Source organism: Butyrivibrio sp. TB (genome assembly GCF_900110805.1).
In the GTDB taxonomy this organism is placed as follows: Bacteria; Bacillota; Clostridia; order Lachnospirales; family Lachnospiraceae; genus Butyrivibrio; species Butyrivibrio fibrisolvens_C.
In genome coordinates this window covers 115,344-173,014 of sequence record NZ_FOER01000007.1, presented here as the reverse complement: position 1 = coordinate 173,014, position 57,671 = coordinate 115,344, and the positions used below count along the sequence as shown (strand labels likewise).

56 protein-coding genes (1 of these 56 only partly in view) are annotated in these 57,671 nt (G+C 39.5%); 53 read left to right on the top strand and 3 right to left on the bottom strand.

All coding sequences use genetic code 11. From position 1 onward, the window contains the following. Positions 1-213 precede the first annotated feature (213 nt). The 11 genes from BMX21_RS06710 to atpC all read left to right on the top strand — a co-directional run bounded on the left by BMX21_RS06710 (position 214) and on the right by atpC (position 10,378). Positions 214-1,620: an MBOAT family O-acyltransferase gene (locus BMX21_RS06710; protein ID WP_092042610.1), complete on the top strand. Its 1,407-nt coding sequence runs from the start codon at positions 214-216 to the stop codon at positions 1,618-1,620. 25 nt (positions 1,621-1,645) lie between these two features. Further along, positions 1,646-2,776 carry an alginate O-acetyltransferase AlgX-related protein gene (locus BMX21_RS06705; RefSeq protein ID WP_022752799.1) on the top strand — a complete coding sequence of 377 codons (1,131 nt, stop codon included), beginning with the start codon at positions 1,646-1,648 and terminating at the stop codon, positions 2,774-2,776. Further along, on the top strand, positions 2,773-3,375 hold the full coding sequence (locus BMX21_RS06700) for a hypothetical protein (protein ID WP_143057213.1): 603 nt from the start codon (positions 2,773-2,775) through the stop codon (positions 3,373-3,375). Before BMX21_RS06705 ends, BMX21_RS06700 begins: the two co-directional genes overlap by 4 nt. A gap of 281 nt (positions 3,376-3,656) precedes the next feature. Continuing rightward, positions 3,657-3,869, top strand: a complete 213-nt coding sequence (locus BMX21_RS06695; protein WP_092042604.1) for a hypothetical protein — start codon at positions 3,657-3,659, stop codon at positions 3,867-3,869. 103 nt (positions 3,870-3,972) lie between these two features. Further along, positions 3,973-4,701 carry a F0F1 ATP synthase subunit A gene (locus tag BMX21_RS06690; protein ID WP_022752796.1) on the top strand — a complete coding sequence of 243 codons (729 nt, stop codon included), beginning with the start codon at positions 3,973-3,975 and terminating at the stop codon, positions 4,699-4,701. A gap of 141 nt (positions 4,702-4,842) precedes the next feature. Further along, positions 4,843-5,058 carry an ATP synthase F0 subunit C gene (atpE, locus tag BMX21_RS06685; RefSeq protein ID WP_022752795.1) on the top strand — a complete coding sequence of 72 codons (216 nt, stop codon included), beginning with the start codon at positions 4,843-4,845 and terminating at the stop codon, positions 5,056-5,058. Between the two features lie 27 nt (positions 5,059-5,085). Then, positions 5,086-5,586, top strand: a complete 501-nt coding sequence (locus BMX21_RS06680) for an ATP synthase F0 subunit B (protein WP_022752794.1) — start codon at positions 5,086-5,088, stop codon at positions 5,584-5,586. Between the two features lie 86 nt (positions 5,587-5,672). Beyond that, positions 5,673-7,466, top strand: a complete 1,794-nt coding sequence (gene atpA / locus BMX21_RS06675) for a F0F1 ATP synthase subunit alpha (RefSeq protein WP_022752793.1) — start codon at positions 5,673-5,675, stop codon at positions 7,464-7,466. Positions 7,467-7,495: 29 nt separating this feature from the next. Continuing rightward, positions 7,496-8,455, top strand: a complete 960-nt coding sequence (atpG, locus tag BMX21_RS06670) for an ATP synthase F1 subunit gamma (RefSeq protein ID WP_092042600.1) — start codon at positions 7,496-7,498, stop codon at positions 8,453-8,455. A 21-nt stretch (positions 8,456-8,476) separates the two neighbouring features. After that, positions 8,477-9,865, top strand: coding sequence for a F0F1 ATP synthase subunit beta (gene atpD, locus BMX21_RS06665; RefSeq protein ID WP_027204240.1), 1,389 nt, complete (start codon positions 8,477-8,479; stop codon positions 9,863-9,865). 84 nt (positions 9,866-9,949) lie between these two features. Further along, a complete protein-coding gene (atpC, locus tag BMX21_RS06660; protein WP_022752791.1) occupies positions 9,950-10,378 on the top strand; it encodes an ATP synthase F1 subunit epsilon in 429 nt (142 codons plus the stop codon). 108 nt (positions 10,379-10,486) lie between these two features. Here atpC and BMX21_RS06655 read toward each other — a convergent pair whose 3' ends face one another. Next, positions 10,487-11,008, bottom strand: a complete 522-nt coding sequence (locus BMX21_RS06655; RefSeq protein WP_092042597.1) for a hypothetical protein — start codon at positions 11,006-11,008, stop codon at positions 10,487-10,489. An 830-nt stretch (positions 11,009-11,838) separates the two neighbouring features. Here BMX21_RS06655 and BMX21_RS06650 point away from each other — a divergent pair. The 12 genes from BMX21_RS06650 to BMX21_RS06595 all read left to right on the top strand — a co-directional run bounded on the left by BMX21_RS06650 (position 11,839) and on the right by BMX21_RS06595 (position 28,979). Continuing rightward, complete coding sequence (locus BMX21_RS06650; RefSeq protein WP_092042593.1) at positions 11,839-14,346, top strand: homocysteine S-methyltransferase family protein; 2,508 nt, start codon at positions 11,839-11,841, stop codon at positions 14,344-14,346. Positions 14,347-14,482: 136 nt separating this feature from the next. After that, positions 14,483-16,111: a biosynthetic-type acetolactate synthase large subunit gene (ilvB, locus tag BMX21_RS06645; RefSeq protein WP_092042589.1), complete on the top strand. Its 1,629-nt coding sequence runs from the start codon at positions 14,483-14,485 to the stop codon at positions 16,109-16,111. 69 nt (positions 16,112-16,180) lie between these two features. Continuing rightward, the gene (ilvN, locus tag BMX21_RS06640; RefSeq protein ID WP_022752787.1) at positions 16,181-16,678 is read left to right on the top strand and encodes an acetolactate synthase small subunit; all 498 of its coding nucleotides are present in this window, start codon (positions 16,181-16,183) and stop codon (positions 16,676-16,678) included. 5 nt (positions 16,679-16,683) lie between these two features. Next, positions 16,684-18,666, top strand: a complete 1,983-nt coding sequence (locus BMX21_RS06635) for a zinc ribbon domain-containing protein (protein WP_092042587.1) — start codon at positions 16,684-16,686, stop codon at positions 18,664-18,666. A 496-nt stretch (positions 18,667-19,162) separates the two neighbouring features. Continuing rightward, positions 19,163-19,687 (top strand): acetolactate synthase small subunit, encoded by a 525-nt coding sequence (ilvN, locus tag BMX21_RS06630; RefSeq protein ID WP_022752785.1) that lies wholly within the window; start codon positions 19,163-19,165, stop codon positions 19,685-19,687. A gap of 214 nt (positions 19,688-19,901) precedes the next feature. Continuing rightward, positions 19,902-20,936, top strand: coding sequence for a ketol-acid reductoisomerase (ilvC, locus tag BMX21_RS06625; protein WP_080656053.1), 1,035 nt, complete (start codon positions 19,902-19,904; stop codon positions 20,934-20,936). Positions 20,937-21,092: 156 nt separating this feature from the next. Continuing rightward, the gene (locus BMX21_RS06620; protein ID WP_092042585.1) at positions 21,093-23,576 is read left to right on the top strand and encodes a YfhO family protein; all 2,484 of its coding nucleotides are present in this window, start codon (positions 21,093-21,095) and stop codon (positions 23,574-23,576) included. After that, positions 23,573-24,838: a 3-isopropylmalate dehydratase large subunit gene (gene leuC / locus BMX21_RS06615; RefSeq protein ID WP_092042582.1), complete on the top strand. Its 1,266-nt coding sequence runs from the start codon at positions 23,573-23,575 to the stop codon at positions 24,836-24,838. The genes BMX21_RS06620 and leuC overlap by 4 nt, the downstream gene beginning before the upstream one ends. Positions 24,839-24,942: 104 nt before the next feature. Then, positions 24,943-25,431: a 3-isopropylmalate dehydratase small subunit gene (gene leuD, locus BMX21_RS06610; RefSeq protein ID WP_092042580.1), complete on the top strand. Its 489-nt coding sequence runs from the start codon at positions 24,943-24,945 to the stop codon at positions 25,429-25,431. A gap of 14 nt (positions 25,432-25,445) precedes the next feature. Then, positions 25,446-26,261, top strand: coding sequence for an Mrp/NBP35 family ATP-binding protein (locus tag BMX21_RS06605; protein WP_027204248.1), 816 nt, complete (start codon positions 25,446-25,448; stop codon positions 26,259-26,261). A gap of 19 nt (positions 26,262-26,280) precedes the next feature. Further along, positions 26,281-27,759 (top strand): AI-2E family transporter, encoded by a 1,479-nt coding sequence (locus BMX21_RS06600; protein WP_092042577.1) that lies wholly within the window; start codon positions 26,281-26,283, stop codon positions 27,757-27,759. Between the two features lie 182 nt (positions 27,760-27,941). After that, positions 27,942-28,979, top strand: coding sequence for a branched-chain amino acid aminotransferase (locus BMX21_RS06595; RefSeq protein ID WP_092042575.1), 1,038 nt, complete (start codon positions 27,942-27,944; stop codon positions 28,977-28,979). Between the two features lie 429 nt (positions 28,980-29,408). Here the strand turns inward: BMX21_RS06595 and BMX21_RS06590 are convergent, their stop codons facing one another. Continuing rightward, positions 29,409-29,732: a hypothetical protein gene (locus tag BMX21_RS06590; RefSeq protein WP_022752779.1), complete on the bottom strand. Its 324-nt coding sequence runs from the start codon at positions 29,730-29,732 to the stop codon at positions 29,409-29,411. Between the two features lie 404 nt (positions 29,733-30,136). On the opposite strand from BMX21_RS06590, the gene BMX21_RS06585 reads away from it, so the two are divergent. The 23 genes from BMX21_RS06585 (at position 30,137) to BMX21_RS06475 (ending at position 48,302) form a co-directional block, all read left to right on the top strand. After that, the gene (locus BMX21_RS06585) at positions 30,137-30,928 is read left to right on the top strand and encodes a histidine phosphatase family protein (RefSeq protein WP_092042572.1); all 792 of its coding nucleotides are present in this window, start codon (positions 30,137-30,139) and stop codon (positions 30,926-30,928) included. A 26-nt stretch (positions 30,929-30,954) separates the two neighbouring features. Continuing rightward, complete coding sequence (locus BMX21_RS06580) at positions 30,955-32,100, top strand: DMT family transporter (RefSeq protein WP_092042569.1); 1,146 nt, start codon at positions 30,955-30,957, stop codon at positions 32,098-32,100. A gap of 41 nt (positions 32,101-32,141) precedes the next feature. Continuing rightward, positions 32,142-32,528, top strand: a complete 387-nt coding sequence (locus tag BMX21_RS06575; RefSeq protein ID WP_022752776.1) for a NusG domain II-containing protein — start codon at positions 32,142-32,144, stop codon at positions 32,526-32,528. 151 nt (positions 32,529-32,679) lie between these two features. Next, complete coding sequence (locus BMX21_RS06570; protein WP_022752775.1) at positions 32,680-32,913, top strand: hypothetical protein; 234 nt, start codon at positions 32,680-32,682, stop codon at positions 32,911-32,913. 109 nt (positions 32,914-33,022) lie between these two features. After that, on the top strand, positions 33,023-33,520 hold the full coding sequence (locus tag BMX21_RS06565; RefSeq protein WP_092042566.1) for a Gx transporter family protein: 498 nt from the start codon (positions 33,023-33,025) through the stop codon (positions 33,518-33,520). 20 nt (positions 33,521-33,540) lie between these two features. Continuing rightward, entirely contained in the window at positions 33,541-34,086 is a 546-nt protein-coding gene (locus tag BMX21_RS06560) for a hypothetical protein (RefSeq protein ID WP_092042564.1), read from the top strand. Between the two features lie 40 nt (positions 34,087-34,126). Further along, a complete protein-coding gene (locus tag BMX21_RS06555) occupies positions 34,127-34,516 on the top strand; it encodes a hypothetical protein (protein WP_022759733.1) in 390 nt (129 codons plus the stop codon). 139 nt (positions 34,517-34,655) lie between these two features. Then, positions 34,656-35,270: a Type 1 glutamine amidotransferase-like domain-containing protein gene (locus tag BMX21_RS06550; protein ID WP_092042561.1), complete on the top strand. Its 615-nt coding sequence runs from the start codon at positions 34,656-34,658 to the stop codon at positions 35,268-35,270. A 75-nt stretch (positions 35,271-35,345) separates the two neighbouring features. Further along, positions 35,346-35,801, top strand: coding sequence for a GNAT family N-acetyltransferase (locus BMX21_RS06545; RefSeq protein ID WP_092042558.1), 456 nt, complete (start codon positions 35,346-35,348; stop codon positions 35,799-35,801). 539 nt (positions 35,802-36,340) lie between these two features. Further along, entirely contained in the window at positions 36,341-37,153 is an 813-nt protein-coding gene (locus BMX21_RS06540) for an alpha/beta fold hydrolase (protein ID WP_092042555.1), read from the top strand. Next, complete coding sequence (locus BMX21_RS06535) at positions 37,154-37,591, top strand: GNAT family N-acetyltransferase (RefSeq protein WP_092042552.1); 438 nt, start codon at positions 37,154-37,156, stop codon at positions 37,589-37,591. Positions 37,592-37,837: 246 nt separating this feature from the next. After that, positions 37,838-38,338: a cupin domain-containing protein gene (locus BMX21_RS06530; RefSeq protein ID WP_051216895.1), complete on the top strand. Its 501-nt coding sequence runs from the start codon at positions 37,838-37,840 to the stop codon at positions 38,336-38,338. 90 nt (positions 38,339-38,428) lie between these two features. Beyond that, a complete protein-coding gene (locus tag BMX21_RS06525) occupies positions 38,429-40,093 on the top strand; it encodes an ATP-binding protein (RefSeq protein ID WP_092042549.1) in 1,665 nt (554 codons plus the stop codon). A 123-nt stretch (positions 40,094-40,216) separates the two neighbouring features. Further along, entirely contained in the window at positions 40,217-40,969 is a 753-nt protein-coding gene (locus BMX21_RS06520) for a hypothetical protein (RefSeq protein WP_143057212.1), read from the top strand. Between the two features lie 132 nt (positions 40,970-41,101). Beyond that, positions 41,102-41,728 carry a methylated-DNA--[protein]-cysteine S-methyltransferase gene (locus tag BMX21_RS06515; protein ID WP_092042544.1) on the top strand — a complete coding sequence of 209 codons (627 nt, stop codon included), beginning with the start codon at positions 41,102-41,104 and terminating at the stop codon, positions 41,726-41,728. An 80-nt stretch (positions 41,729-41,808) separates the two neighbouring features. Continuing rightward, on the top strand, positions 41,809-42,087 hold the full coding sequence (locus BMX21_RS06510; protein ID WP_092042541.1) for a hypothetical protein: 279 nt from the start codon (positions 41,809-41,811) through the stop codon (positions 42,085-42,087). Positions 42,088-42,203: 116 nt separating this feature from the next. Beyond that, a complete protein-coding gene (locus tag BMX21_RS06505; RefSeq protein WP_092042539.1) occupies positions 42,204-43,094 on the top strand; it encodes an AraC family transcriptional regulator in 891 nt (296 codons plus the stop codon). 203 nt (positions 43,095-43,297) lie between these two features. Further along, positions 43,298-43,843 carry a prolyl-tRNA synthetase associated domain-containing protein gene (locus BMX21_RS06500; protein WP_027206028.1) on the top strand — a complete coding sequence of 182 codons (546 nt, stop codon included), beginning with the start codon at positions 43,298-43,300 and terminating at the stop codon, positions 43,841-43,843. 292 nt (positions 43,844-44,135) lie between these two features. Next, positions 44,136-44,765, top strand: coding sequence for a Holliday junction branch migration protein RuvA (gene ruvA, locus BMX21_RS06495; protein ID WP_092042536.1), 630 nt, complete (start codon positions 44,136-44,138; stop codon positions 44,763-44,765). Positions 44,766-44,853: 88 nt separating this feature from the next. Then, positions 44,854-45,897: a Holliday junction branch migration DNA helicase RuvB gene (ruvB, locus tag BMX21_RS06490; protein ID WP_177173955.1), complete on the top strand. Its 1,044-nt coding sequence runs from the start codon at positions 44,854-44,856 to the stop codon at positions 45,895-45,897. 87 nt (positions 45,898-45,984) lie between these two features. Next, positions 45,985-46,302: a CHY zinc finger protein gene (locus tag BMX21_RS06485; RefSeq protein WP_092042533.1), complete on the top strand. Its 318-nt coding sequence runs from the start codon at positions 45,985-45,987 to the stop codon at positions 46,300-46,302. Positions 46,303-46,325: 23 nt separating this feature from the next. Then, the gene (locus BMX21_RS06480) at positions 46,326-47,519 is read left to right on the top strand and encodes an MFS transporter (RefSeq protein ID WP_092042531.1); all 1,194 of its coding nucleotides are present in this window, start codon (positions 46,326-46,328) and stop codon (positions 47,517-47,519) included. A gap of 105 nt (positions 47,520-47,624) precedes the next feature. Beyond that, positions 47,625-48,302, top strand: a complete 678-nt coding sequence (locus tag BMX21_RS06475) for an HAD family hydrolase (RefSeq protein WP_092042528.1) — start codon at positions 47,625-47,627, stop codon at positions 48,300-48,302. A 39-nt stretch (positions 48,303-48,341) separates the two neighbouring features. Here the strand turns inward: BMX21_RS06475 and BMX21_RS06470 are convergent, their stop codons facing one another. After that, the gene (locus tag BMX21_RS06470) at positions 48,342-50,336 is read right to left on the bottom strand and encodes an RsiV family protein (protein ID WP_177173954.1); all 1,995 of its coding nucleotides are present in this window, start codon (positions 50,334-50,336) and stop codon (positions 48,342-48,344) included. A 289-nt stretch (positions 50,337-50,625) separates the two neighbouring features. Between BMX21_RS06470 and zapA the strand changes: the two genes are divergently transcribed. From zapA to BMX21_RS06435, 7 genes are all read left to right on the top strand, one after another. After that, positions 50,626-51,057 carry a cell division protein ZapA gene (zapA, locus tag BMX21_RS06465; protein ID WP_022753125.1) on the top strand — a complete coding sequence of 144 codons (432 nt, stop codon included), beginning with the start codon at positions 50,626-50,628 and terminating at the stop codon, positions 51,055-51,057. A gap of 157 nt (positions 51,058-51,214) precedes the next feature. After that, positions 51,215-52,573: a peptidase U32 family protein gene (locus BMX21_RS06460; protein WP_092042522.1), complete on the top strand. Its 1,359-nt coding sequence runs from the start codon at positions 51,215-51,217 to the stop codon at positions 52,571-52,573. 58 nt (positions 52,574-52,631) lie between these two features. Then, a complete protein-coding gene (locus BMX21_RS06455; protein WP_143057211.1) occupies positions 52,632-53,513 on the top strand; it encodes a hypothetical protein in 882 nt (293 codons plus the stop codon). 19 nt (positions 53,514-53,532) lie between these two features. Next, positions 53,533-54,894, top strand: coding sequence for an FtsW/RodA/SpoVE family cell cycle protein (locus tag BMX21_RS06450; protein ID WP_092042516.1), 1,362 nt, complete (start codon positions 53,533-53,535; stop codon positions 54,892-54,894). A 45-nt stretch (positions 54,895-54,939) separates the two neighbouring features. Continuing rightward, a complete protein-coding gene (locus tag BMX21_RS06445; protein ID WP_242952887.1) occupies positions 54,940-56,358 on the top strand; it encodes a peptidoglycan D,D-transpeptidase FtsI family protein in 1,419 nt (472 codons plus the stop codon). Between the two features lie 12 nt (positions 56,359-56,370). Next, a complete protein-coding gene (locus BMX21_RS06440; protein ID WP_092042514.1) occupies positions 56,371-56,715 on the top strand; it encodes a hypothetical protein in 345 nt (114 codons plus the stop codon). Continuing rightward, positions 56,712-57,671, top strand: the 5' portion of a protein-coding gene (locus BMX21_RS06435) for a hypothetical protein (RefSeq protein WP_092042511.1). It continues 354 nt past the right edge of the window; only the first 960 of its 1,314 coding nucleotides appear in the window; it begins with the start codon at positions 56,712-56,714; its stop codon lies beyond the right edge, outside the window. The genes BMX21_RS06440 and BMX21_RS06435 overlap by 4 nt, the downstream gene beginning before the upstream one ends.

Sequence of the window (57,671 nt, the reverse complement as noted above, 5' to 3'; positions counted from 1 at the left end):
TGTGTTGACCAAATATTCAAAACACAATATATTGTAGTTGTAATTGTCTGACAATTCACTTTTATACCAAAAAACGATCATAGAAATAACATATTATATGCATCATAGAACTTTAGTGGTATTTCACCATATGAGCATCCCGCTGATGTTTCATTTTCGGATTATATATGCTAAAATTTATTGGGTTTATCAAACCGACAGGAGGAGACATTTATGGTTTTTTCATCCATGACATTTTTATGGATTTTTTTGCCCATAGTATTTGTGCTAAGTCTGATCGTTCGCAATATTAAAGCTATTAATATAATATTGCTGGTATTCAGTCTTTTGTTCTATGCTTGGGGCGAACCCGCATATTTACTTATACTACTTGCTTCAGTTTTCATGAACTGGGGACTGGGACTTATGATGGAGCGTTATGAAGAACACAAGAAAGAAGTCCTTGTATTATCACTTGTTGGAAATATTGGGATCATAGGATACTTTAAATACTGTAATTTCCTTCTTGGAACCATCGACAGTATTCTTCCTATAACACTTCCTAGATATGATATTTCGCTACCGATCGGAATATCTTTTTTTACGTTTCAGGCTATGAGCTACATAATCGATCTTTACAGGGGACAGTACAAGGCGCAGAAGAGCCTTATAAACCTTGCCCTGTATATATCTTTTTTCCCTCAGCTTATTGCAGGACCTATTGTTAAGTACAAGGATATAGAAGAGCAGATCCTTGACAGGAATGTATGCCTTGAAAAAAGAGCTACAGGCTTTAGACGCTTTATCTATGGTCTTGGCAAGAAAGTCATAATCTCTAATGTACTGGCCCAGGTTGTTGATACAATCTACGCTATGGATCTTGCGCAGATAAGCGGCGCAATGGCATGGCTTGCTGCAATATGTTATATGCTTGAGATCTATTATGATTTCTCCGGATATTCTGACATGGCTATAGGGCTTGGCAGGATGTTTGGCTTTGAATTTCTTGAGAACTTCAATTATCCATATATATCTGCATCAATCAAGGAATTTTGGCGCAGGTGGCATATATCACTTTCATCATGGTTCAGAGATTATCTGTATATTCCTCTTGGAGGTAACAGGAAAGGTATACACAGAACCTATCTTAATCTGATCATCGTGTTTGCTGTCACAGGATTATGGCACGGCGCAAGCTGGACCTTTGTTATATGGGGACTTTATCATGGGTTCTTTTTGATTATCGAAAGAATGGGATTTGGCAAGATATTGTCAAGGTCCAGGATAATTGGAACCATCTATAGCCTTATTGTAGTAGTTATAGGCTGGGTGTTCTTTAGAGCAGATTCTATTCACTTTGCACTTGCCTTTATAAAAAGGATGGTCCTTTTCTTTAACTACGGAGTATCAGGAGCTATCCTTGGTACGATCCTTTCTGTTAAGACTGTGATCATTCTGGTAATTGGCATCATAGCTGCAGGACCATTTCAGAAGCTATTTGAGATCAAGGGTCTTAAGACTATTTCTGCCAAGTGGAAGAATAGCAGTATAGAAGCCATATATTTATTTATAATACTTCTGTATTGTATACTGCTTCTTGCTAACGATACCTACAATCCATTTATTTATTTTAGATTCTAATAAATATACAGAGGTCACTTGATATATGAAAACTATAACTCAGAGAATATATATGGTCATATTGACCATCCTTATACTGATTCCTGTCGTATTATATGCTGTGATCGGTAAATATCTCGATAGCAGTACTGCAGATAAGGAAAATCGTGTCATGACAGAGATGCCGACTCTTGCAAACACACAGATTTCAGAGTTTCCAACACTTTTTGATGCTTATATGAATGATAATCTGCCTTACAAGAATTATCTTGTAACTATTAATAGCATGGCCGATTATTATCTATTCAATACATCTTCATCCGATGATGTAATAGTTGGAGACAAGGGCTGGCTTTTCTATGTAGGACATGAGAACAATGATGAAGATCCACTTGCAGACTATGAAGGAACCAATCTTTACAGCATAGATGAACTTGAGATCATTGCTGAGAATATGACAAATGCAAGAGATTTCCTTGCTTCTCAGGGCAAAGAGTTTGTTGTTACAATTATCCCTAATAAGTCCAGAGTATACAGTGAGTATATGCCTGATATGTGCGGCGATGTAAGTCAGGAATGTAGGCTCAATCAGGTATATCAGTATCTGTCTGAGAATACAGACCTTACGATCGTATCACCTTATAATGATATAGTCTCTTACAAAGAAGCGCATCCTGAAACCCAGTTATATTTTAAATATGATACCCACTGGAATAACTTTGGAGCTTATGTTGCGGCTCAGTCCATATCAAGAGTATGGGGCTTTGAAATGCCGGATCTTGATACTGTAGAGCAGGTCTATGTTGATTCGGATACTTATGATCTTGCAAGAATGATCAACCTTGGAGACTATCTCAAGGAAGATGCTCCTATAGCAACAGCTTACAGCGGACATATGGCCAGAGTTGAGATTCAGTCTGATGGTATGAGCTTTACAGGAACTGTTGATCAGGGAACTGCAGATGCCAGAAAACTCTACATTATAGGAGATTCTTTTTCAGCACTTCTTTTCCCTTATCTTGCATGTCATTTTAACAGTTCTAAATCCGATATGTATTATAACTACAATTATTCTTCACTAGAAAGCTATGACCCTGATGTAGTTGTATTTGAATGTGTTGAGAGATATCTTAACAACATGCTGCATTTTTCCATAGAGAATGGAGTGGTATATTGAGCAGAAATAGCATGGATGCTTTGTTTGGAATGATGAGTCAGGCACTTCTTGACAAAGAACAGGAAGAAAATAAGAAAGTACTCGATGCTCTTGACCATATCGATCTTTATGGGCAATTAGCACAGGCAAGGTCATTAAGATCCAGAACACATACAGATTTTGGAGTTGAGTATGATATCCCTTTTAACTGGACCAGACTCCATGATAAAGAGCCTGACAGTGTAATGTATTATGCCAAGGGAAGTGACGAAAGGCATAGTTTCATGCCGGCTGCAATACGTATCACAAGGAGAAGGGGCGATTACAGGGGGTATGAGAACCTTGACAGGCTAGAAAGACTTGCCACTTATGCAGCTAAGACTTCGGGAGTATATGATTTCAAATATTTAGAAAATGTGACGGTTGGCGGAAGAAAGGGCGTCAAAGCTGTTTGTGAAGATAATAGCTCGCCTGGTGAATCTTACGATACCGACATATATTTTTTCTATAAGAGCAAAACAGAAGTTATGGTTTTCTTCTGCATTACTGCAAGGCAGTCAAGACCATATTACAGAAGAGTTTTCAATAAAATTTTATCAAGTATAAGATATATTAGATAATTGCCGATATATTTAGATGACGACGAGTATTAATTTATAAATAATAAACAGAGTTAAATAAAATATGGCTTTTAATAAGGCACAGTATAAATGATAATATGCCTATTCCTTTGTGAAAAATGACGGTTACATTATCACACAATATTTGGTAGGCAGAAAATTCGTTTTAAAAGTTAACCAAATATAAAAGCTAAAATCTTTGTAAAACCTGAATATGGGAAAAAATCTAAAACCCTCTTACAATAATGAATCAAGGGCTTTATAATAAACGGAGTTTGTTGATGCTATCTTTTTATTTGTGTCGTGGAGACGAAACAGTTGCCAGCATGCTGGAACGTATCAATAAGGAGGATACTGACGGTATCACTTATGTATGTGATGAAGTCAATGATCACTGTTTTATCAATGATGATAAATTCGTACATGCGGATAAGATCATCAATTATCACAATGAATACTGGGCTGTACATGCAGTCGGTAAAGATCAGAAGTAATTATCAGTTTTTATAATTAAATTACAAAATATACCAATTGTATTATGATAGGTCATATGTTGTAATACAAATCTCTAAATTGGTTAAATACACGGAGGCAGATATGACAGAAACACAAGCAGCAGAAAGCTCCGGAATCGGTGCGATCATCAGAGGGCTTATTGAAGAGCTTATTGGTGAAGATAAGACCGTTATAGAGGTTCCCTTTGGTAACGGATTCTTTAATATCAGTAGCAGTACTGTTACCATGTGGATCATAATGGCAGTTCTAATACTTATATGCATCATTCTGAGTGCCAATCTCAAAGTTTATAACATTTCAAAAAGACAGGCCATTACAGAAACTATTGTTGTAGGACTTAGAAATCTTGTTGGAGGATTCCTTGGACATACAGCAATTGAATATACTGATTTTCTTGTGGTGACACTTGTTCTTATAGGAGCAAGTAACTTGTCCGGCGTATTTGGGGCAACGCCTCCAACAATGGATCTTAACGTTACCATTGCACTTGCACTTGTAAGTATAACAATGGTTGAATATGCCGGTATCAAGAAAAGGAAATTTGGAGGCTGGCTCAAATCATTTGCCCAGCCGGTTGCCATCATTACCCCGATGAACATTCTCGAAGTCGGAATCAGACCATTATCACTTTGCATGCGTCTATTTGGTAATGTACTTGGTGCGACCATCATCATGGAGCTTTTAAAGAAAGTCGTTCCTGTTATCGCACCTGCAGTTTTATCAGTTTATTTTGACTTCTTTGACGGACTCCTACAGGCGTATGTATTTATCTTCCTGACAAGTCTTTATATCAAAGAGGCTACAGAATAAAAGAGTCAGTATCTGATATAGTCAGAAAACTACTCGGCAGGCTTTATAGCCTGGCCCGAATTATAAAGGGCAATGCCCCCAAAAGTGGGGTTCACTATAGTCGTAACATATAAGCGGCTTATGACGAAAGGAGAAATTAGTATGGATTTAACAGCACTTGGAGCAGCAATCGCAGCATTCACAGGAATAGGAGCAGGTATTGGTATCGGTATAGCAACAGCAAAAGCAGTTGATGCAGTAGCTCGTCAGCCAGAGGCAAGCAGTAAGATCATGACACTTCTTATCCTGGGTGGCGCTCTTGCTGAGGCAACAGCTATCTACGGTATGATCGTAGCTCTTTTGATCATTTTTGCTTAATAAGGGGACGGGAAAGGAAACGCGAAAATGGAACTATTAAACATTAACGCGAATGTAATCTATAACATAATTAATCTGCTTATACTGGTTGTTGCCTTCCGTATACTTCTTTTCAACAAAGTTGATAAGATCTTTGAGGCGAGGAAAAAAGATGTAGACAATCAGATCAAGGATGCTTCCGATGACAGGATCAAAGCAGCTGATCTTAAGAGAGAATATGAAGATAAGCTTGCTAAGCAGGAAGCAGAGAAAGACAAGGTTATGAGTGAAGCTCGTGAGAAGGGCTACGCTCAGTACAATGAGATCATAACCAATGCTCAGAAAGAGGCAGATACAATTGTCGAGGAAGCCAGAATACATGCCAAAGCTGACGCTGAACGTGAGCGTGCTAAGTATTTGGCTGAGCTTAGTGACGTCGTAATCGATGCCGCTGCTAAAATTGCTGCTAATTCTCATACAGCAGAGAGCGACAGCAATCTTTACGATGCATTTATTGATAATGCATTTGATAAAGGCAATGACAAGTAATACGACCCAAAGAGCTTTGAGAATTATACCATCATGGAAGATGATGTATTTTCTTAGTCCTGTAAAGTGGACCTTAAGGAGACTAAATGAGTAATTTAAGTGGATTTGGCGGATCCGGCTCACAGTACAAAACTGCAGTCGTAAGATATGCCGGAACACCACCAACACAAGAACAAGTTGAAAATATTAAAAGAATACTTTCTAAGAAGATTGGTATTGATGATATATCAATTACTACTCAGCTCGATCCTTCCATAGGCGGCGGATTTATCATTCGCTGCGGCAACTATGAATATGACTGGAGTGATAAGGGTAGAGCAGAGCAGCTTCGTAATAAGCTTAAGAAGATCAAACACAACGATACCAATCCTTCAAGCAGCGTTGTTTCTATGCTTAGAGGCAATGTCGATCTCTTTGATCTGTCTATTGAGAGCAGAGAGGTCGGTAAAGTTTCATGGGTAGGCGATGGTATTGCCCAGGTAGTTGGCATTGACAGAGCTTTCTATGGTGAAATTGTACAGTTTGAAGACGGAACGAAAGGAATGGTACAGGATATAAGACGTGATCACGTTGGTTGTATCCTGTTTGGATCTGACGAAAATATAACCCAGTCAAGTCAGGTTATTCGTACATACAAGGAAGCCGGAATTCCTGTAGGTGATGAACTTATAGGAAGAGTTGTTAATGCTCTTGGCGAACCGCTTGATGGTAAGCCGCCTATCTCTACTAATGAGTATTATCCGGTAGAGCGTCCGGCTCCCGGAATCATAGACAGACAGTCTGTTAATGAGCCTATGGAGACAGGTATCCTTTCTATAGATACTATGTTCCCGATAGGTAGAGGTCAGCGTGAGCTTATCATTGGTGACAGACAGACCGGTAAGACTTCTATTGCAACAGATACTATCATGAACCAGAAGGGCAAAAATGTAATCTGTATCTATGTAGCTATAGGTCAGAAAGCATCTACTGTTGCCCACATAATAAATACACTTACTCAGGCGGGAGCTATGGAGTATACAGTAGTAGTATCATCTACAGCTGCTGATACATCACCTCTTCAGTACATTGCGCCTTATGCAGGTACTGCTATCGGTGAATACTTCATGCAGTCCGGAAGAGATGTTCTTATTGTGTATGATGATCTGTCCAAGCATGCTGTTGCTTACAGAGCACTGTCACTTCTTCTTGAAAGATCCCCCGGACGTGAGGCTTATCCAGGAGATGTATTCTATCTTCATTCAAGACTTCTGGAAAGATCCAGCAAGCTCTCACCTGAAAACGGCGGCGGTTCTATGACAGCGCTTCCTATCATTGAAACTCAGGCAGGTGACGTTTCTGCTTATATCCCGACCAACGTTATCTCTATCACTGACGGTCAGATATTCCTTGAAAGTGACCTGTTCTTCGAAGGCCAGAGACCCGCTGTTAACGTAGGTCTTTCTGTATCACGTGTAGGTTCTGCAGCCCAGACCAAAGCTATGAAGAAGGCAGCCGGATCTATCCGTATCGACCTTGCTCAGTACAGAGAGATGGCCGTATTCACACAGTTCTCATCGGATCTTGATGAGACTACCAAGAAACAGCTTAATCACGGTAAAGTGCTTATGGAGCTTTTGAAACAGCCCCTTGGTCACCCACTTGCTATGTACGAACAGGTTATCACACTTGTAGCAGCTAACAGTGGCAAGTTCGACCGCGTTGAGCCTTCTGATGTCAAGATGGTTCAGGGCAAGCTTCTTGAGTGGTTTGAGCAGAATGAAACTGATGTTATTTCAGAGCTTTCCAACGGCAAAGAGCTTCCTGATGAGCTCCGCAAAGAAATAGAAAAAGCTGTTGATAAGTTCTTTGAAAATAACAAAAATTATTTAGCACAGTAAAAGTTTTTTCCCATTAAAGAGGCAATGATTTGGCTGATATAAAAGAAATTCAGGACAGAATCAAAAGTGTCAATGACACCATGAAAATAACGAACGCAATGTATATGATTGCGTCCAATAAGCTCCGTAAAGCCAGAAAAATGCTTGAAGAGACAGAGCCTTACTTTTATGCTGCAAGAGGAATGCTGGACAGAGTTATGCGACATCTTCCGGTTGATTCCAAAGATCCTTTCCTCAATCAGCATGAAGATAAGGATCCTAAAGATGTGATCAGAGGCTATATCGTTATCACTGACGATAAAGGTCTTGCGGGTGCTTATAACCATAACGTCCTAAAGCTTGCGGAAGAGCATATTAGACAAGACGGAGATAACTGGAAACTGTACGTGATAGGAGAGATCGGAAGGCAGTATTTTCTTAGAAAAAATATTCCTGTCGATGAAGAGTTTCATTATACAGCTCAGAATCCTACATTATCACGTGCAAGATGGATATCTTCAATGGTGCTTGAGCCTTATCTTGCAGGAGAGCTTGATGAAGTCAATATCATATATACTGCTATGAAGAACAGCCTTGTGTGTGAGACTCACTTTGAAAAGCTTCTTCCCCTTGAAAGACCCAAGAACAACGATGAAATGCTGAAAATGGCCGGTATCACAACTACTTTGGAAGAGTTTTTGATGCTGCCAAGTCCTGAAGCCGTTCTTGATAACATAGTTCCTTCACTGGTAACAGGTTATATATATGGAGCTATGGTTGAGGCGTTCTGTTCAGTACAGAACAGCCGTATGATGGCCATGGATACAGCAAATGACAATGCTAAGCAGATGATACATGAACTATCGATCCAGTATAACAGGCAGAGGCAGGCAAGGATCACTCAGGAGATAACTGAGATCGCAGCCGGTGCCAGAGCCTTAAAGAGAGCTCATGAGCTTCAGGCAAAAATGCGTGAAGCCAATTTACAAGCATTGAAACAACAACAATAGTAGTAGTAAAAGAGGTGCAAAGTGAAAGATGGCAGAATAGTACAGGTCATGGGTCCTGTTGTCGATGTAGAGTTTCAGGATTCTGATCTGCCGCATATCGACGATGCTCTTGAAGTTATTAACAACAATAAAAAATGCGTAATGGAAGTTGCCCAGCACATTGGTGATAATACAGTAAGATGTATTATGCTCGCTGCATCTGAGGGACTTTCCAAGGATATGGTAGTTCATCCTACAGGGGCTCCTATTCAGGTACCTGTTGGTGATGATACTCTTGGAAGACTCTTTAATGTTACAGGCGATACCATTGATAACGGCCCTTCTCTTGAGCATGGAGAGCACTGGTCTATACACAGAGAAGCTCCTCCACTTTCAGAGCAAAGTCCTGTAGTAGAAATCCTTGAGACAGGTATCAAGGTTATCGACCTTCTGGCTCCATATTCAAAAGGTGGTAAAGTCGGACTCTTCGGAGGTGCCGGTGTTGGTAAGACTGTCCTTATTCAGGAACTTATTCAGAACGTTGCATCAGAGCACGGCGGATATTCTATCTTTACAGGTGTAGGAGAACGTAGCCGTGAAGGTAACGACCTCTGGTCTGAAATGAAGGAATCAGGGGTTCTCTCAAAGACAGCCCTGGTATTCGGGCAGATGAATGAGCCGCCGGGAGCACGTATGCGTGTTGCTGAGACTGGTCTTACAATGGCAGAGTATTTCCGTGATGTTAAGAATCAGGATGTGCTTTTGTTTATAGATAATATCTTCAGATTCATACAGGCAGGTTCTGAGGTTTCGTCACTCCTTGGTCGTATGCCTTCAGCCGTAGGTTATCAGCCGACACTGGCTACAGACCTTGGCTCACTTCAGGAGAGAATCGCATCTACCAAGAACGGTTCAGTTACATCCGTTCAGGCTGTATACGTTCCTGCAGATGACCTTACAGACCCGGCTCCTGCAACAACCTTCGCTCACCTTGATGCGCAGACGGTTCTGTCTCGTAAGATTGTAGAGCAGGGTATCTATCCGGCTGTTGATCCTCTTGAATCATCAAGCCGTATCCTTGAAGCTGATATAGTCGGAGAAAGACACTATAATATAGCTCGTAAAGTAACTGAGATGCTTCAGAAGTATAAAGAGCTTCAGGACATCATCGCGATCCTTGGTATGGAAGAACTTGGCGAAGATGATAAGCAGACAGTTTACAGAGCACGTAAGATTCAGAGATTCTTATCTCAGCCTTTCCACGTAGCAGAGCAGTTCACAGGCGTTCAGGGTAAGTATGTAACACTTGACGAGACCATCAAGGGCTTCGAAGCTATAGTAGGCGGAGAGATGGACAATTATCCGGAAGCAGCATTCTTCAATGTTGGTAAGATTGATGATGTTGTAGAAAAGGCTAAGTCACTTAGCTGATGTGATTGTTTCTTATCATAGTTTTAGTATAGAAACTATAAGAGACAGTATATATGCATTATCCGGTGGTAACAGGAGTTAGATATGGCAGATGTACATACATTTGGCCTGCAGGTCATGTCAATAAACGGCGTATTCTTTGACGGAAGAGCTTGTAGTATCACGCTTCCTTGTGTAGATGGTGAGATGGGTATCCAGCCATATCATGAGGAGATGTGGGTCGCTATATATACCGGAGAGATCAGGATCACAAAACCTAACGGTGAAGTGGTCGTGGGTGTATGCGGTAACGGCTCTGTTCAGTTTGCTAATAACAGATGCCTCGTACTTGCAGATACCATGGAAAGACCGGAAGACATCGACGTCAACAGAGCCAAAGAAGCACTGGAGATTGCCAAAGAGCGCATGCGCCAGAGGAATTCCATTGCGGAATACAAGATGTCTCAGGCTGCAATGGCCAGAGCACTTTCAAGACTCAAAGCTTCCCAAAAGAAGATCGGTGGCCTTGACTAAAGCGATACTTATAACATAAATGTAAACTGCAAGAATAGTCTTCTGTTCTTGCAGTTTTTTATTGTCGACCAAGTGGATAGTTTAAGTCAAACAATTGATTAACAGGGATTACTGTTCTGATGTTTCTTCCTCGATAGGATCGATCTGACCGGCTTCTTGCGTTGTAACTGTAACGCCGTCACCTTCCGGAATTTCTCCATGAAGAATGGTTACTATATACTGGATTCTTACAAAAGCCCTCTCGTAGTACTGGCTTGCAGTCGATTCTGCATCGGCATTAAACTCCCCATCGTATGCTTCGTGATAGGATAGTGCTGCTTTGGTCATATTGTCCGCAGCTTCATCTGCAAGCGCCTCTGCTGCCTTGAATTCTTTAGGTACATCATATGATGCCATAAGACTGAAATCTTCATTGAGCTTGTCTATATAAGTTAGAAGCTGAGAAGGTGCATCATCCGCATTAGGATCGATACTGTTCATAGCATCATTGCAACTTGAAACTTCTGTAAAAAAAGACTCCATATTAGTCTTATATACAGCAAGCTCATCATTTTTGCTGCAAGCGCAAATATTAACACTAACAATAGATAATACTAAAAACATTAAAACTTTATTTCTGATATTCTTCAATTCTAATTCCCCTCGATTTCTAAACTCAGATTAGTGACATAGTATTATATGACCCGCAAAACATGAGCAAAGTAGCACGTAGTGCGGATTTGCGAATGTTTTAGGGCGCAAGACATCCGGGGGATGTCTGCTTTGCGCCGACCGGAGTGGAACGTAGATGTGAGGTTTTCGAAGAAACGGAACAATCCGTTAGTCATAAGGTGTCAAAAGGAACTTTTGACACCTACCTCATTATATAAGTTTACACCATATATAATTAGACATACGTAATAAGTATATGAACTGAGTTTGTTAATTAGTAAATAAACCACAGAACCTATTCTAATACGTAAGCACTGAAAGAGCAATGTAAAAAGCCTTATTATACATATGTTCTATATAAAACGAAAACATCTTGTATATACTCCCATTGGAGAGTATATACAAGTTATCTTACTATATAAGATTTCTGGTAATAAATATAATATATACTAAAAGAATATATTTTATAGCGCTAAGCTTTAGCCAGAACAGTTTTTAATTGTACATAGTACATGAGTCTTCCTCAGAATTTCGGATTTTAAAATATAATCATAAGCCGATTTTGAAAAATATCCTGATTATTCTTAGGGACTTAGGAGCTGCAGTATAGCATGTCCACGGAAGCGGATAAGTCCCTTAGAATAATCTGGATATTTTTCACATGAGGCTTATGATTATATTTTAAAATCCGCAATTCGCCGCATGAACCTCTGTAACAAACTTTGCAGTTGTAGTTTATAAGCGCTTGTGATAGGATAATACCAATATCGTAAATTAACGCAGTAAAGCGTTTTGGATAGGAGGCATTTTTGACTAGGCAAGAGTTTTTAGATTTATTTAAAGATAATCATCCTATTTTTCTTGACGGTGCAACAGGCACCAATCTCATGAAAGCCGGCATGCCCGCAGGTGTATGTCCTGAGGACTGGATTCTTAAGCACCGCGATGTCATGATAGATCTTCAGAGAAGATATGCTCTTTCAGGAAGTGATATAGTCTATGCTCCCACATTCACAGCATCAAGGATCAAATTAAAAGAATATGGACTTGAAGACAAGCTTGTAGAGATGAATACTGCGCTCGTACAGCTGTCCAGAGAAGCAGTAGAAGGTAAAGCTCTTGTAGCAGGCGATATCACAATGACAGGCCGCCAGCTTCAGCCTGTAGGCGATCTGTCTTTTGAAGAACTGATAGATGTATATAAAGAACAGATCAAAGTTTTAGATGAAGCAGGAGTGGATCTTCTGGTTGTAGAGACTATGATGAGCCTTCAGGAGTGCAGGGCAGCAATGATCGCTGCCAAGGAAGTGTCTGATCTTCCTGTTATGGTCACTCTTACATTTGAAGGCGATGGCAAGACTCTTTATGGTACAACACCGGAATGCGCTGCAGTGGTGCTGGAGTCCCTTGGAGCAGTCGCTGTTGGTGCTAACTGTTCTACCGGTCCTGACAAGATGACTGCTGTTATTAAGAAGATGGCAGAAGTTACAACTATACCTATTATAGCTAAGCCCAATGCCGGCATGCCATCTGTTGTAGACGGACAGACCATATATGATATGGAGCCTTCTGAATTTGCCACAGATATGGAACTTCTTTTAAATAGCGGAGCCAGTATTATAGGCGGATGCTGCGGATCAAGTCCTGATTTTATCAAAGCGTTAAAAGATAAGTTTGCTGACTTTGATCTTAGTAGTGCAAGGGACTTAGAAGGCAATCTTTTAAAAAGAGGCGATAAGAATATAAGGCGTCTTACTTCCGAAAGAGAGCTTCTTTCTTTTTCCTTAAATGATCCCTTTATGATAGTAGGTGAGAGAATCAATCCTACCGGTAAGAAGAAGCTTCAGGCCCAGCTTCGTGAAGGCTCACTTGATATGGTCTGCGACTTTACAGCTCAGCAGGAAGAGGACGGTGCTGCTATCCTGGATGTTAATGTAGGTATGAGCGGTATCGATGAGCATGAGATGATGATGAAGGTGCTTATGGAAGTAACACAGCTTACGTCTCTTCCTATATGTATCGATTCAAGTAATGTAGATGTTATGGAAGAAGCTCTTAGATGGTATCCGGGAAGAGCACTCATTAATTCTATATCTCTAGAAGAGGGCAAGGCAGAAAGATGTCTTCCTCTTGCCAAGAAATACGGTGCGATGTTCATCCTCCTTCCTGTTGGCAGAGACGGAATTCCTACAACTATTGAAGAGAAGATAGCTAACATCAAAGAGCTCACAGATATGGCATTGTCATACGGGCTTACCAAATCAGATATAGTAGTTGACGGACTTGTAGCAACTGTTGGTGCAGATCCCGAAGCTGCTATTAAGACGCTTGAAACTATACAGTGGTGCTATGAGAACGGCTATGCAACCATTTGCGGACTTTCCAATATATCATTTGGACTTCCTCAGAGGAGTTTTATAAATACAGCATTTCTGACTATGGCAATTGACAGAGGCCTTACAATGGCGATCTCTAATCCGTCTCAGGAACTTCTTGTCAATGCAGCATTTGCATCAGACCTTCTTAAGCATAAAGAAGAATCTGACCTTAGATATATAAATAGAATGCAGCGATATGACGGCGATGCCGGTAAATTATCATCAAGCATATCTACAGGAGCAGGTAAGCAATCTCAGGATGCTCTCGGCTCAACTGAAGCCCAGAGCGATGATCCTGTTAAGCGTAGTATGGACATACTTTATAAAGATGTCTTGTCTGGCAATAAAAGGAAGATTGAAAAAAATACCCAGTCAGCGATTGAAGCAGGATGCGATCCGTCCAAGATTCTAAATGATGTACTTATGCCGGCTATCAATGATGTTGGCGCTAAGTTTGACAAGGGTACTTATTTCCTCCCGCAGCTTATAGCAAGTGCTGAAGCTATGAAGATGTCTATAGCAGTACTGGAACCTCTTCTTAAACAAAGTGGAGCAGGGCAGGAACCCAAAGGCACGATTATAATAGCAACCGTGCATGGCGATGTTCATGATATAGGCAAGAACCTTGTATCTCTTATGCTTGGTAACTGCGGATATAGGGTCATAGACCTGGGCAAAGATGTTGAGTCAGAACTCATCATAGATACTGCCATTAAAGAAAATGCCGGAGTGATAGCTCTTAGTGCACTTATGACGACTACTATGGTCGAGATGAAGACTGTCATAGAACTTGCCAAAGAAAAAGGATGTAAAGCCAAGATCATAATAGGAGGCGCCTGCGTTACAGAAGATTATGCCAAAGAGATTGGGGCTGACGGATATTCGTCTGATGCTGCAGACTGTGTGAGAGTTGTAAATGAACTTATTGGACAATCCTGAATTTTTTTGAATGACGTTTAATATAGACTAAAATTTGGCGATAAATAGTTTTAACTAGATAAAAATAATCAATTGTTTTGATATATAATTGGTACATAGAAATACATCCCTCATCAAACAATAAGGAGGCTCCTACATGATAGGTGCAGATGCAATAGTTGAATGTTTGAAAAAAGAAAATGTTGAGATTTTGTTCGGCTATCCGGGAGTTGCTATAGCTCCGTTTTTTAACAGTCTGGCAAGTTCAGATATAAAATCCGTTCTGATACGTACTGAGCAAAACGCTGCTCACTGCGCAAGTGGCTATGCTCGTATCAGCGGTAAGCCGGGAGTCTGTGTTGTTACATCCGGCCCAGGTGCTACCAATCTTATAACAGGTATAGCTACGGCTTTTGCTGACAGCATACCGCTTATAGCGATAACCGGCCAGGTCAATAGTTCCATGATAGGCTCTGACGTATTTCAGGAAGCTGATATAACAGGCGCTGTAGAGTCTTTTGTCAAATACAGCTATCTTGTAAGGAATGTTAATGACATCCCCAAGATATTCAAGGAAGCCTTTTATATAGCCAATTCCGGAAGAAAAGGACCTGTCCTTATAGATATTCCTATTGATATACAGCAGGCTCAGATCAGTAAGTTCGCTTATCCTGATACTGTTAATATGAGAACTTATAAGCCAACAGTTGATGGCAATATGGCTCAGATCAAGAAGCTAGTCAAGGAAGTTGAAAAGTCCAAAAAACCTGTAATGTGCGTAGGAGGCGGAGTTCATCTTTCTGATGCGGCAAAGCAGATACGCGAATTTGCAGACAAGTGCCAGATTCCTGTTGTATCTACCATGATGGGCCTTGGAACGATTACCAATGACAGTCCTTTATATTTTGGTATGGTTGGCAATAACGGAAGAGTTTATGCTAACAAGGCACTTAAGGATTCTGATCTTGTCCTTATGGTAGGTGCCCGTGTTGCAGACAGAGCAGTTAACAGACCTGAACTTATCACTGACAATACTGTTCTTATACATATAGATGTTGATCCTGCTGAGATAGGTAAGAATGTCGGTCCTACCATTCCTCTTGTTGGTGATCTTAAGCATATTTTTACAAAGCTCAATACAATTGATATAAATGCAGGAGACCACAAGGAATGGATTGAATTCCTGACCCAGTACAAAGAAGAGCATCCTGATCACAGACCTGAAATAGCCAAAGAGTTCGTAGATCCTAAAAAATTCCTTGGAAAACTGTCAAAAGCCATGGAAGACGATGGAGTATTTGTGGCAGATGTAGGTCAGAACCAGATCTGGGCTACAGCTTTCTTCAGGATCAAAGAGCATCAGAGATTTATGACAAGCGGCGGTATGGGAACCATGGGATATGCTATTCCTGCAGCTCTTGGAGCAAAACTTGCAGATAGTAAACGCCAGGTTGTAGCTTCCTGCGGAGACGGAGGATTCCAGATGTCCATGATGGAGCTTGCTACAATGGCTCAGCAGGATGTTCCTCTCAAGATCATAGTATTTAGGAACAATTATCTTGGAATGGTACGTGAATACCAGCATTATTCATACAAAGACAGATATGCCATGGTTGATATTGCAGGCAAGCCTGATCTTGATATGATCGCCAAGGCTTATGGTATGGACTATCAGGTAATTGACGGAAGCAGTGATATTGATAAAGAGATAGGACTATTTTTAAAGAATAAACACGCAGTGCTTCTGGAAGTTCTGACAGATCCTATGGATCTTGCCAAGGGCTGATCCTATGTACTGGTGCAGATTTGTGAATGTGATTTTAAGGATCATAGATCATCAGGAAGGATAATTCATATGAAGAAGATATATTCAGTTCTTGTTGAAAACAGGACAGGAGTACTATCCAAAGTAGCGGGTCTTTTTTCAAGAAGATCTTTTAACATTGATTCACTTACTGTTGGCGAAACCGAAGATCCGACTGTTTCAAGGATGACCATTGTATCAAGTGGTGACAAGGCAATCCTGGAGCAGGTTGAGAAGCAGCTCAATAAAAAGCTCGACATAATCAAGGTCAAAACTTTTGATGAACCATCGTCCATCAGTAGAGAGCTTATGCTCATAAAGGTTAAGTACAATAAATCAAATAGACGTGATATAATAGAAAACTGTGAAATTATGAAGGCGCAGATCGTGGATATGTCCAGGTCTTATATGATGATCCAGATCTGTGATGTTCCGGAGCGTTCACAGCTTCTATTGTCCATGCTTAGAGGTATTTCTATCGTGGAAGTAGCACGTACCGGAACTCTTGCCTTGACAAAATGCATTGAAAATGAGAATGGAGGGAAGTAACAACAATGTTTTGTCCAAATTGTGGTAAAGAACTTCCGGATGGAAGCAAGTTTTGCGGCTTTTGCGGAGCAGATATTGCCAAGGAACTTAAAGGGGTATCTTCTGTAGTAGGGGAGAATGTTGAAGCGGGCGCTAGTAACGCATCTTCCGGCAACGAAGCCGGTAATGGCACAGCTTTTTATGCGGGGAATACTGATAATCAGAGCTTTGGCGGATATGATCCTCTTGGTAACGGTCAGGGGACGAATCAGACAGCTGGAAATCAGTATGGCGGTCAAAATGGAACCGGCCAGTATAACGGTGCTCAGATGGGAAACAGCCAGTATAGCGGCGGTCAGTTTGATAATAACCAGTTTTATAATCCTAATCAGCAGTATACGACCAATCAGCAGTATGGAGGCTATGCTAATGTCAATATGCAGCAGGGCGCTCAGCCTCCCAAGAAGAGCAAAAAGGGCATTATAGCAGCTATAGTATCTGTTGTATTAGTCCTTGTGATTGGCGCATCAGCAGTAGCTTATCATTATTTCACAACCAATAAATCTGATGATAAAGACGATGATGACAAGAAAGACAATGAAGTAGCTGCATCTGCATCAACAGAAGATGATGATGTTGCTACTGCTTCTACAACAGCTGCCAGTGATGATGAAGAAGAGATCACCGGAGAAAATGCTTTAGAGCTCGCCTGTGAGAATCTGTCCAAGGCCAAGGATTATAATAGCTATTTCACTTATGAGCTTATCTGTAATATAGAAGCTCCTGATGAAGGTATATCCGGAACCATTACAGAAAATGGTGAATTTGATATCATTACAGACTTTGACGTAGATTCAAAAGACCCCGATGCAAATATTTTAGAAATGTCAGTCGGTACTGTAACAAGAGATATTTTTGGAGATGAATCCTCAGAAACTATTTATGTAAACAGGGGCGATTTCTCCGGAGAGTTTATTACAAGTGTTGAATATGAGTCCGGAGACAAGTTTCAGGCTACTGAAAGTGATACGGTTGATACTGTTTTAGGATTTACAGATTATGATCTGTATAAGGCTAAGCTTCAGGATGAGACCAAGGACATCGGTGGCACAGAGTGCTATGTATATGTAAGCGAAGATACATACGATCAAGGCGGAATAAGTGGTGTATTTACACCTGTTACAGGAATATACAATGGTGAATCTGATCTATGTACAGTAACTATCTATGTATCAACTAAAGATGCGCAGATAGTACAGGTAGATACTGAATTTACAGATTCAGATGGAACATCCCTGGCACAGTCTCTTAATAACTATACCGGAGCTGAAGATTTTGAATTTGAAATTGATACTCTCACCTATAGTCTTGAATTTACAAGTTTTGATACCGGAGCAACACCTGATCCTGACTTCGAAGATCTTGCAGACAAATCTGAGAATGAAAATTTCAGCATCACAATGTATGCAAACGCTATGTTAGAAGAAGGCAATTTTGGAGATTCAGGTTCTGACGATGACTTTACTGATACAGATGATGATGTTACCAAAAATGATGATACAAAATATGTAGAGGATAGTTTTGGTGCACTTACTTACGAAGTCCCTGAAGATTGGGAAGGAACTGAGATGGATTTTGGCGGTTATTCAGGCTATGTCTATGTTCCGGATGCTAATGAGACGACAGTTCTTCTTGTCATGTATCAGGATATAGATATGTCAAGTTTGTCAGACTCTCAGAAGAAGGCTGCTATACATGAATCTGTGCTTACACTTTGCGATTCATATGATCTTTCATCAGATGATATCAAAAAAGGAACTGTAAACGGAGGATATGCCGAGAATGTCAGAGGTACTATAACAGAAAGCGGTACATCTCTTGATATGGATGTTATGGTATTTGAGACCGGTGGTTCAGGACTTGGAGTAGTAATATATGCATCAGAAGATATTGAAAACTCTCAATATCTTGCACAGTATTACCATCTTCTTGAATCGCTGGAATTCTAAGATTTTATAATGTAAGAACCAAGGGATGAGGATCGTATAAGTGTTCAAAGATACTTTAGCCTCATATAACCTTGCATAATGTTAATAATAAAAAGCGCTTTTGTCATTTAAAATGTGGCAAGAGCGTTTTTTATATCAGCATATTCGAAATATCTGTTAATGCAAGGGTATATGCAAATTCTGACTTTAACTATTGGTATTATAAAATGGAAAAAGATCCGGCCTGCAGCATAAGAAATCATGTAAGATCGTAGTATAACACTGTTGACTTTTATGGTTTAAAGTGGTAATGTTATGCAAGGCAATAACTTGGCCGGTAAATGTTGAAAATATAACGGTAATACGTTAACATTAATTTTGTAATGTAAAATTCATTAAATTCTTCATGTTGACGCGTTAAAATTGCACAGATATAATTGACCTAAATTGATGTTTGGGGATTCAAAATTTTCCGGATTTGAACTAAAAATTTTACACTTTAAAGAGGTAAAGGAATATGGCAGATACTGAGGTTAAGACATATAAAAAGGTGTTCCAACTTCTTGTTGATAACACATCAGGAACCCTTAGCAGGATATCCGGTCTCTTCTCAAGAAGAGGATATAACATTGAAAGTATCACAGCCGGTACTACAGCAGATCCTCGTTTTACAAGGATTACAATCGTAGCATCAGGTGATGACGATATTCTGGAGCAGATTGAGAAGCAGGTAGCTAAGCTGGTAGATGTAAGAGATATACATGAACTTAAACCGGGAGACTCTGTATACAGAGAACTTGCTCTTGTCAAAGTTAAGGCTGACGCTCTTCAAAGACAGCAGATCATTACGATGGCCAATGTATTTCGTGGCAATATAGTGGATGTATCCAATGACAGCCTTATCATCGAGATAACAGGTGGCCAGGACAAGATCGAAGCATTCTTGAGACTTCTGGACGGATATACGATCCTTGAGCTTGCACGTACCGGTATAGCAGGTCTTGGCAGAGGTATCGATAGCGTTGTATATCTGGACGAGTGATCTTTATGTTCTATAAATAAGTAAATCGTTGATAGGTGTATTTCATATTGATGGTATAATCCTAAGTTCAGTTAGTATCAAAAGTTTTCAGATACATATATGAAGATATTAAAGTCAAATGATCAGCATTTGAAGCGGATTATCTGATTTTAAATATAACAATGAAATTGTTAACTATATCGATTGTTTAAAAATGATCGATTCAATAAAAAAGATGGAGGATTTAATTATGTCAGAAGCAAGAATTTTTTATCAGGAAGATTGTAACCTTTCTTTACTTGAGGGTAAGAAGATTGCTGTTATCGGTTATGGTTCACAGGGTCATGCTCATGCACTTAACCTTAAGGAATCAGGATGCGATGTAAGAATCGGTCTCTACGAAGGTTCTAAGTCCAAGGCTAAGGCTGAGTCCCAGGGTCTTACAGTTATGAATACAGCTGATGCTGCAAAGTGGGCTGATATAATCATGATCCTCATCAATGATGAGAAGCAGGCTGATATGTACAAGAAGGATATCGAGCCAAACCTTGAAGCAGGCAACATGCTCATGTTCGCACACGGTTTCAACATCAACTACAAGCTCATCCAGCCACCAAAGGATGTAGACGTTACAATGATCGCTCCTAAGGCTCCAGGACATACAGTTCGTTCTGAGTATCAGGCAGGTAAGGGAACACCTTGTCTTGTAGCTGTAGAGCAGGATGCTACAGGTAAGGCTCTTGATCTTGCACTTGCATATGGCGCTGGTATCGGCGGAGCAAGAGCTGGTATCCTTGAGACAACATTCAAGACAGAGACAGAGACTGACCTCTTTGGTGAGCAGGCTGTTCTGTGCGGCGGCGTATGCGCACTTATGCAGACAGGCTTTGAGACACTTGTAGAGGCTGGATATGATCCAAGAAATGCATACTTTGAGTGTATCCATGAGATGAAGCTCATCGTAGATCTTATCTATCAGTCAGGTTTTGCAGGAATGAGATATTCTATCTCTAATACAGCTGAGTACGGTGATTATGTAACAGGTCCTAAGATCATCACACCTGAGACCAAGAAAGCTATGAAGAAGGTTCTTTCTGATATTCAGGATGGAACATTTGCTTCAGAATTCATTCAGGATATGAAGAACGGACAGATCCACTTCCAGGCTATGAAGAAGAAAGCTGCAGCTCATCCTTCAGAAGTTGTTGGAGCAGAGATCAGAAAGCTTTACAGCTGGAACAACGAAAGCGACAAGCTTGTTAACAACTAATAAAAGGCTTACATTGTAAAAGTCTAAGGATTACGATAAACTAAAGAGGTGGCACCTTGATGGTGACACCTCTTTAATAAAAAGCAGAGATATATTTTTTGTATGAAATAGCTTTTTGAATATCTGATATGTAATCTAAGGGGAGACTGAATACAATTGGACAAGCAGGATATTTTTTCCAAAAATAATAATGTTGTAAGAAACGAAGTAGAGGACAACAAAGCAGAAGTAAAAGCGCATAGTAAGGAATTTGGCAAAGTGAAGATGTGGTTTTGCATGTTTTTCCTTGGCGTTTTCATGTATGTGCTTGCTGCATTATATGTCATTATTAAACATAATGGACTCTTTTTCTATTACGGCGATTATAATGTTCAACAGGTGCCTTTCTATATTCTGGCTCACAGAGCTATAAGGAATGGACAGCTGTTCTGGAACTGGAATTTGGATCTTGGTGGAGATCTTACTGCGGATCTTGCTTTCTATCTTATGGGGAGTCCATTCTTCTGGATCACAATTCCTTTTCCTGAAAGTTTTCTTCCATACATGATGCCTTATCTTATGGCGCTTAAGTATGGCGTAGCATCCGCCAATGCATTCCTTTATATGAGAAGATATACAAGGACCAATCGCGCAGCACAGATTGGAGCGTTACTTTTTGCTTTTTGCGGTTTCAATGCTACTAACATAGTATTCAACCACTTTACAGATGCTGTAGCTTTTTTCCCACTTTTAATGATTGCCTTTGAGAACTTATGTGCATTTGATAACGGACAAAAAGGCTTTAAGATCAGCAGGTCCAGATGGATATTCTTTGCTGTGATGACCTGTGTCTGCAGCGTTGTTAATTATTACTTCTTCTTTGGTCAGGTTATCTTTTTGGGACTTTATTTTATCTTAAGATATGTTCCCGGAAGGAAGATGTCAGATACCGGTAAGAATCTTATAAGACTTATAACTGCAGGTATTACCGGTATTATGGTAGCAGGACTGTTTTTGGTACTTGCTTTTAACGGAGTTGCCGGAAACAGCAGACTTGATAATATACTCCTTGGATACGACATTGTAGTGTATCCAAGCGGATATATGTACTGGGATATCATTAAGAGTATGATAATGCTTCCTGATATCATCGGAAGAGGTACACTGTTTTTTACAACTACAGTCAAGAATGCTTCTCTTGCTGTGTACCTCCCTATGTTTGGACTTGCAGGAGTTATCGCTTACTTTAGAGCTTTTAAGGGGCAGGCTTCCTGGAAGAAGAGGATGCTTATAGCATCTTTGATTATAGCTTTTATACCTGTTTTCAATTCGGCCTTTTCACTTTTTAACTCACAGTATTATGCAAGATGGTTCTATATGCCCATACTTATCATGAGTCTTGTGACCTGTGAGATGGTAGAAAGGGATAGAGGTGAGAATCTTCGAACCGGAACTCTTGCTACGATCATCATGTTCCTTCTGCTTATAATTATTGCTATACTTCCTTCACGAGATGATGATGGCAATATTGTCTATATGCAGATGGTCTCAAACAGTGATATCTTCTGGAGAGACGTTCTTGGAACAGCTGTTTTTTGCTCGATACTTATACTGATTGTATTCTTATCAAGGAAAATAAAAACAAGAGTGAATTTATCCTTTGCAGGAACTGTATTTGCAGGTTGTATCGGTACTATGATCATACTTATCAATGGAAGCTCACTTATAAGTGATTTTGGTATGGAGCAGTGGAAGCTTCAGATGATAGATACAAGGCCTACTATAGACGAAAGCTCTTTTTCCAGAATAGAGACAGATTCCACATCTACCAATTATGAGATGAGATGGGGGATACCGACTATACACTGTTTTTTGTCTACAGTTCCGTCACAGATATTTGATTTCTATGAAGGCGCTGCAGGTATAACAAGGTCTGTAGAATCTGACTCGCCGCTGACAAGAGCAGGACTCAGGGCACTTTTGTCAGCAAGATATTATGTTGAGAATTCAAGGATCAATGACGATGATGAGTTCTTGAACAATGAAGGTACCCTTGACTATGAGCAGGTCAGCTCATTAGAAGAGATGAACGGATTTACCTTATTTGAAAATACCAATTATATTCCGATGGGATTCACCTTTGACTACTATACATCAGAATCAGACTGGACCGCGGCAGATGCCTCAGATCATGACCTATCTCTTGTCAAAGTTCTGATTCTTCCTGATGAGATAGCCAATACCTATCATGGCAACATGATAAGACTTAGTGCATCAGACATTGCCAATGATGAGATTGATATATATCAGTTCAGATCGTTGTGCAATCAAAGAAGAGCATCTGCATGTACTGCTTTTACTACAACAAAAAATGGATTTGAAGCAGTCACCAAGAACTTTAAAGAGTACGAACTTGTCTTTTTCTCAGTCCCTAATGTTGAGGGGATGACTGCTACTGTCGATGGCAAAAAAGTTGATATCATAACAGCAGATTACGGGCTTATGGCTATACCGGTGAGCAAGGGAAGTCATACTATAACTGTAAAATATCTGCCAAAAGGTATATACCTTGGTCTTGGCATATCAGTGATCGGAATATTAATACTTATTTCATACATTATCTTTAGTTATCTTAATAAGAATCAGGAGATTACACAATGAGTGGAATGACTATGAGCCAGAAGATCCTGGCAAAACATGCAGGACTTGACCATGTTGTAGCTGGTCAGCTTATTGAAGCAGATCTGGATCTTGTTCTTGGCAACGATATTACAAGCCCTGTTGCTATAAGCGAGATGAAGAAGTTTAATACAGATGGAGTTTTTGATAAGGACAAGATAGCGCTTGTTCCGGATCATTTCGTCCCTAACAAGGACATTAAGTCAGCTGAAAACTGTAAATGTGTTCGTGAATTCGCAAAAAAGAACAAGATCACTAATTATTTTGAAGTTGGCAAAATGGGTATCGAGCATGCCCTTCTTCCTGAAAGCGGACTGACTGTTCCAGGCGATCTGATAATCGGTGCAGATTCTCATACTTGTACTTATGGAGCACTGGGAGCATTTTCAACTGGCGTGGGTTCTACGGATATGGCTGCCGGTATGGCTACCGGTAAGGCCTGGTTTAAGGTTCCTTCTGCGATAAGATTTGAACTCAAAGGATCTTTTTCCAAATATGTATCAGGTAAGGATCTCATACTTCACATAATCGGAATGATCGGAGTAGACGGAGCACTCTATCAGTCCATGGAATTCACAGGAGAGGGTGTTAAGAGCCTTTCTATGGATGACAGATTCACTATCGCCAACATGGCTATTGAAGCAGGCGGCAAGAACGGAATCTTCCCTGTTGATGAAAAAACTATCGAATACTTAAAAGAGCATGCACCTGGCAAGGAATATGAAGTCTTTGAAGCTGATCCTGATGCAGAGTATGTAAAGACTATAGAGATCGACCTTTCTAAACTTACACCTACAGTTTCATTCCCTCATCTTCCGGAAAATGCCAAAACTTTTGACCAGATAGGTGATATAGAGATAGATCAGGTTGTTATCGGTTCATGTACCAACGGACGTATATCTGACCTTCGCATGGCTGCAGCTATTCTCAAAGACAGACATGTTGCAGATAATGTCAGATGCATAGTCATTCCTGCTACGCAGAAGATATATATGCAGGCTCTTAAAGAGGGACTTCTTGAGATATTCATAAATGCTGGTGCCGTAATATCTACACCAACCTGTGGTCCTTGTCTTGGAGGCTATATGGGCGTTTTGGCAAGCAAGGAAAGATGCGTATCTACAACTAATCGTAACTTTGTCGGACGTATGGGAGCTATTGATTCAGAGATATATCTTGCGTCACCTGAAGTTGCAGCGGCAAGTGCTGTAACAGGCAAGATCTCACAGCCATCTGAACTTTGAATATCTCAATACCAGCGATATAAAAAATATCGCTTTGATATCAAAAATATCGCTTTGATATCAAAAAAATAGCTTTGATATAGCCTTTTTGGAGGATAGTTAAAATGGAAAATGCAAACGGTAGAGTTTTTAAATACGGAGATAACGTAGATACCGACGTTATCATACCTGCAAGATATCTTAATAATACAGATCCAAAGGACCTTGCAGCTCACTGCATGGAAGATATCGACAAGGATTTTGTCAGCAATGTAAATGAAGGGGATATTATTGTTGCCAATAAGAATTTTGGCTGCGGATCATCTCGTGAACATGCACCTATAGCTATTAAGGCTGCAGGCGTATCCTGTGTTATAGCAGAAACCTTCGCCAGGATATTCTACAGGAATGCTATCAATATAGGACTTCCTATAATTGAATGCCCTGAAGCAGCCAGAGAAATTAATTCCGGCGATGTAGTGAATATTGACTTTGATAGTGGTATCATAACTGATGAGACCACCGGCAAGAAATATCAGGGGCAGGCATTCCCTGAATTTATGCAGAAGATAATAGACCTCGGAGGCCTCGTAAATTATATTAATACAAAATAATTTTGGAGGTTTGCATGGCAGACGAAGAATTAAGAAAAAAATTTGCGGCTAAAAAGCCTGTGAATTTTAAAGTGGATCCGGCTGAAGGAACACATGTTAAGAAAGTTATAGGCGTAGTATCAGGTAAAGGCGGTGTTGGTAAAAGCTTTGTAACAGCTATGTCAGCCTGTGCTATGAACCGTGAAGGTTTTAAGACAGCTATCATGGATGCTGATATCACAGGACCTTCTATACCTAAGATGTTCGGAGTATCAAGCGTCAAGCAGGTCAATGAGAAGGGACTTATAATCCCTGCTTCTTCATCTAAGGGAATAGATATCATGTCTATAAATCTTCTGATGCAGAATGAGACTGACCCTGTTATCTGGAGAGGTCCGGTTATCGCAGGCGTTGTTAAGCAGTTCTGGTCAGAGGTTTGCTGGGGTGATGTAGACTACATGTTTGTAGATATGCCTCCGGGAACAGGCGACGTTCCGCTTACAGTGTTCCAGTCACTTCCTGTTGACGGTATCATTGTAGTAGCTACTCCTCAGGATCTGGTTGCTATGATCGTAGACAAGGCAGTTAACATGGCCAAGATGATGAATATCCCTGTCATCGGACTTGTTGAGAATATGAGTTATATGAAGTGTCCTCATTGCGGCGAGATGATATCTATCTTTGGCGAAAGCGGTCTTGATTCATATGCAGCTTCCAAGGGAATTGATATACTCGGTCGCCTTCCACTTGATTCTTCATTTGCAGGACTTTGCGATAAGGGACAGGTTGAGGATATAGTGTCAGAAGATTTTGATCAGCTCGTATACAGACTTAAGACTCTCTCAGAATAAGATATGGGGGGATACTGATTTGAAATTCAGACCTAATAAGGACCAGATCACATGGAGTATCACCGGTATAATCACTGCACTTGTTGTAATGCTGCTTTATTACGTTATATTCAAGGGCGGGCATATTATATCCGGAATTCATTCTGTAGTTAATGGTATGGAAGGAATTGTTACTGGCCTTGTACTAGGATATATCCTTTCACCAATCCTTAATTTTATAGAGCAGAAGATCTTAGAGAAAATATGGGAGAAAGCCGGAGCGAAGCGTGATGAGAATGGTGAGTTTCGTCAGAAACAGCTTATAAGAAATATCGCCATTATCATAACCATGACTCTTGTAGTCTTTGTAGTATGGGCTTTTCTATACTATATCATTCCTCAGATCTATCAGAGTATAAGGGATATTATTCGTAATATCCCTATGTACTATAGGAATATCGACCGCTCGATCAACAGATTTATGGAATCATCTGATCCTGCAACTATAAGTACGGTTAATACAGTAGCAGATCAGATATATATCAGAGTTAACAATTTTATACAAGAGAAAGTCCTTCCCAATATATCAGAGATCATCTCTACGGTATCTGTTCAGGCACTTAATGTTATAAATGTTTTCTTCAACCTGATAGTTGGATTTATTGTAGCTATATATGTGCTTAATGCAAAAGAAGGCTTTTGTGGTAAGGGCAAGAAGATGGCATATGCCTTTTTTAGAGAGGATATTGCCAATGAGGTTATCTCGTCTTCAAGACTTGTTCATACGACTTTTACTGGATTTATAACTGGTAAGATAGTGGATTCTACAATCGTTGGAATACTGTGTTATATTGCCTGTATGGTACTTGACATCCCATATCCTTTGCTTATAGCAGTGATTGTCGGAGTTACTAATATAATTCCTTTCTTTGGACCATATATAGGCGGTTTTCTGGGAGGACTTATACTTATACTCATAAATCCGTTGTCAGCACTTGAATTTATTATATTTGTCATAATACTTCAGCAGATAGACGGCAATATAATAGGACCTAAGATACTTGGAAACTCTACAGGTCTTTCAAGCTTCTGGGTTATTTTTGCTATCATGCTTTTTGGAAGCGTATGGGGATTTGCAGGATGGATACTGGGTGTTCCGATATTTGCCGTTATCTATGCGCTTATTTCAAGGCTTACAGATTATTATCTTGGCAGGAACAATCTTCCTACAGATGAGGATACTTATATAGATACCGCCTATATAGAGGATGGTAAGTTTCATTATCTGGGAGACCCCAACAGCACCAAATACAGAGCCCAGAGAACAGGCTCTTCCTGGAGCAGGATCTTTAGATCCAAACATAAGGATGATCATAAACGCTCTCACAAGGATGGTAACGTAACAGGTACCAAGTTACCTATTGAACATAGTCATGTTACGGAAGATAAGGATTTGTCTAAAGACAAAACTGAGAATAAAAATGCTGAAGGTGCAGATGTTAAAAAAGATCAAGAATAATTTTGCGAAAAGAGCAAAAGATTGTATTCTTGACAGCTTCTGATTTGGACTTATAATAAATTTAATCAATTTAACATGTTAAATTTGTACAGGTCAAAAGCTTTTATAAATGCTTTTAGGCATGCAATTATGACCTTGTGTCATAATGCGGGAGGCAAATAATAAGAAAAGAGGATTAGGAAATGGCTAAGAAAGAACTTGACTGGAGCAACATCGGCTTTAGTTACATAACTACTGATTACAGATATGTATCTAATTTTAAAAATGGAAAATGGGATGATGGTGAGATTACAACAGATTCTAAGGTTGTATTAAGCGAGGACTCAGGTGTTCTTCACTATGCTCAGGAATGTTTTGAAGGACTTAAAGCATATGAGACAAAGGATGGCAAAATAGTCACTTTCCGTCCTGATCTTAACGCTTCTCGTATGAAGGATTCTGCTGCAAGACTTGAGATGCCTCAGTTCCCTGAAGAAAGATTCTTAAAGGCTGTAGAGGAAGTTGTAGCTGCCAATAAGGACTGGGTTCCACCTTACGGAAGCGGTGCTACACTTTATATCCGTCCTGTTATGTTTGCTACAGGCAATGTAATCGGTGTTAAACCTGCTGATGAATATCAGTTCAGAATCTTCTGTACACCTGTTGGTCCTTACTTCAAGGGTGGTGCTAAGCCGATAGTAGTTAAGATCTCTGACTTCGACAGAGCAGCACCACACGGAACAGGTAATATCAAGGCAGGACTTAACTATGCAATGAGTCTTCATGCTATCGTAACAGCTCATGAAGAAGGCTTTGCTGAGAATGTATATCTTGATGCTGAGTCCAGAACTTACATTGAGGAGACTGGCGGAGCTAATATCATCTTCGTTACTAAGGATGGTGGACTTGTAGTTCCTAAGTCACATACAGATTCTATCCTTCCTTCTATCACAAGAAGATCTATCGTAACTGTAGCAAGAGATATCCTTGGTCTTAACGTAGAAGAAAGACCTGTTAAGCTTTCAGAAGTAGAGAACTTCACTGAGATGGGTCTGTGCGGAACAGCTGCTGTTATAAGCCCTGTTGGCAAGATTAACGATCATGGCAAGGAGATCTGCTTTGCATCTGGTATGGATGAAATGGGACCGGTTATCAAGAAGCTCTATGATACACTTACAGGTATCCAGATGGGTAGCGTAGAAGCTCCCGAAGGCTGGATCCACGAGATTCCAGTAGAGTAAGGCGGGGGGAGACTTTCCACTTACCAAAACGCACACCGCCCTTTTGGGGCAAGCAAATACGGGTAGTTATTAAAGCATTTTCGCGTTCTTAAAGGTGTTATAATTTAGGGCATGATATCTGAAAATTTATATTCTAGGGTCTGAAACTCGCTTCGCTCAGACAAACAGACCCTAAGAAGAATATAAATCTTCATCTATCATACTCCTAAATTTATAACACCTTTAAAGAACGCGAAAACTCTTTAATAACTACCCGTATTTGCTTGCCCCAAAAGGGCGGCGTGCGTTTTGGTAATTGGAAAGTTTGAAAAAGCTCTCGTAGGTTGATCAGCCTAGGAGAGCATTTTTCGTATAGCGCAACGTGCAGCGCATGTTTAAGTTTTTTCTTAGCTTTTAATATTGTATCAGTAGATATTGCGAATAGCTGTTTTAATGATCCTTGTTTGAAGCAACAATAGAAGAGTTCTGGTTAGCATTAGTGGTTCTCATAAGCTTTATGGCTTCTACTGCGGTTTCGTATATCAGGTACATTTCGTTGCCTTCAGAGGTGCTTCTGTCGCAGCGCTTTAAATTAGCTTCAAAGAACTCACTGGCTTTCTCGACTATGCTTGGGCTTATGATATGGCCGTTGCAGTAAAATGTTCCTGTTCCTTTATCATATCTGTTAGTTCCTTCATAAGTTGTAGCTGCAAATGTTCCTGCTCCCATGGCTGCAGCCAGACCGTTAATAAGGTCACGTCTGTTTGATGTCATGATGTTCCTCTTTCATAATCTTAAATATCATAAACAATCATTGATTTGCTTTTTGAACCGATGAATATGATAATCTATCAAGAAACGAAAATCAATCAACAGTTTTCTACAAAAAAATCATTCAAAATTTTTAAAAATACATCAACTTGTCTAAGTCATTATTAAGTGCAAAACAACACGTAATAACGCACCCCCCTAACGGGATACATGCCCCCTAATACCATTTGTATAGTTTATAAATATAAGAAGCAGGCTTGTTATAAGGAAACCTTGTTTTATGCGGCTTTTAGGGCCGACTATAGCGGTCTATAAAGAGCGCATATTAGACGGCTTTTTTTAATTGATGAAAGTACGGCTTGATAATATAATGATGTAAGCATAAAAAACATTTAGGAGGGATTGGTTTGAGACTGATTTTTATAAGGCATGCACAGCCTGATTATTCTATAGATGGGCTTACTGAAAAGGGTAAAGTGGAAGCGCAGCTTCTTGCAAAAAGAACAGCGAACTGGGATGTAGACAGGTTCTTTTGTTCGCCTCTTGGCAGAGCGAAAGATACGGCAGAGCCTACGCTCAAAGCTCTTAACAGGGAGACTACGATCTGTGACTGGCTTCAGGAGTTTCATTATAGGGTAGAAGATCCCTATACCAAGGATTTGAGAGTTCCGTGGGATTATTTCCCGGAGTTTTTCACAACTCAGCCTTTAATGCTGGATCCTGATAAGTGGTATGACTGTGATCTGTACAAGACCAATCCGGAGATTAAGTCTAAGTGGTTTGAAGTTTGTAACGGCCTTGATGACATCCTTAAGTCATACGGATATACCAGAAACGGCAAGTACTATGATTATAAGAATCCTGATGGACCGGATCTTCCTGCTGAGATAGGTGATATTCAGACAAGGGGCATTATGGAGTATCAGGTTAGGGATGAAGATGACAATAAGACTATAGTTTTCTTCTGTCATCTTGGAGTTGAATGTGTGATGCTTGCGCATCTTCTGTCTATATCACCGGTAACTTTGTGGCATGGGACTTTTGAAGCACCTTCATCAGTTACAATTGTTAATGCAGAGAAGAGATATCACAATCAGGCCTTTTTCAGAATTCAGGCACTTGGCGACACATCTCACCTTTATGCAGCAGGAGAGCCTGTTTCCGGTTTTGGCGCTTTTTCTACTGTGTTTAGTAAATAATCGTACCTTCAAGTTAAGAGCAAAGTATGGAAGGATTTAAAACAGGATATATAACAGCGTCTCCGGCATCTGCTTTATTAAAAAGAATGTTGGAACTGGAGCTGATTTATCCAATGAAAGGAAAGGGGCAAGAAAAGTACCTTTTTAAAATGGATCATAGAATGAAACAAAATGATAGAATTTACACGTTTACCCATACACTGATGCTTCTTGTAGCATCATTTTTCTGGGGGACGACTTTTGTAGCGCAAAGTCTTGGAGCGGAATACGTGGGTGCCGGGACATATCTTGCGTTTAGAACTTATATCGGAATCGCATTCCTTCTTCCTTTTGTGATATACAGAGATAGGGAGGAATACAAGGTCTATAAGAGTGGTTCTTTGGGAAGGAATAAGTCAATAAAACCCGCAGATGGAGATTTGAAAACTTCATCTATACTTAAAGATAAGAGAAAAAAGGAAATAGAAGCCTTTATAAAAGGCGGCCTTCTTGCAGGACTTTTCATATTTCTTGCAAGCTTTGCTCAGCAATACGGCATCGCTTATACATCTGTTGCCAAGGCTGGATTTCTTACTGCTTTATATGTAGTATTTGTGCCTATTATCTCAGTTTTCTTTGGACGAAAGCTTAATAACAATCTATGGATCTGTATTGCGCTTTCTGTTGTAGGCTTATACCTTTTGTGTATGAAGGGGAGTTTTTATCTGGAGATGGGTGATGCCTTGATGGTTGTGTCTGCACTGGGATTTTCAGTTCAGATCCTTGCAGTATCAAGGTATTCTAAGAGAATTGATCCTGTTAAGCTTACGCTTTCACAGTTTATAGTTGAGGCAGTCCTTGCAACAATAGTTATGCTTGTTTTGGAAAGGCCTGACATGGCATCTATCTATAACGCGCTTCCTGCAATTCTTTATGCAGGTATTTTTAGTAGTGGTATAGCTTATACCCTTCAAGCGCTTGGTCAAAAGAATCTTAATCCTGCAATTGCTTCAATTGCGATGTGTCTTGAGAGCGTATTTGGAACACTGTCCGGCTGGATAGTACTAGGCCAGAGCCTGTCATTTCGCGAAGCAGCAGGCTGTGTTTTGATGTTTGGCGCAATCGTTCTTTCACAGTTTCTTGGAAGCAGTGATTCTAAAGAGCGTTCTAAAAAGAGTGTAATTTCTGATTAAAATATCTTTTGATCCTATGTAGGTGGCAAGGAAAATAATATATGGTAAAAGACAAAAAGAAAACTAAAGCGGAATTGATACTTGTTACTGGACTTGTTATAGTAGCTGTATGTATCTACCTGTATTTGCATTTTGTTGGAGCAGTAAAAGGTGCTAAAGTACAGATTCTGGTAGATGGTGTAGTTACTCAGGAATATGACCTGTATAGTAACCAGACAGTTGCCATCGAGACTGAAAATGGCGGACAGAATATACTGGTTATTGATAATGGTGAGTGTTATCTTGACGATGCCAATTGCCCGGATAAGCTGTGCGTGTCGCAGGGCATCATATCGAAGTCCGGTCAGAGTATCATATGCCTTCCTCACAAAGTGGTTATCACCATAGAAGGCGCTGATGAAGCAGAAGTAGATACTATAGCAAAATAATTAAATAAATGAGGTCAGTGTGAAAAATTGTATCGATATGACAATTTTTTACACAGCTATTTGAGACGAGCTCAAATAGCCTTGATGGCAGATCCGAATCTGATATTCGGATTGCCGGACTCGCACAAGTGCTCGTCATGGGAGGAATAATATGGATTCAATTTTAATTAAAGACACAACAAGAGAGCAAAGAGAACAGATAGTAGCTGAGTCGATCGGCAATATAAACGGATCATGTGATGGCTGTATGTCCGGCCTTGTTGATATGTATCAGGATTATATTGATGGCAAGAAAGAAATCCGCGATATCAACATGGAGTTCAGGGCTCATTATGAGTCAGGCGTAGAAGGACCTGAAAAAGCAGATTGTGGCTATAAGTATTAAGATAAGTCAAACTTCCAACTTAGATGGACCAACATACCCCCTGTAAAGGCTTTGGGGACTCTGACTCATCCAAGTGGGAAGCTAAGATAATAATATTGAGAGGTGCACAATGCGTACTAGAGCAGCAATTCTTGGACTACTTCTCGGCGTAGCCTTGATTTTATCATATGTCGAATCTCTGATTCCTTTTGCCTTCGGGATTCCGGGGATGAAGCTTGGACTTCCTAATGCAGCAATACTTATTGTATTATATTTATACGGATGGCAACAGGCACTTATTATAAACGTGCTTAGAATTGTTGTTTCCGGTTTTTTGTTTGGCAGTATGTTCGGCATTTTATTTAGCCTTGCCGGAGCGATCATCAGTTTTGCTGTCATGTGCATATTTAAAAAGGCAGATTTTTTTTCTATAAAGGGAGTATCAATATGCGGGGGCGTAAGCCACAATATAGGGCAGATGCTTGTGGCGGTATATGTTGTTAAGACAAGTGGCATCCTGTATTATCTTCCGGTTTTGATGATTGGCGGCCTTATAACGGGTATACTTATTGGAATCATAAGTGAGAATATCATTCCCAGAATCAGGAGTGAGGTAATCCTCAAATGAGCTAGTCATGGAGGAATAATATGCTTTTATACCACTACTTTGATAAGAAAACAGGGCCATTTCGTAATCTGTCGGATTTAAGTGAAGAAGAAGCCAGAAAGGTACTTCTGACCATAAAATCTGAAAAACCTGAAACAATGTGTGCCAAAAGGCAGGACAGCTATATTGCTGACAGAAGGCGGTTCGAAGAAATACTAAGAAATGAGTTCCTGAAAAAGGGCGGGATCATTGAACGAAAAGCCCCTCATTATCTTGTGGTTGGTGAATGCCCGTGGCTACAGAGCTGGTTCGAAGATTGTGATCATATAGTCATAGATACTGACGACTTGGATCTGCGCACAGTTTCTTTTACCTATGGAGATTCTCATCCAACATTCAGCGACAGAGTCAATGATGGCAAAGAGTATAGAAAGAAAATCTACACATATGATGAGATAATCGGTGTGATAGGCAGGTATGGCCTTCCACAGGACTGGAATCCTGATGGGAAATATGGTCCTGAACGGTACGTCGAAGCTCATGTGTGGAGTGACAGAGGAATATTTAGTAGCGGCTGTACTAGTTAATAACTATAGGATGATAGACAAGCTCTATAGAGAGGACATGATGAGAAAGAAATTATTATTATTTATTATTTATGGTTTTATATTTATATCTTTTTTTTATGGATTTAATCTTCAGGAACCTTCACTTTCGGTAGATTTTGGCGATGGTACTATGTACGCAGTATGTTATACAGAAGCGGGAAGGTTAATAAATAATATAGTTAGCGCTATTTTTGCAATCATAATGATTATTCCGTTGATTATAGATTTATTGAATAAAAAAATAAAATTAACGTATAAGATATGGCCTATATTGGTTAGTTATACCATTGCCTTGGGTATATGTTTTATTATGATTTTCCATTATAATCCTATAGCAGATTTATCACACAAGGCATTTATATTTTTTAATGAAAATGTCGTAAAGATGCAATATTTGGAAATCCTTTGAAACTATGCTTCTTGAATGGTGCAAAAATAGTACCAACGAATTGGAAGAACTGAAAAATGGAGACTAAAAGAATACTTGTCTTAGCCAAATTCAAATTTCAAAAATATACGCTTTTGAAAGAAGGAAGGATTTATAGTCAATGAGAACACTTTTTTTGACATCAAGCGGTTTGAACGAAAATACCAGCGATGTATTTTGGAAATGTATAAATAAAGATCCGTCAGATACGAAAGTTGTTTTTATCCCTTCTGCATCAATCAGAAACGATTCTGCGAAAGAGGGCATTGCAGTATGCGTTGAACGTCTTATGAATATGGGAATACCGTTTGAAAATATATTGATCTATGATTTATCTCTCTTGATTTCTGCAGGGTATGAAAGAACATATTCCGGATATATTCAAGATATTCCTGTAACGCTTAGGCTAATGAGCGTGTCAGAGCTCAACCAATTTGATGTTATTGTTTTTAGCGGAGGAGATGCAGCTCTTCTGCTAGGTGAATTAAATAGAACCGGATTATCGGACAAAATAAAACAAGCATTAGAGAATGGTTTGATTTATTTGGGAATCAGTGCGGGAAGTATGGTTGCTGCTGGTAATTTCTCGGATGGATTAGGGTGTTTGGAGAATCCAATAATACCGCACGCAGATAAAGGTATCTCTAGCGGAGAAGTATCTGGAAAAGAACCGATATATTTGTCTGATGGTCAAACTATTTTGATCAAAGGTGAACAAAAGACAATTATCAGTTAAGAGAAAATTCAGAACTTCTTATATATCAGGAAGAATGGGGGATTTGTATGTTTTTCAAAATAAGAGGATTTAAAGATGGTGTATACAATTAGAATAGCAATTCCAGAAGATGAACAGAGAATTCGAGAATTGTTTATAGAAATGCTTCAGACAATTTATCATACAGAAGATGTTGAGGGCTACGAACCAGGCAGTTTGGATCGATACTGGACCAATGGTGAAGAACGTATTCTGGTAGCAGAGGATGAATCTGTAGTGGCGTATTTATCGATTGAAGTTCATCATGAGCCGGAAGCAGATTATATCTATCTTGATGATTTATCTGTGACAGAAAGCTATCGAGGTCATGGAATCGGAAGCGCTTTAATTCATGAAGCAGAGACCTATGCATATGAAATTGGTATACATCACATCCTTTTTCATGTTGAAAAATCTAATACTGATGCATTTAGATTATATGAAAGGCTTGGTTATAAAGTTTTCCGTGATGACGGAAACAGATATATGATGAAAAAAGATGAGTATAGATAGAGAGATAATCATACGAAAACTGGGATTTTAAACCAGAAGATTATTTCGTAAAAAGTGAAGAAATAGTACTGGGGCATAAATTAGTGGTTAAAGATCATAAAACTGATTTTTGAGGAAGTAGCAACTTCAAGTTTGTGGTTTATGCTTGGTCAGCCGGTGGTTGATATCTGGGATCTACTTTCAGCTTTTTGCATTGTTATTGTTGGAGTAGCCTGCATTGTCTATGACCGCAAAGCCATGAAAACAATTTAGCATTCTCTAAGGCAGAGCTTGATGAGTATAAGGATCAGATACCGACTCTATACGATGCGATTGTATTTGATATCATCTGGTTCTGCCATGATCCCTACTTTGTTTTCAAAGGTACCGAAGACATGGTAGATGAGTATCACAATTATTGGTTCCATATTAAGGGTTTTTTTATAGGAGAAGGATTGGCGCTTGTGATATGTGCTCTTTCGGGGCTGGTTGTGCAGTTTGTTTTGTGAAATTTTTTATTTGCGTAGAAAAAAGATTTAGTCAGAGATAGAGGAGCTTAAATGCGGAAGAATGGTTGTGTGGCAGTAGGTGATACAGATATGTATTATGTGGCCTTCGGCGAAGGCAAAAAGACACTGGTTGTTTTGCCAGGTTTATCAGATGGATTGTGGACTGTAAATGGTAAGGCATGGCTACTGGCAGGCTCATATAAAAAATTTTTTAAAGATTACACAGTCTATATGTTCAGCAGAAAGAACAATCTTCCGAAGGAGTATTCCATAAAAGAGATGGCTGATGATCAGGCAATGGCTATGAAGAATCTTGGAATAGAAAGGGCAATAGTGATGGGAGTATCTCAAGGAGGAATGGTATCACAGTTCCTTGCAGCAAACTATCCTGATCTTGTAGAAAAACTAATACTTGTTGTTACAGCTCCATATGCCAACGATATTATAAAGAGCGTGGTAACAAAGTGGATTGATATGACCAGCAATGACACTCATACCAATCTTATGCTTGATACGGCGGAGAAGGTTTATACCAGGGCGTATAACGAAAAGAATAAGAAAATCCTTCCTTTAGTAGCAAGAATAACCAAGCCTGCAAGTTACGACAGATTTCTCACAAATGCCAATGCAATATTGAACTTTGATGCCAGAGAAGAACTGGCCAAAATAAAGTGCAAGACTTATATCATGGCAGGCAATAAAGATAACACTGTTGGGAATGATGCTCCTTATGAGCTGAAGGCTGGTATTGCTGATAGTGAATTAATAATTTTTGATGGTCTTGGACATGGGCTTTTTGAGGAGGATAAGGATTTCTATAATAAAGTATTAGATTGTTGTGAAGCTATACAAGGAGAGACTTAAATGATTATACGAGAATTAGATGAATCATATTTTGAGAATATAAAAGAGTTATTTAAATCGGTATTTAGCGCTCCTCCGTGGAATGAGGAGTGGAACGATGATCAGCTTGATAATTATATCAGGGATTTGATCGAAGTCAGGCAGCCAATACTTTACGGATTATTAGATAATGATGAGCTTATTGGAATGTCTATAGGCAAAGTAAAACACTGGTGCGGTGGCACAGAATATTTTATCGAAGAATTTTGTATTCGTGGTGACAAACAGGGTAAGGGATGTGGGAGAAAATTCTTTTCACTGATTGAGGAAAAGATCAAAGACAAAGGACTTGATACTATATTCCTTATGACGGAGAGAACCCAGCCTGCATATGAATTTTACAAGCATATAGGTTTTACAGAACTTCCAGATCTGACATCTTTTGTAAAGGAGTTATAGGATATTGGCTCCACAACTAATCGGAACAGGAGATTTAAAGAAAGTATAATTATGTATCGCTTCGTGGATTTATCAGTATTATATGGAATGATAGACATATGCTTGCTATGAGTTTTATTGTCATGTTCTTTGTGATTTGGATAGGTGAAGAAATTGCACATGGATGTAAGAAAGAACGAAATGCAGCGAAAGAAGTTCAAGCGAAGATTTAAAGATAAATTTTATTAATATAGAGGTAGAACATCTGTGAATGCAATTAAGATGAGCAAAAGAACAGAATTTCTCAAAAATAAATATTCATTGGAAAGACATCCGGAAGGAGGATGGTTTGCAGAAGTTTATACTTCTCCCTTTGATCATGAAAACAGAGCTTTAATGGGAAGTATTTATTTCCTTCTCGAAGGAGCTGATATATCCCATTTTCACCAGATTGACTGTGATGAGATCTGGTATCACCATGAGGGATGTGCATTAAAGATTACCATGATAATAGATGGAAAGGTCAGTGAGAGTATCATAGGTACTGGCGAAGACCAGACTGCCATGGCAGTTATACCCAAAGGTGCCATATTTGCAGCGGAGAACCTTGATAAAGATGGATACTGTTTTATGTCTTGTGCCACTACACCGAAATTTATGTATGATGGCTTCAGGTTGGTGTACGAAGAAGAAATAAAGAGTCTGTGCCCTGATATGTTTGAAAAATTAGCGCATTTAGCGTTCTCTAAGGAAGAACCGATTGTATGAAAACTGCAAGAATGATAATATTATCTATAGATGACGCATGCAACTTGATATGTATTGTAGCAAAGACTTAACCCTAGGAGAAACTAATCAATGACCAAAGCGATATCAACTTCGATATATTCTTTTAAAGATTTAATTGAGAATAATTGCATATATGTTGATAAGACCAAATATTTATATGATATTATTTCAGCTCCTAAGGGACAGTTCTTTTGCTCACGTCCCAGAAGATTTGGCAAGAGCCTTACAATTTCTACTCTCGAGGCTATTTTTTGTGGACAAAAGGAATTATTTAAAGATTGCTACATCTATAATGAAACTGATTACGATTGGAAAAAATATCCTATTATTCGCCTGGATTTTGCTAAGGCTAATTTAAGTAGTATTGAGCTATTATCTTCATGGCTCTTACAGACTTTGAATGGTATTGCTAAGGCCAACGGGATAGAAGTCAAGAATACAGATCCAGCGCTTTTGTTTGGGGAACTTATCGAGGCTTTATATAAAAAAGAGAATCAGACAGGAGTTGTGGTTCTTGTTGATGAATATGATAAGCCTATAATGGAGCATTTGGAAAATGAAAATGAAGCAGAAATGTTCCGCAATTTCATGGAAACATTCTATCAGATGATAAAAGGATACGAACAGTACGAGCGCTTTGTGTTCATGACAGGGGTTATTAAGTTTGCTAAGCTCTCAATATTTAGTAAGCTTAATAGCTTAACAGACATCAGCATGGATAGAAAATATGCATGCATGTTTGGATATACTGAAGATGAATTGGAAACGTATTTTGGTGAGTATATTGAAGCTTTGAATAAAGAGGGAATATATGATGAAAATCGTAATAAGCTCGATTATGCCAGCATTCTCACCACACTTAAGAGATGGTATGACGGTTTTAGATTTTCACCAAGGGAAGAGAGTGTATATAACCCTGTTTCAATAGGATCTTTCTTTAGAAATGAGGGGATATTTTCAAATTATTGGTTTGAGACAGGAACACCAAAAGTGCTGATAAAGACCATGCAGCAGATACAGATTACGTTGGATGATGTCAGAGACCCTATTATTTCCAGAGATACTTTTAGTGTTTTTGATATTACAGAATTTGCTTTCTCGTCAGATGGAATAAAGAATGGCAATGCCAGAAGAATAATTGGCAAGCAGAAATTCCTACAGTTATTGTATCAAACAGGATACATGACTCTTGGAGATGTTCCTGAGGATGGATTGAGCGATTCATATTATCCTATGCGTTTTCCTAATAAAGAAGTTAGGGATTCGTTCCAGAAAAACATAGTTTCTTTGTTTGTTGATGAGGATCCTGCGGATTTTTCTGCAACAGTAGATTTGATAAAACGTGCTGCAAGAGAAGGAAAGAGTAAAGATATTCGCAAATACATGGAAAATATATTTGCGAATATCCCATACACAATCCAAATTGCAGAAGAAAAGTATTATCAATCCATAATGTATACGGTATTTCTGCTCTGTGGAATGGATATTGATCCTGAGGTGGCAACTAATGTAGGAAGAATAGATGCTGTTTTGGATGCCGGTGAGCATATATATATTTTTGAATTTAAGTTTGAAAAAACTGCAGATGAAGCATTGGATCAAATTGAAAGAAAAAAATATGCTGAAAAATATTTAATAAAAGCGGAAGAGAAAGGGCAGACCATTCATAAAATAGGTGTTGAATTTTCATACAACAAGGATCAGAGGAATATCATTGAATGGGTAGAGGTTTAGTAGGCTTCTGCTTTGAATAAATTATTGTCTGGCATGTATTTTGTATCAGGCGGTAAGTTTAATGACTTACCGCTTGATTTTTTAGGGCAAGTTAACGATAAATATTGGTTTTGAGGAAATGTTTTGAAAATGGAAAGAAAGTATTTTAAAGATATAGGTTATAAGCCATTCCTATTTTATATAGTCTTTGGTGTATCCGGAGAAGACCTGGAAGTATCTCGAGAGAAGCACAAAGTTGATGAACTCCCGGAGGGACTCGATATCCGAATATTCACTAGAGAAGCTCATGGAGAGTGGATTGATGGATGGTTCACCGGTACATATGGATCTGTATTAAAAAAAGCTGATGCCTCTCTTTTTGAAATATGCCAAAGTGCAGATATATGTACAGTTTTGCAAGGAACTATCAAAAATGATGCGACGCTTGATTACATGAGAAATGTAATTGGTATCATCCAGGCTTTTATCGATAAAGGCGCGCTGGGAATCCTGGATCCGCAAACAATTGCTATGTACTCGCCTGATCAATGGACTGACAGATTTTTTGATAAAGAAGTGAATGCTCAGAACCATGTTGTTATTTTGTCTTCTGAAGATAGTGATGGATATTGGCTCCACACAAGAGGAATGGCAGAATTTGGAAGACCTGATATAGGAATAAACTGTGTTCCGGAAGATAAGATCCATGATTATACTCAATTGATCAACCAAATGATCTATTACGGAGGACAAGGCGTCTTCTTTGAGAACGATACGCGCTTACATACTTCTGATGGGAAAACATTTGTTATCCATCCGGAATTCGTGAATGATTTTGATAATGATGATTACAACAACGCCTATTACAATGTTACGATAATAGAAGACATTCAATAATCTTCATATGGTGATGGGAAGTTTTACGTAAAGCTTTCTAAAGATGATGTTGTACATGATAAGGCACTTTCAGAGATTAAGAAAATGATTTGATAGATTCGATCCGAAATGTTTTTTGACTGGGAGAAGAACATGCGAACACGAGAAGAGGCTTTGGCTTATGGTTTATCATTTGAATATACCTATCAAGAGGCTCCATTTCATGATCAGAACTGGCAACTTATAAGAGTTAAGCCCAGAAAGAAGGCCTTCTTATGGTCGTATGAAAAGGATGGACAGATATGCCTGAATCTAAAATGTGACCCGGAATGGAGGGATTTTTGGAGAAATACATATAAATCTGTACAACCTGCTTATCATCAGAACAAAGAGCACTGGAATACAGTTATTCTGGATGGTTCTATTCCCGATGAAGATATCAAAAGGATGATAGCAGAAAGCTATGACCTTGTTACAGACTCTCCAACAAGGCGCATATACGAAGCGGTAAAAAAGATCCCAAAAGGAAAAGTCGCAACCTATGCTCAGATAGCGAAGATGGCCGGAAATCCTAAGATGTGCAGGGCAGTTGGGAATGCTTTGCACAAGAACCCGGATTTTGAAAACATTCCATGCTACAGAGTTGTAAACTCCAAGGGAGAACTTGCCGGAGAATACGCTTTTGGAGGTGCCTGGGCTCAGAAAGAATTATTAGAAGCAGATGGAATAGAAGTTATTGATGGTAAGGTTGATCTGTCAAAATATGCGATTGAGATATGATGATTTAGATATATGCGCAGGAGTAAAAACGTTTTAATTCCGGTTTGTTTGAAAAATCAGTTTTTGGAACAGGCATAAATATGAGCTTAAAATCTATACTAAAAGAATTATTTAAGAGTGACTACAAAATAACTAGCATAAAAAGATACGATTCCGGCTTGATCAAGGCTCAGACATCTTCTTTAAGATGGGGAGACGATTTTTCTTTGTTATGCAAAAAAGAAGAGCAGATCCCTTACGCTAAGAAGTGCCTGGCTTTTTTAGATGCCATGCAGGAAGATATGGGAAAGCTAGAATCTCTTTGGGAAGAACCAGGCGAAGAAGAATATGATGTCTTATATAAGGTAGATAGAAACTAAACATTAAGATAAATCGTGGCTTTTAGAACTGTTACTATAGTTGACAAAACTACGCAAAGTAGGAAATGTAACATTTTTTCATCCCATCTATAATTGCATCACAGGAGAGGAAAAGTATGGAGTGGATATCGTCTTTGCAAAAAGCAATTACCTATATGGAAGAGCATCTTCTTGAGGAAATCAATTATGAGGATGTTGCAAAGCATGTGCACATTTCAAGCTACGAGTTTCATAGAGCTTTCAGCTTCCTAACAGGAATCACAGCGAATGCTTATATCCGAAATCGAAGATTATCTCTGGCCGGAAGTGAAATAGTAGATACTGATATCAGAATCACTGATATTGCATTGAAGTATGGGTACGATACTCCGGAAAGTTTCACAAAAGCTTTCACCCGTTTCCATGGCATATCACCCAGTGTTGCCAGGGAAGGTAATGCCAAATTAGTACTTTTTAATCCTCTTGTAATAAAAATTACAGTAGATGGAGGAAAAACAATGAAATACAAAATCGTACAGGCAGAAGCGAAGAAATTTATAGCATTGGTAAGGAGTTTTAAAACAGAAATCATAAATGATGAGGCCAATCATGATGTGGCGGATTTCTGGGCAGAGTGCAATGCCAAGCAGATGCTTTCTCCTATATGGATGCTTAGGGAGGATGGAAAGCGTGACCTATACGGGCTATGCTCACCAACTACTGAAGACTCTGATACTTTTGATTATGGTATTGGAATCATCGTTGATGAGGATACTGCCGATTACAATCCGGAAGAAATCAAGAAAGCAGGCTTTAGAATCTGGGATGTCAATCCAGGTACATATGTAGTTTTTGAGTGTAAGGGTGAAAACGGAGACTGCATAGCTAAAACCTGGTCTCAGTTTTATAAAAAGTTCCTTCCACAATCCGGCTACGAAGCATCTGAAGAGACTGATTACGAGCTGTACTTTGATAGTGAGCATGAGGACCTCTTCTGTGAACTTTGGATTCCTGTAAGAAAGAGGTAATAGATGGATAGACCAATCACAACATTGTTCATGCTTATGTCTGTTGATGGGAAAATAAGTACCGGAGCATCAGGAAATACAAGGAAGTTTTTTGAGTTGGTAGCAAGCTTATGACTATAGGTGCCTATAGCATAGATTTATGTCAGTATAGATAAAAAACAAGCATGGTGGAATCTTTAGTGGAAAAGAAGAGGTATTATCACATGGAATTATATACAGGAAGACCTGCAGATGAAAAAGGGCGACTTGAAAGGGAGCTGCGAGTTTATAACTATCTTGACAAACTCGGAATAGAATATAAACGTGTAGACCATGAGAGCGCTACAACTATGGAGGCCTGCCTTGAAGTTGACAAGGCACTTGGAACTTTGATGTGCAAGAATCTGTTTCTTTGTAACAGACAAAAGACAAGGTTTTATCTGCTCCTTATGCCAGGGGACAAGAAGTTTAAGACCAAAGAGCTTTCAAGCCAGATAGGCTCTGCCAGATTATCTTTTGCTGATGCGGATGATATGCTTAAGTATCTTGATATAGAGCCTGGCGCAGTCAGTGTCATGGGACTTATGAATGATAAGGATAAAGCGGTCACGCTTCTAATAGATGAGGATGTTATTACTGGCGAGTATATCGGGTGTCACCCTTGCGTATGCACTTCCAGTATGAAGATCAAGACTTCTGATATCATGGATAAGTTCCTACCTGCAACTGGGCATGATAAGCAGATTGTACATCTTGTAGGAGAGGACTGAAGCTGAAAAATACCTTTTATCTGGTGGCTAGTGACAAGGCGTAAGGATATGAGAGAAAGGCCGGTGGGTCAATTCTTCCAAGTTGGTGCATCCATGCGTCGGTCAATATCTGTTCGGGATTATTCTCAGCATTTATGTTATAATTATATCGGTCTGCGATGCAGACCGTTTTTTTGAATAAAAAACTAAAGCTTTCCTCATGACATTGATCAAGTGGTAAGTTAAAAACAAATAGAGTGCTTGCTCTTTTGAATAATATGAACGAGCTTGCACACTTATAAAGGGAGATCTTATGATAGCATATGTTCAGGGGATTCTTGAAAATCTCGAAATAGATAAAGCGGTAATAGACGTAGGAGGAATTGGATACGAGGTCAATATATCCGCATCAACCTGCGACAGAATGCCGGGGCTTGGAGATAATGTCAAGCTTTATACATATATGAATGTGAAGGAAGATGAGATGAGTCTTTTTGGCTTCCTTACAAGAGATGAGATCCGCATGTTCAGGATGCTCATCACTGTAAGTGGTATAGGCCCTAAAGGTGCACTTTCAATTCTTTCTGTATTTGATACAGATGATCTTAGATTTGCAATCCTTGCAGGCGATGTCAAGACAATATCCAAAGCCCCCGGCATTGGCAAAAAGACTGCAGAGCGCCTTGTACTTGAACTTCGTGACAAGATATCCAATGCAGATATCACAGGCACAGAAGGTATAGGACAGGCAGCAGGCAGTGCATCTACCGGCAAATCTTCAGGCGAAGATGCATCTTCAAGAGATGAAGCCGTGGAAGCTCTCGCTGCCCTTGGCTATAATGCTACAGACGCCATGAAAGCTGTTAGAAAAGTTCTTTCAAACTCTGATGAAAAGCTTGATACCGAGGCTATATTAAAGCTAGCACTTAAAGAACTCTTCTAAAAAAGTAATGCTTGATAATAATAAGGTAGGTGTCAAAAGTTCCTTTTGATCCTTACATCATAATAATAGTTAAAACACGAGGATAGATATGGCCAAAAGAACCATTCAAACAGAAAAAAGTTCAAAAAATATGATGGATGCCGGCTTTACCGGAGAAGATGCAGGCGTTGAAAGCTCTCTTCGTCCCAAGAGCCTTGATAAATACATAGGTCAGGAGAAGATCAAGAAGAGCCTTAAGATCTACATAGAAGCTGCTAAGGAACGTGGAGACAGCCTTGATCACATTCTTTTTTACGGACCTCCCGGACTTGGTAAGACAACTCTTGCACAGATCATGGCTCATGAGATGGGAGTAAATATCAAGATCACATCAGGCCCTGCAATAGAAAAGCCGGGAGAGATGGCAGCAATCCTTAACAGCCTTCAGGAAGGTGATATTCTATTCGTTGATGAGATCCACAGAATATCTCGCCAGGTAGAAGAAGTGCTGTATCCAGCTATGGAAGACTTTGCAATAGACATCATGATCGGCAAAGGCCCTACAGCAAGATCTATCCGTCTTGATCTTCCAAGGTTCACTCTTGTTGGAGCTACAACAAGAGCGGGTATGCTGTCTGCGCCTCTTAGAGACAGATTCGGCATGATCCACAGGATGGAATTCTATAATGAAAAAGAGTTATCGCAGATCATAATCCAGTCTGCAAAAGTCCTTGGAATCGAAGTTGGCGAAGAAAGCGCCATAGAGATGGCAAGAAGAAGCCGTGGAACACCCAGACTTGCAAACCGCACACTTAAACGTGTACGAGACTATGCTCAGGTTAGGAATAATGGTATTGTTTCAATTGATATAGTAAGAGAAGCTCTTAATCTACTGGAAGTAGACGATATGGGACTTGACCACACAGACCACGAGATCTTAAAGACTATGATAGAGAAATTCGGCGGAGGCCCTGTTGGTCTTGACACTCTGGCAGCTGCTATAGGTGAAGATGCCGGAACTATAGAAGATGTATATGAGCCCTATCTTATCAAATGCGGATTCATCAATAGAACTCCCAGAGGCCGCGTGGTAACACAACCGGGGTACGAGCAGATGGGGCTAAAGATGCCGGAAGACTCTGATAATAAATGATATAAAAGTCCTGGTTGGGGCGTGTAGTATCCTCAATAAATAGAACTAAAAAAGATATGAAATAAAAAATTAGGATATATCAATAATATGGATTGCATTAAGATAATATATGGCATTCAGACTGATAGTGAAGGCCGGTGCATTCATTATCACAGTCATAAAGATGTGATAGCCAATAAATGCAATAAATGCGGTAAGTTTTATGCCTGCTATAAATGCCACGATGAACTTGAAGACCATAAATTTGAGCCTGTAGATCCTGATGAGAAGGATACAGTTATGTGCGGCGCTTGTGGAAGGCTTTATAGCTATAATGAGTATTCATGTATTGAAAGGTGTCTTGACTGCGGTCATGAATATAATCCGGGATGTTCTTTGCATAAATCTATATATGCTGCAAGGTAAAATGATTTGATTTGGAGTTTGATATGCAAAATAAAAATAAATACAATAAGACACTACTTGCCTGTTATCTTGGTTTTGTAGTTCAAGCAATCTGTGCCAATTTTGTTCCGCTGCTTTATATTGTATTTCACGATAATTACAATATTTCATTTGGACAGCTGGCGCTTATTTCAACGACTTTCTTTTTTACCCAGCTTATAGTTGATTATATATGCGGAAGAGTTGTAGACAAGATAGGATATAGACCTAGTATTGTTGCTTCGGAGATAACTTGCTGCGCGGGATTATCACTTCTTGCAGTACTGCCGGATATAATGCCGTCGCCTTTTATAGGTATACTTATCTGTGTCACGATATATGCTATAGGTAGTGGTCTTATAGAAGTTCTGGTGAGTCCTATAATCGAAGCCTGTCCTTTTGATAATAAAGACGTTATGATGAGTCTTCTTCACTCGTTTTATTGTTGGGGAACTGTAGGCGTAATCCTTATTTCTACAATATTTTTTAAATTCTTTGGAATAGGTAACTGGAAGTTACTGGCTATTCTTTGGGCTATTGTCCCATTTTATAACATCTTTAATTTTGTAACCTGCCCTATAGAAAAACTCGTGGATGATGGTCAGAGTATGACTATGGGAGAGCTGCTTAGATCAAAGATATTCTGGCTTTTTATATTGCTGATGGTTTGCGCAGGATCTTCTGAGATATCTATGTCTCAATGGGCATCTGCTTTTGTAGAGTCGGCACTTCATATGTCCAAGGCAGTTGGAGATCTTGCAGGCCCTTGCGGATTTGCTGTTCTTATGGGAATAAGTAGAACTTTGTACGGCAAATTTGGCGAGAAGATTGACCTTACAGGCTTTATGATCGCTTCCGGTATTCTTTGTTTGATATGTTATTTACTGGCAGCTTTGTCCAAGGCGCCTGTAATGGGACTTGTTGGCTGCGCTTTATGCGGATTTTCAGTTGGTATCATGTGGCCCGGATCCATTAGCATATCTTCTAAAGTTATCCCAAGGGGAGGTACAGCGATGTTTGCACTTCTTGCTCTTGCAGGAGATTTGGGCGGTGCTTCAGGACCTGCGATCATAGGCTATGTATCCCAGTTTGCAGGCAACAACATACAGGCCGGGATTCTTTCCGGCATCGGTTTTCCGATTGTCTTGGTCATATGTGTACTGGTTATTAAAAGAGTAAAAAACAATGATATTCTATGAACTGATGAATCTATATATTGCCTATCCCAGTAAAACCCTTGGTGATACTGCACCGTCCAAGTGGAAAGTTTGAGTAATTAATCTTAGTTTTTTGGAGTGTTATTTATGAGTTCTAATATAGCAGTAATATTCGATATGGACGGCGTCCTTCTTGATACAGAGATGATATATATGAAAGCCTGGGAAGAGCGTGCGAGGCAGACTTTACTTGATGTGGACTTTGTACGAGATATGGTTCTTGCCTGTACAGGTACTACATCTGCCATGACCAAAGAGATCATGATCCAAAGGCTTGGCAGTATAGAGGCTTATGAAGAAGGTTTTACATATACAAGAAACTATTTTCACAAATATATTAATGACAATGGTATACCTGTAAAAAAATACGTTCGAGATATCTTGCAGTATCTAAATAGTAATAATATACCAACAGGCCTTGCATCATCCACGAAAGAAGCTGTCGTCAGACAGGAGATAAGCGAAGCCGGAATTATCGACTATTTTACAGTGATACTTGGAGGTGACAATGTTGTAAACGGCAAGCCTGCCCCTGACATATTCCTTGACTGCGCGTCAAAACTGAAAGCGAATCCCAAGAACTGCTATGTGATAGAAGATTCTTTTAACGGAATAAGAGCAGCATATGCGGCTGGCATGCATCCTATAATGGTTCCTGATCTGAGGCAGCCGGATGATGAGATCAGATCGTACTGCGAAGCTGTACTTCCTGATCTTAATGAAGTTATGGCTTTTATAAGAAGTAAGCTTAAGTCTGATCAGTGATGCCGGCTCGTACAAGTAGGAAGGTTTACTGACGATAAACTAATTCCCCAGATTGATAAGTAGCGTCAGTTCATCATATGGGACTATGATCTGCGGGTATCCTTCGGCATAGGGAGAGATTTCGTATGAGGCAAATCTTACACCCACACCCTCCGGTGTCAGGAACCAGTTGAAATCATTGTCCGTATAGGAATCGCGTATCTGCTCAATAGTCCCATCATATCCGCTAAAAAGTGATCCCTCATCAAGATCGTACACATGATCACATACAAGCTCTACAAATTCTGATTGTGACTGACCGATGACATCGCTAAGCGCAAGAATCTTCCCATCTTGCATGTCAAGAGTATAAGAGTACTGCCAGCCGATACCATGAGCACCTCCCCAGTACTGATAATCACTGGTAGTCAGGCATACATATCTTGAATCATAGTAGCTAAGTCCTGCGTAGCGATATGTATAGTTATATGGATATATATCCATAGGAGAGTATTCATCATAGGCATCCTGACTTAAAGCTATCTCCCCGGCCTCTTTTACAGAAGACTTGGCCATATCTGTAACATCCAGATTGTCAAGTATTGTCTCATTGAAAGATATAAAGTCATCTGATGTTGCCGGAAGCTGTGGTACTACAAGGTCAGAATAGAAAGTCATTACATCATAGTTATCATCTGTGTAGAAATAAGCATTGTGGAGAGTCTTAAAGGTTATGCCATACTGTTCGAGAATACCCACGCTTGATTCAAGTCCATAATCAGGAGATGCCAGTACGATTTGGCTGCTCATATTATCATAAGGCATATAGCATAGACTATAACTTGAATCGGCGTAGTTGAGATACATCAAGCCTTCCTTGGTAAAATTTAAAACCTTAAGTCCGAAATCATTGTCCGGATCTTCACCTTCTGTGATATTCACAAGAGGTTCTATGCTACCATCAGACAGGCTTATCTTCAAGATGTCATATACATAATTTGGAACAGGATTTTCTGTAAGAGGGTGCCTTATCATTACAAAAATATTGTTGTCGTCATAATCAATAACACTAAAGTAAGAAGAATGCGCATATCCCATGGATTTAAGTTCTTCTTTGGTAAGAAGATCGTTTCTCTCACCTGAATTTATATCAATTGTATACAGATTATTATCAATAAGATTATTGCTCTGAATCATTACAAGCTTGTCTTTTGTGATTGCAGCTACATCATCTCCGCTTATATCAGCAATTTTTCTGGCATTATTATTGTCTTTTGGAATAAAATACAAGGACGCCTGATTGCCTGCGCTATCTGTAGTATATATGCCTCCATAATAGTCTATAGAAGAAGGCGAGTAGATATAATCGCCAAAATCAAGATGTACAGGAACAAGGTTATCACCAAGGCTTAGATTAAGATCTGAAAAGTCAGCGCATTCTTCACCCAAAGAGCCGTCGTCATTTATCTTATAACCTTCGAATAAGATGTTATTGTCAAGGTCAAAACTATAGACATACAAAGCACCATTATGTATATCTATACCACTTGTATATCCGACCTTAGTCTTATAAGAGAGCTTGGAGATAGCTCCGTTTATGTCTATTCTATATACATATTCGTTGTAATCGGCAAGATCTTCACCGATCAGATATATATTGTCATTGTATATTAGGATATTATCAGGATGGCTTGCCTGTAGATCTAGACCATCATTTGGAAAAAGACATACAGTCTCATCAGGATTTTCTTTAGATGTACGCCATAATTTGGAATTAAAGCAATAGTAATAGTAGCTTTCGTCTTCTTTTATTTTCTCATTAAAATTAAGTTTCCTTGACTGGGAATTAAGATTTATGGTACCATTTGTAGCTTCTGTGGTATCAGGACCAAAAGATGCGGCCAAGTTGCTATTATCAGATGAGTTGTCTGTAATGCTGCTAGAAGAGCCTGACTCTTTAAAGCCTATCATAGGAGATGTGCATGAACATAGCGAAAGTGTAAGAGTAAGAGATGTTGTCAAAAATAACCTGGAGAATTTACCATTTTTACTCATAAATACCAACCTCATTATGATATGTATTATTAAGGGGAATCACATAAGGATGCACTTCTATTCCCCGTTTACAGGATGTAAACAGGGGATGTCCAGAAGTACAGGGATGTACTTCTATTTCCCCGTTTACAGGAAGTAAACAGGGAATGTCCAGAAGTGCATGGATGCACTTCTATTCCCCTCATATAATGTTTGTTATAATATACAATCCTTGGTTGCGTCAAGGCTTCCATGAGTTTATAATCATAATGAGACTTTGAAAGTTCAATATTTCTGGGGAGGAAGATCAATGGCAGCAAAAACCGATGCACAAGTCATCATTGGCGGAAGAGTGCTAACATTAAGCGGTTATGAAAGTGAAGAGTATCTTCAGAAGGTGGCATCATACCTTAATGGCAAGATATCAGACTGCAGCAAGATTGAAGGATTTAACAGACAGCCTGTGGATCTTCAGGCGATCCTCCTTCAGCTCAATATAGCAGACGATTATTTTAAGGCCAAGAAGCAGATATCTCTTCTTGAAGAGCAGGCCACAGAGAAAGAGAAAGAACTCTATGACCTAAAACATGAGCTTATAGCTTCTCAGATCAAGCTTGAGAACACTGAGAAGAATGTAAAAAATCTTGAAAAGAATCTTGAAGAGGATTCAAGAAAGATAATACAGCTTGAAACAGAGTTAAAAAACAAAGTCACACCTATAGGTTCCGGCAAAAGGCATTAAGCCATAAGGCGCCTGTTTTACTCGCGACATGAGGTTAAGTATGAAAATGTTCCATTTTCATACCCAAATTAGTGTAGGAAGCTCCACTAATTTGAACCATTAGCCGCTCACTTTGTTCGCGACATGAGGTTAAGTATTGTGTGATACGAGGAATTATATGAAAGATTTACAACGCCCGGAGCTCCTTGCTCCGGCCGGTAATTATGAAGCATTTTTAGGTGCGATATCTGCAGGAGCAGATGCCGTATATCTTGGCGGCCAGAAGTTTGGCGCCAGAGCCTATGCTGACAATTTTGACACGCAGCAGGTCATTAGAGCTATAAATTATGCTCATCTTTATGGCAGGAAGCTTTATATGACTGTTAATACGCTGGTCAAGGAAGAAGAATTCGATGACCTGTACGATTATCTTGCGCCTTTCGCACAAGCGGGGCTTGATGGAGTGATCGTACAGGATTTTGGTGTTTGGGGATTTGTAAAAGAGCATTTTCCAAACGTTGAGCTTCACGCAAGTACTCAGATGGCTGTAACAGGCGTATATGGAGCCAAGCTTCTTAAAAATATGGGTGCAGTAAGAGTTGTTCCTGCTAGAGAATTGTCGCTGCAGGAGATGATCGACATCAAAGAAAAGGCCGGGATTGAAGTAGAAGCCTTCATCCACGGAGCTATGTGTTATTGTTATTCCGGCATGTGCCTTTTTTCCTCAATTGTAGGAGGCAGATCCGGTAATAGAGGAAGGTGCGCACAGCCCTGCAGACTGCCATATATTGTTCATGGCGGATTATCACAAAGCACTAATGACAGGAACTTTTCCGCAAGCGATAACACAAGCGAAGATGATGAGTATTATCCACTGTCCCTTAAGGATATGTGTACTATAGAGATAATTCCAAGTCTTATAGAAGCAGGCATTGACTCTTTCAAGATTGAAGGTCGTATGAAAAAGCCCGAATATGTCGCCGGAGTTGTATCTATATACAGAAAGTATATAGATAAGTATCTTGAGGATCCTAAAGCTCCTTTTAAAGTTGATCCCAAAGATCTTGATGTATTAAGACATCTGTATCTTAGGACTGAGATAAGTCAGGGCTATTATCAAAGACATAATTCCAGAGACATGGTAACATTGTCATCTCCCGGCTACAGCGGTTCTGATGATAGGCTTATTGCAAGTATCAGGGATATGTATCTTACTGGCGAGAAGAAGAGAAATATCGAGGCATACGGATATTTTCATCCCGGATGCGAGTCAATGCTGACTTTGAGCTTGGGTGATGTGTCTGTAACTGTATCCGGACAGGTTGTTCAGGAGGCTTCCAAACGTCCTTTGTCCAAAGAGGATTTGGCGCAGCGTATCATGAAGCTTGGAGATACATTCTTTGAACTAAGAAAAGAGAATCTTACAATCGATATGGATGAAAGTGATCCTGGTATCTTCATGCCGGTTAAAGAGATCAACGAACTTAGGAGAAGTGCCTGCGAGAGGCTTTTGCAGGAATTATCCGGGAAAGCTTAAGTTTATCGTAATAAGGATATTCGAGTATCAAAACAAAAATACTAAAAAAATAAATAATATGAAAAAAATTATAAATAAACAACTTCATATTCTGGTCAGCAATATGGAACAGCTCAAAGCTGCTGTTTCTATGAACATGAGGCCTCAGCGCTTATACATTGACTATCATATGCTTTTGGATGAGGTTCCTTCGCTTGTTGAACAGGTATCAGATGATATAGATATCTATGTGGCACTTCCATATATGATGAGAAATGAGACCGGCCTTGAAGGAATCAGGGATATACAGCGCATTTGGAAATCCTGCAGTTCTTTTTCCAAGGGATTTCTTGTAAGGAATTTGGAAGAACTTGCATTTCTTTCTTTAAACGAAGACGGAACTTTTGATGGTCGTATAATATGTGACTATGGTATCTATATGTGGAATCACGGCGCAGCTGATCTTTTTTTGGGACAGATGCGTGTTGATGAAGGCTGCATACCGTATGAACTTAACAGACATGAGCTTGGTGAATTCCTTAAGTCTGTGGATGGCAAAGCTGATTATGTCTTTTCTTCCTGTATATACGGATATATACCTATGATGGTATCTGCCGGATGCGTGAAGAAGACTATGAATAATTGCTCCGGACGGTTTGGAACCAACTATACGGCATATGACGGTATTACAGACAGGAAGAATAATTCCATGAAGGTGCTGACAGACTGTCGCCAATGTCTTAATATCATCTACAATAGTGTTCCACTTTCTCTTCACAAACAGATAGAGAGCCTATCTAAAGAGAATGGTATTACTGCTTTCAGGATTGATCTTACGACAGAAAGTGGCAGGGATGCTAAGCTGATATTGAATTTCTGGGAGGAGCTCCTTGAAGGCGGCCGTGGCGAAGCTCCATATAAGGAATATACTACTGGACATTACAAAAGAGGAACAGAGTAAAATTGGGAGAAGTTTTTGAATGAGGTTATATGTTGTTGAGATTTCGAAGTATGTTATCGCCATACTTAGCTGTCTCTTTGCAATGTGCGGTTTTATCGCACTTAAGTTTAAGAGTGAGAAAAAGAGAGCACCGATATACGCACTTCAGATAATCATGCAGGTAATTATACTTGTTCTTAGTTTTATTACCATAGTATTACGTACCGGTAACTTAAACTATATTTTTTATGGAATAGGTATAGTGCTTGTATTGTCGAGTCTTTTGCTTTTATTCAGCGCATTTTTTCCTGATGGCAATAAACTGATCATTAATAATGCCGCCTTTCTTATGATGACATCTGTCATCATGCTGATGAGGATAGATTCCGGTAAGGCATTACGGCAGATGATCATTGCAGGTGTATCCATCGTTGCAATGTTTATTGTATGTGAGATTGTATATAAGCTGCCGGTATTAACAAACCTTACGTGGGCTTATGCGATTTTGGGAGCTGTTTTTCTCGGAATCGTACTTCTGTGCGGTTCAATTACCAATGGTTCATATATTTCTTTTACCGCCTTCGGTGTTACATTCCAGCCTTCTGAATTTGTAAAGCTTATCTTTATATTCTTTTTGTCGTGCGTTTTGTGCAGGGCTGCAACTATCAAGGAAGCATTGATCACTTTCGGAGTAGCTATGGTCTATATTCTTATCCTTATGATGAGTAGAGACCTGGGTGCATCTGCGATACTTTTTATCATATATCTTGCAGTTTTATTTGTAGCATCAAGGAATCCTGCCTATCTTCTTGCCGGAGTGGGGATAGGCATGGTCGGAGCTATTGCTGGATTTATGCTTTTCAGACACGTAAGAGTCCGCGTGCAGGCTTGGCTTGATCCATGGTCTACGATTGAATCAACAGGATATCAGCTTACACAGTCACTTTTTGGCATAAGTTCAGGCGGATGGTTTGGACTTGGGCTTTTTAAGGGCAATCCTCAGACTATTCCTTACGTAGAAGATGACTTTATCTTTTCTGCTATATCAGAGGAGTTTGGCATTATTTACAGTATCTCCATGATACTTGTTGTGATATCTATGTTCCTTATGATGCTTTTGGAAGCATCAAGGCTCAGGGATAGATGGTCCAAATATATTGACTGTGGTATTGCAGTATGGCTTATCTTTCAGACTTTCCTTACAGTAGGCGGAGGATCTAAATTCATACCTCTTACGGGTGTCACACTTCCGCTTGTAAGCTATGGCGGAACCTCTCTTATGGTCACAATGTTGTCTATAGGTGTATTTGAAGCAACATGTCTTATAAGAGTTGATGAACATTATGAGGCTCTGGAGAGATACAGACAAGCTCAGGCAATGTCACACGATTATCAGGACTGATGGACATCTTTGGTCTAAGTATATAGCCTATGGAGGCAGACAGATTTGAATAACAATAAAGCAATCACATTTTTAGCTGTATTTTTTACCGGGCTTGTTGCTGCAATGCTTGTGTATATAGGCTGGTACAGCTATGCTAACAGAGTTGAATTCGTAATGAATGATTATAACAAGCGTGCATCTCAGCTTCAGGAAGAAAATAGCAGAGGATCCATAATATCTTCTGATGGCAAGGAACTGGCACTTACAGTAACTGACGAAGAGGGCAATGAAGTAAGGTCTTATCCTTATTCCAATCAGTTTGCTCATGTTGTAGGTTATGCAGACATGGGTGGTATGGGGATAGAAAAGTCGATGAAATACTACCTGATCAACTGTAATTCATCGCTTGCAACCAAGGCTTCTTATGATGATAAAGGACTTAAGTTCCCGGGAGATAATGTATATACCACTATTAATGCAAGCCTTCAGGTCCTTGCATATTATTCTCTTGGAGATTACAACGGAGCTGTCATCATCTCGGATCCCAATACCGGGGCTATACTGGCTATGGTTTCAAAGCCTGATTTTAATCCCAATACGATCAAGGCTGACTGGAATACACTATCCAATGATAAGACTACAGCCGCTCTTGTTAATAGAAGTACTCAGGGATTGTATCCGCCGGGATCAACCTTTAAGATTGTTACTTCATTGGAGTTCTTGCGAGAGAATCCTACTACATATGGCGAATATACATTTTCATGTAAAGGATCTCTTACTGTTAACGGAGCTTCTATCAAGTGTTATCACAATCAGGTTCACGGAGACCTTGATTTTTTCTCATCATTTGCCAAGTCCTGTAACTCCTCTTACGCCAATATCGGTCTTTCACTTGATCAGACTATGTTTGCGAAGACTTTGGATGAACTTATGTTCAATGAGGATCTGCCGGTTGACTTTCCATATTCAAAAAGTATAGCAACTGCAAGTACCTCTCTTTCAGCCGAAGACAAGATGCAGCTTTCGATAGGTCAGGGAGCTACCAGCGTATCGCCTCTTCATATGAATATGATAACAATGGCAATAGCCAATGGCGGAACACTTATGAAGCCTTATCTGGTATCCGGTGTTAAGTCAGCTGATGGCAAGACTGTAGAAACTTTTGACCCTCAGGAATATGGTCAGCTTATGACTTCAGACGAAGCTGCGACTCTTACTCAGATGATGGAGCAGGTGGTGCAGTCAGGTACAGCTACAGGTCTTGCAGACTCTCCGTACAATGCAGTAGGCAAGACAGGCTCAGCGGAGTATTCATCATCGTCTTCAGATTCACATGCCTGGTTTACCGGATTTGCTCCTAAGGATGATCCGCAGATTTGTGTTACAATAATTATGGAAAAAGCAGGAAGCGGCGGACATATGGCTGTTCCTGTTGCTAAGCGTATATTTGATGAGTATTTTGGAGTTAATTCTTTGAATTAATGGGAGAACTTTTTGAAAAAACATTATTGCGAATTTGATAAAAATTTATATGTCGGACAGTCTCTTAAGAATCTCCCTCTGGTAAAATGGAAAATGCAGCACGGAGCAGGGCAACTGTCTGTATATGCCATATGCAAAGCGGGGAATCCACATGACCAGCTTGATATCATTCACTGCGGGGTGCTGACTCAGAAGTTCTTTAGGAACAATCCTGTCCATGTGTACGGGCTTGCTGCAGGATATACAGAAGCCTTGGATATGGTGGTGACGATATCCGTACGTGCTTCAGAATGCGGTATGGACGGTGATCTTTTGGGATATCTTGAGACAATGGGAGCACAGGAGGAAGAAGAGTGATACTGGGGACTTTTCTTAGTATTTTAAAAATAATAGGCATCGCTTTGCTGGTGATCCTTTTGGTAATACTTGCCCTCCTTCTTATTATTCTATTTGTTCCTTTGAGGTACAGAGCCAAAGCAGTGATAGGAAGGATCGACCTTGATAAGTTATCTGAATTGTCAGATGAAGGCTCCGGCGATGACACTGATCATGGCTTGGAAGAAGCTGCGCCGAATGATCCTAAGAGCTATGTTTTAGACAAGATTGACTGCAAGGCTTCTTTTAGCTGGCTATTACATCTTGTTAGAGGCGGCATCGGATATCCGGAGAATACCAGCTTTTGGCTAAAGGTCCTTTTCTTTAAGATTCTTCCAAAATCTGAAGAAAAGAAGCAAAGGAAAGAGGAAAAGACAAGAAGAAAAGAAGAAAAGAAGAGCCAAGCCAAATTAGAAAAGGCAATGGATAATGCCGGTTCCTATGAAGAATTTTCTGATCAAAGCTCAAAAGATGCAGGTAATCAGGAATCTTTAAATGACCAAAATAAATCAAATAATAAAAAGTCCTCCGAAAATAAGAGTTCAGATATTAGTGCTTCAAATATTGAGGCTTCTGATAAAAAGGATGTATCCGGCGATTTAGATACATCTGATTATTTTGATGAAGTTAATGGTCAAAATGGTTCTGAAGATCATGCTGATAAGGATTCTAAAGAACATACAGGTTCTTTAGAATCTGATGATGGAAATGTTCATAAAGATGATTCTGAAAATGATCATGGAAATGATGCAGCAGAAGATGATAATGATTCGGAAGAATCGGAAGATAAAGAAGACATTGATATTTTTACTTTCTTTGATTTTATAGAAAAGATGGCAGACCTTTTCGAGAAGGCTCTGGACTTTCTTGAAAAGCCCGGAGAGGCTGTAGAAAAAGCTTTCTATACAATATCAAGGGCATATGATAAAATGGATTTG

Excerpts from the sequence above, each read along its gene's own strand:
- BMX21_RS06680 (WP_022752794.1), top strand. The coding sequence starts at position 5,086 with ATGGAACTATTAAACATTAACGCGAATGTAATCTATAACATAATTAAT.
- BMX21_RS06455 (WP_143057211.1), top strand. The coding sequence starts at position 52,632 with ATGAAAAAAATTATAAATAAACAACTTCATATTCTGGTCAGCAATATG.
- leuC (WP_092042582.1), top strand. The coding sequence starts at position 23,573 with ATGAGTGGAATGACTATGAGCCAGAAGATCCTGGCAAAACATGCAGGA.
- ilvN (WP_022752785.1), top strand. The coding sequence starts at position 19,163 with ATGGCAGATACTGAGGTTAAGACATATAAAAAGGTGTTCCAACTTCTT.
- BMX21_RS06510 (WP_092042541.1), top strand. The coding sequence starts at position 41,809 with ATGAGCTTAAAATCTATACTAAAAGAATTATTTAAGAGTGACTACAAA.
- BMX21_RS06550 (WP_092042561.1), top strand. The coding sequence starts at position 34,656 with ATGAGAACACTTTTTTTGACATCAAGCGGTTTGAACGAAAATACCAGC.
- BMX21_RS06540 (WP_092042555.1), top strand. The coding sequence starts at position 36,341 with ATGCGGAAGAATGGTTGTGTGGCAGTAGGTGATACAGATATGTATTAT.
- BMX21_RS06580 (WP_092042569.1), top strand. The coding sequence starts at position 30,955 with ATGGAAGGATTTAAAACAGGATATATAACAGCGTCTCCGGCATCTGCT.
- BMX21_RS06515 (WP_092042544.1), top strand. The coding sequence starts at position 41,102 with ATGCGAACACGAGAAGAGGCTTTGGCTTATGGTTTATCATTTGAATAT.
- zapA (WP_022753125.1), top strand. The coding sequence starts at position 50,626 with ATGGCAGCAAAAACCGATGCACAAGTCATCATTGGCGGAAGAGTGCTA.
- atpA (WP_022752793.1), top strand. The coding sequence starts at position 5,673 with ATGAGTAATTTAAGTGGATTTGGCGGATCCGGCTCACAGTACAAAACT.
- BMX21_RS06560 (WP_092042564.1), top strand. The coding sequence starts at position 33,541 with ATGCTTTTATACCACTACTTTGATAAGAAAACAGGGCCATTTCGTAAT.
- BMX21_RS06575 (WP_022752776.1), top strand. The coding sequence starts at position 32,142 with ATGGTAAAAGACAAAAAGAAAACTAAAGCGGAATTGATACTTGTTACT.
- BMX21_RS06485 (WP_092042533.1), top strand. The coding sequence starts at position 45,985 with ATGGATTGCATTAAGATAATATATGGCATTCAGACTGATAGTGAAGGC.
- BMX21_RS06545 (WP_092042558.1), top strand. The coding sequence starts at position 35,346 with ATGGTGTATACAATTAGAATAGCAATTCCAGAAGATGAACAGAGAATT.
- BMX21_RS06480 (WP_092042531.1), top strand. The coding sequence starts at position 46,326 with ATGCAAAATAAAAATAAATACAATAAGACACTACTTGCCTGTTATCTT.
- ilvN (WP_022752787.1), top strand. The coding sequence starts at position 16,181 with ATGAAGAAGATATATTCAGTTCTTGTTGAAAACAGGACAGGAGTACTA.
- BMX21_RS06705 (WP_022752799.1), top strand. The coding sequence starts at position 1,646 with ATGAAAACTATAACTCAGAGAATATATATGGTCATATTGACCATCCTT.
- BMX21_RS06470 (WP_177173954.1), bottom strand. The coding sequence starts at position 50,336 with ATGAGTAAAAATGGTAAATTCTCCAGGTTATTTTTGACAACATCTCTT.
- ilvC (WP_080656053.1), top strand. The coding sequence starts at position 19,902 with ATGGAGGATTTAATTATGTCAGAAGCAAGAATTTTTTATCAGGAAGAT.
- BMX21_RS06500 (WP_027206028.1), top strand. The coding sequence starts at position 43,298 with ATGGAATTATATACAGGAAGACCTGCAGATGAAAAAGGGCGACTTGAA.
- BMX21_RS06565 (WP_092042566.1), top strand. The coding sequence starts at position 33,023 with ATGCGTACTAGAGCAGCAATTCTTGGACTACTTCTCGGCGTAGCCTTG.
- BMX21_RS06450 (WP_092042516.1), top strand. The coding sequence starts at position 53,533 with ATGAGGTTATATGTTGTTGAGATTTCGAAGTATGTTATCGCCATACTT.
- BMX21_RS06690 (WP_022752796.1), top strand. The coding sequence starts at position 3,973 with ATGACAGAAACACAAGCAGCAGAAAGCTCCGGAATCGGTGCGATCATC.
- BMX21_RS06605 (WP_027204248.1), top strand. The coding sequence starts at position 25,446 with ATGGCAGACGAAGAATTAAGAAAAAAATTTGCGGCTAAAAAGCCTGTG.
- BMX21_RS06695 (WP_092042604.1), top strand. The coding sequence starts at position 3,657 with ATGCTATCTTTTTATTTGTGTCGTGGAGACGAAACAGTTGCCAGCATG.
- BMX21_RS06590 (WP_022752779.1), bottom strand. The coding sequence starts at position 29,732 with ATGACATCAAACAGACGTGACCTTATTAACGGTCTGGCTGCAGCCATG.
- ruvB (WP_177173955.1), top strand. The coding sequence starts at position 44,854 with ATGGCCAAAAGAACCATTCAAACAGAAAAAAGTTCAAAAAATATGATG.
- leuD (WP_092042580.1), top strand. The coding sequence starts at position 24,943 with ATGGAAAATGCAAACGGTAGAGTTTTTAAATACGGAGATAACGTAGAT.
- BMX21_RS06525 (WP_092042549.1), top strand. The coding sequence starts at position 38,429 with ATGACCAAAGCGATATCAACTTCGATATATTCTTTTAAAGATTTAATT.
- BMX21_RS06570 (WP_022752775.1), top strand. The coding sequence starts at position 32,680 with ATGGATTCAATTTTAATTAAAGACACAACAAGAGAGCAAAGAGAACAG.
- atpE (WP_022752795.1), top strand. The coding sequence starts at position 4,843 with ATGGATTTAACAGCACTTGGAGCAGCAATCGCAGCATTCACAGGAATA.
- BMX21_RS06505 (WP_092042539.1), top strand. The coding sequence starts at position 42,204 with ATGGAGTGGATATCGTCTTTGCAAAAAGCAATTACCTATATGGAAGAG.
- atpC (WP_022752791.1), top strand. The coding sequence starts at position 9,950 with ATGGCAGATGTACATACATTTGGCCTGCAGGTCATGTCAATAAACGGC.
- BMX21_RS06555 (WP_022759733.1), top strand. The coding sequence starts at position 34,127 with ATGAGAAAGAAATTATTATTATTTATTATTTATGGTTTTATATTTATA.
- ruvA (WP_092042536.1), top strand. The coding sequence starts at position 44,136 with ATGATAGCATATGTTCAGGGGATTCTTGAAAATCTCGAAATAGATAAA.
- BMX21_RS06475 (WP_092042528.1), top strand. The coding sequence starts at position 47,625 with ATGAGTTCTAATATAGCAGTAATATTCGATATGGACGGCGTCCTTCTT.
- BMX21_RS06710 (WP_092042610.1), top strand. The coding sequence starts at position 214 with ATGGTTTTTTCATCCATGACATTTTTATGGATTTTTTTGCCCATAGTA.
- ilvB (WP_092042589.1), top strand. The coding sequence starts at position 14,483 with ATGATAGGTGCAGATGCAATAGTTGAATGTTTGAAAAAAGAAAATGTT.
- BMX21_RS06635 (WP_092042587.1), top strand. The coding sequence starts at position 16,684 with ATGTTTTGTCCAAATTGTGGTAAAGAACTTCCGGATGGAAGCAAGTTT.
- BMX21_RS06535 (WP_092042552.1), top strand. The coding sequence starts at position 37,154 with ATGATTATACGAGAATTAGATGAATCATATTTTGAGAATATAAAAGAG.
- BMX21_RS06595 (WP_092042575.1), top strand. The coding sequence starts at position 27,942 with ATGGCTAAGAAAGAACTTGACTGGAGCAACATCGGCTTTAGTTACATA.
- BMX21_RS06460 (WP_092042522.1), top strand. The coding sequence starts at position 51,215 with ATGAAAGATTTACAACGCCCGGAGCTCCTTGCTCCGGCCGGTAATTAT.